Below are 57671 nucleotides of genomic sequence, written 5' to 3' on the forward strand. Positions count from 1 at the left end.
TGCAAGTCCTGACATGCCTCCACGCACAACCCACATTTGATACATTGATCAGGCTCATATCGATAAAATGGATGTGAATTATCTGGAGGATACGGTTTGGGTGTAAATTCGTATTTTTGGTGCTCTAGTTCTAAGTATTCTGCAGTATTATGTACCACACAATTTCCATTGTTATTGTCACAAACAGTACAATAAAGCTCATGGTCCTTCAGAATACGTGACATACCCTCTAACTGTGCTTCTTTTGCTGTTTCTGACACAGAGTTTACAACCATATCGGGTTCCGCTTTTGTCGCACATGCTCGTCTTAATTGCCCATCGACTTCTACAAAGCATGTGTCACAAGTTTGAATAGTTCCTATACCTAGATCTGGTTGTGACGAACAAATACCGGGAATATAAATATTGCTTTCTAAAGCTGCCTCTAAAATAAATTGCCCATCTTTTGCTTCGATTGTAATGTCATTTACGGTTATTTGGAAACTACGACTTTCCATAAAAATCCCTCACCACCTTATTTTCCTTTATATGAAAGTATTTACTAAAAAATTTAAAATATAACTGGAGTTTGTAAACAAGGTGAGTGAGGGCATGTTGCTTTTACACGAAGAATCAAGTGAAGAATAGTCGTCAATTGGTTTCAGGAAGGTGTGATAGAATTAATTAAAGTGAATGATAGCTTTCACTTTAGTTTTTTTATAACCGCTTCAACAAAGAAAAAAGACCCGCTAAAAATATAGCGAGTACGTTAATATATATATGGAATGTATTACAAAATTCAAACTCTCATCATTTAATTAATTTTATGTATGTGAATTCAATTGTTCCCATTCGCTTAAATACATCCGTTTGGCTATCTTTTTAGGATTTTCTAGTTTGCAAATTAGTTCTAAACTATTGCCATCTGGATCATTGAAATGGATTTTAGCATGAGCGTAGCTTTCATGTGGCATTACGAACGGTTCTACGGGTTTAAAACCAAATGCCTCCCTTGGTTCATATCCTATACTTTGTAACCAACCAACTGATTTCTTAAGGTCTTCTAATGTTACTTGAAATGCGATATGTCTTATCGAAGGATGGTATTCTAGCTGTACATTTTCTGATTCCCATAATCCAAGCCAACTTTTGTCTCTTTCAATCCATAAAAATGCCAGCCTCTCTTCAACAATATGATCAAGCACGAGACCTAGATTTTCATAAAATTCAATTGACCGTTTTAAGTTACTGACTGGTAAATGCGCTTCGTATAATCCTTTAATCATGATAGATAATTCTCCTTTTACTCTAACAAGTAAATTACATTTATTGAATCAACATGTTTCCCACATATTGAGCAGTACCACTCGAGCTTGTGAATGTAGCAACTAAAACATAATTCCCTTTAATATTTGGCATTTAAAAACCATCTCAAAAACTGAAGTTTAGATGATTTTGATACCTCTAATACTTCTCTTAAGATGCCCTATTAGCTATAAGAATTTCTTTAAAATTGAACACGAAACCCTTTGAATTGATGAATACCAGTTCCAAATTTTATAAGTCCTTCATCTCTTAGCTCTTTTGCTGTATTTTTCACTTCTTGTAAAAGATCGGGATTCAGCCCTATCGTATTATGTCCACCAAAAATCTTCGTTACGTGGGGAATCGTTGAGATTCTTTCTAATGATTGTACTAACTCCATCGGATTAGTTGTAGGAAAGAAAGCATAGATTGGAGTCTCATCATAGAGTAAATCTCCTGTAAACAAATAACCAGTATGATTATCTAAGATAGATATATGACCTGGGGAATGGCCTGGCGTATGGTAAATCGTCAAGTTTCTATTTCCTATCTCTATTTCATCCCCATCATTTAATAGACCAGTAGGCTTTCCTTGATATGGTCTGTATGTAGCAGGATTAAATGTCACTGGAGTAGGTAAGGTAATATCACGACTTACATCTTTTCTTATTTGCTCTATGGAAAGTTGCTTAATTCCATTGATAAGCCAGTCTTCTTCATCCTTATGGACATAGATGTCCTTAAATTCAGAATGACTTCCGATATGATCCCAGTGAACATGGGTGGTTAGAACAATAATTGGCAGGCTTGTTAGTTGGTCAGTAATTCGTTTTATATTGTCAATCCCCAGTCCTGTATCAATTAATGCTGCCTTCTCTTCACCTATTAACAAGTAGGAGTGGACTTTTTCCCAATGTCCGAACTCACTAATAGCAAACGTAGTATCGTCTATTTGCGTCACTGTGAACCAAGCGTCTGTAATACCAACCATTTAAACGCTCCCTCTCTATTTTTACTTACTAAATGATTATATTATTTTTGAAAATCTGTCCTTTAACACAATTAAAATTCTGTGCTCATTTCGATGCTTTCATAAATTTCTATCAGTGACCCAGCAGGATCCCTAAAATGCGCTACCTTAATACCCCAATTCTTTTGTTCGGTTGGTTTCGTAATAAAATTCACTTTATTTTTTAATGCTTGATATGATTCTTCCACGCTTTCTACACTAAAAATTAAAGCTGTCCTATCTACTTTTTCAATATCAGTAGAATAATCTCCACCAATTGCTTTAATCATCTGTTTACGATCAAAAACACCTAAAGTAGCTCCATTAAATTTAAAATCGGCATAATTAGAATTCTCATCGCCCCAAGACACGTCAAACCCTAATACATCTCTATAAAATAAAAAACATTCTTTATAATTGTCTACAAGCAATCGAGTGTGCGTAAATTCCATGATAAATTCCTCCTCTAAATAATCATTGCTGGGTCTTGAATTTGGTTAGTCGCCTATTATGCCTATTATATCTTTCACCCAATCAATCCCTTCATTAACAAAGGCTTCTGTCGGATTTGTATGTGGCGTATGTTCAAAAATGAAAAACACATCCGAATTTGTCGATAGCTGATAAATTAAATTCTTTACTTTAAAATGCGAATTGCTATTTTCGTGAGATGGATGAACAGGCACCCAAATATATTTATCATTGTGAAACTCTACGTTGTGTAAATGTACTACCTTTACATGCTTTTTCCACTTTTCGATATAATCTATTGCTTCATCGCCAACCGCCAATACATAATCCCCGATATCAATGCAAAGTTTTATTCCATACCTATCCCAGATTTCAATTGGAAATGCATCCAGTGCTTTTATACCAAACGCGGATCTGTTAAGACCTAATTTTGGTTCGCACACAATTGGTATAGAATATCTTTCTTGCAGCTGATGCAATCTTTTTAATCCGCTTTCAATAATTTCAGCAGAATCAATGTCTTTTTCTTCTTTGAAGTAAGGAAAGTGTACTAAAATATAAGCCGCGCCTAACTTGGACATATAGTTAACTTCCGATTCAAACTGTCTCCAAGCCTGCTCCGGTTCGTAATTTACCTTTTCCAGCAAATCGTATTTACTTTGATTTCTGTACAATGGAGAATGCAGTCCAAACGTTTTATTTTCTTTATTCGTTAACTCTATGAAATAATTAAAGGAATCCTCACTTGGAAATTCGCCAATTTCAATATGACTCACATTATCCTTATTAAATAATAAAGGGATTTTCTCAGGATCTGACATAATTGTACTTCCAGAAAGTCCTATGTGATGATGCATCTTTTCCTCTCCTTTTATCTATTATAGCTTTTAGATACGTAAACTCGTTTGTGACTGTTAGGCACTTCTAGATTTCATAAATTCTATTGGCCTGTATTGTTTGAAAATCTTCCAATTAATTTTAAGTCTGAACGATCAGCACCAAATTTTTTTGCACCCTCTAATAGAATATTGTTATTTATAATGATCACCACCTGTATTTGTTTACGAATTGATAATTCATTAAGTTTCACATTATACAGAAAATATAGATGGATTCTTATTGTAACAAGCTTGAAAGGCGGAAGCTAATTATTCTACTATCTTTATTCACTTGGAATAAAATTTTAATCTGCATATTTACTTTGAATGTAGGAGAATTTAAAGTCAGGAGGGATTCTATGGATCATGAATTTTTATCTGTTGAAGAGTTTAATGTATTGCTTCAACAGTGGAGCGGAAGAACAATTAAAATTACCAAGCACGAATTAGATGATGTCGATCAAACAGTATTGAATCTGCAAAATATTTCCTATGACCAAAACTTGCGCAGAATCGATGACTACGTACCGAAACATAGCTTACTTTTACATGGAGATGGCCAAATAGAAACACTGACTACTATGAGTAATGTATCACTCCCATCACCGAATTATGAAATCCCCCTGCAGGATGACTCCCTCTATGAATTTAATGGGGAGACATTTGTTCTTACAACGAATCGTGGAGTTTATAAGATTGAGTTGGCATAAAAGGGCTCGGAATTAGCCCTTTTGTGTCTGTTGTTCAATAACTTCACTTTGACAAAGCTTCAATCCGAAATCCACTTGGAGCTTCAACATAAAATGATTTTAAAATCATACATTCCCCTCAATCAAATTGCTTCTGGCTTTAATCCTTTTTTAATTAAGGCTTTGTTAAACTTTAAGGAAAGCCTTTGAGAGCAAGGTTTATCCTACTAAAATCCCATTTTAATTTAGGTATTTATCAAGTTTTACAACATAGTCTATTGCTTTGAGCTCATTGTTTAAACCATATAAATATTCCTTAACAGCTTCCACTAATTTCGCAGTAGTTATGAATTCTTTAGACTCAAAATCCTGCCAGATTGAAAAAATATGCCAATTGTCCTTAGCTACATGAAGAAAGTTAAGAATTACCTCATCGTGATCAATTGTCTCATAATTCATATTTACTCTATATCCTTTTTGTACTTGTTGGATCCACTCTCCCAATTGAATTCCCAGCTCCGCAAGATTGATGTATGGGTCGTAGAAAAATACTCTTTCATTTAGCGAAATCTTTAACTCGCCCTCAATAAATCCAATGTCGTAAGAAGAATATTGTGATTCAGTTTCATTTGGTTTAACAGTGTTTAAAATAAATGATAACTTAATGTCCATAAAATCACCCTGTCGTTATACTTTCTATTAAGGTTAATCACATTCTTAGAAAATGAATTAAACGTTGAAGTCTGAGTGGTGTAACCTCCACCAATTGTAATTAATTAAATTAGAATTAGTATCCATAATTTCTTTTTCATTTCTCAGTATCCTTCATCGCCTTTACCAAATTTCCCCTTAAATCTATGTTATATTAAAAATAGAATTTTTGGAATGATTTAAACTATTTCTTTAAGATAAAGGAACGGTTGTAATGAAAGGGGGATTCCGATAGTGAAAAAGGTTTTATTTAGTTTAGTTCCTTTGCTTTTCATTTTATTTGCATGTCAGGATCAGCAATTGGAAACGAATTATTATTTATCCCTGTTGGGCGATAGTGAGACTTGGAGATTGTCTGGTTATGAAATAATATTAACCCCAGATGAAATAAAGGTCGGAAATGGAAAGCTGATAATGAAGGAAGAAAATAAATATATTACAGATTCCTTTAGCTTTGATACATATGCGGTTATTAATGGCGTAGATCATAAAATTCATGCTGGCTCAGTCTCTGGACGCGCAGATATTAAAGAGCAAACGACCGGAACATTAGAAGGTGGCGCCCCCATTGATTTCGATGAATTAAGTGGTGTTTATATGATAATTGAGTGGTGGGATCCTAATGAAAGTGATAATGTTCAAGAGCGAATTAATTTATATCAAAAGCCGGAGATTGATGAAACGTTTTTAAATGAAGAATCCCTTTAAGAGAAATGGAGAGTTATCTGGAAATCGTCCATTTCTCTCAGATTAATCTATGATTTTGTCTCACCGATATATTTATATTATTTTCGAACAAATATTGAATACTCAACTGGATTAACAAACCCTAACTTAGCAGCCAATTTTATAGAGCTAATATTTTCCACATCACAGTCCCATCTAGGTGTTAGCCTTTTTTCCAAACATTTATCGATAAATGACATTCCTAAAATAAAAGCGAAACTTTTACCAGTATATTGACTCTGTGTCACGATATCAATTTCTACAAAAGATTGACTGGTAAAGATAGAAGTACACTCACTTACTACTTCCCGATCATTATTTATTACACAAAAACCGAATCCATATTTCAGGAAGTTTGGTATGCCATTCCAATACTGATCATAATAACTTTCATTAAAACTAGAACTCATTTCAATGGTCTTTTGGCTAATTTCTCTGATCGTAAATCCACTAGGTAACTGCTTTTTCTTAACCGGGTAATTTCTTGGATTATATTCAAATGAACTTCTTTTCATTTGAATTATTTCTTCTTTGAGAAGGTTATATATGACCCTGTCCCAATTTCCTGTGGCTGAAAACAACGTGAATCTAGCACTTTCCCTAGTATGCTGTTTGTACAAAGCGAAAAATGCATCATTAAATGTAGGGTTGCATTCATTACCAGCAATAAAATATACACCATTTCTAGTGCCAATTAAAACTGTTCTCGGTTGAATTTGATCATCTGCATACACAATTCCAGGGATTATGTTTTCCGCAACAGAATAAGCAAATGTTGGACACCTTCTCGAATTCTCTATTAACACAGGTAGAACGCGATGATATTCTGTCTCTTTTAACACTTTCATCTCGAACAAATCCTTTACTTAGGTTTAGCCCTATTACCATATAAGGAAAGAAGAACAAGTAGCTTATCTATACGTGTTCTTCTATTATATAGAATTACAGCCGGAATCTTAGATTAATTTAGCTAAAACCTCTTTTAGTTCAATTAAATCATCGATAACAAAGTCAGCCTTGGCCAATTCATCTTCTTGCGCAAAATCAAAATTACAACCAATTGCAACTAAACCATTGTCTTTCGCTGCTTTTATATCTGATAGACGATCTCCTACTACTGCTGCATTGGTAATACCATATTTTTTTACAATATCTTGCACTAAGTCGGACTTATTCAATGATTTTATTTGTTGTATACTAAATGTTTCGGTAACCCAATTATCCAAATGATAATACCTTACAATCGCATTTAAATATTCCTTTAAACCATTGCTCGCTATAAAAACGGACCAATTATTCTTCGTTAAATAACTGAAGACTTCTTTAACATTAGGATATAAAGCACCTTTACTATTATTTATATTTTCGATTAAACTTTCCAAGAAATAAACATTCGTTTGTTCTCTTACATCTATAGAATGATCAGGCAGCAGTGTTTCCCATACTTTAGGTAATGGGACGCCCATAATTTCCCGATATTTTTCAATGGGGGTTTCCCCTTCCCATTTACCTTGCGTTCGCAAATAGTTAAACGTGTCGTCAAGAGATAACTCTAATATTCTATCTGTTTGAAAGAGTGTGCCGTCCATATCAAAGATTAGTGCTTTCTGCATATTTTCCCTCTCCAATTACAATTACTGATTAATTTTTTTAAGGTGATCATAATAGCAAATACAAATAAATCCATACTTTTAAACAATTATGCTTTACATTAATCAATGAATATTTAATAATTCAATTAAATCTATGACTTCCTCATCCATACCTGGTTCAATATACACTAACTCCGTATTCTCAATAATATTCTCCATTTCTGCTATAACATCATTCTTATCTAAATCATCAGGTGGCGAGAATCCACCGTACCAACGTAATGGGACGTTATATATATTAATCGTGCCGTCTCCATTACCACTATATGTTACTGATCCATCAACTAAGCGAGAGCCGCTAAGCTGGATAACATCCTCTGGATATTTAACGTCGGTATTATCATCAGGATTCAGTGGTTCGCCAGCTGGAATATGTAAAACATTCAATTCATCTATTTCTTGATTTGGACCAAGCTGTAACCAAACTCGAGCATATTCGATTTCCTCTGAAGAATATGTCGACAATGAATTTTCTTCTTCATTGCCTGTTGCAATAGTTGATTCTTCATTTTTAGTTTCTTCTGAAGGTGTTTCAATTGAATCATTCCTTATGGTCTCTTCTGATTCTGCAGACGGCTCTCCATTCTTTGAATTTTCTTCTACTTGATTATTTTCTTTTGGCTCCTCAGTTTCTTTTACTGGTTCTGAAGCCAAAGCATCCTCATTAGTACCTGCGTCTGCTTCTTCGCGCGCACTGTCAGAACACCCAACAAGTAATAGTACCAGCATTAGTAGAGCTACATTGTAATAAAAAATCTTTGTTCCCCTCTTCATTCGATCATTCCTTTCTGCATCTCAACCTTACAAGGGTACAACCTTCTTCATAAAATATTATATATCTCTATCTTTATAAACGCGAAGTTGTTGCCTAAATGAAAAGATTCTAGTGAACCTGACTCTGATTTAAACTTTAAACTATCTACCTTTTCAATTTAAATGAACGCAAGAAATGATTGGAGTATGAAAAAAACAAATAAACCATTCGTCTAGAAAATATCCCCTTTCTTTCAAAACAATTATCCTTTAATTCACCTAAACAAATAGGTATCAATATTTTCATCTCCAGTAATCATATCTTTAATTTTAATCTGATTGTTTTTCACTTCATCTTCCCCAATAATAACGACGTTACGAATCTTTTCTTTGTTTGCTTTATTAAGTGCCTTTCCTAGTTTCTTGTTACTCATTTCATATTCGACTGAAAATCCCTTCTTTCTTAAATCCTTTGCTACCATTAATGATTCTTTTGGAGTGCCCAATGGAACGATATAATAATCTACATCCTGACTGACTTCTAAACGCTTCTCGGAATTACGTATTGCCGTGTAAATTACATCTAAGCCAAATGATATTCCTACCGTTGAGTAGTTTTCATTTGTCCCTAGCAAACCACCAATTGCATTATCGTACCTTCCACCACTGCCAATGCTTGATTTAATAGTTTGATCTGATAAAAACATTTCATAAATGGTACCTGTGTAGATTTCCAAGCCTCTTGCTAAAAAAGGATTAAATACACATTGGTTATCAACACTTAGATAGTCAAGATAGGAAGCTAGCTCTTTTAATTCATTTAACCCTTCCCGTACCTGTTCATTTTGGTTAGCGTAAGTTTCAAAATAGTTAAAGGTAATATTATTCTCATCCCTCAAGAATTTCCGAATGGATGCTATCGTTGAATTTGCTAATCCTTGTTCACTTAGCTCAGTGATAACAGCTTCTAATCCGATCTTTTCTAACTTATCAAGTATTAACACTGCTTTATTGCGTTTTTCACTTTCTACACCAAATACTTCAAGCATTCCTGTGAGCAATTTTCGATTGTTATATTGTATAGTTACCTTTAAATCAAGCTTACTGAATGCATCAAGAGCCATCACCATTAATTCTGCCTCAGCTATTTGTGACTCAACACCTACAATATCAACATCACATTGCGTGAATTCCCGAAGCCTCCCTGTTTTGATTGGCCCATCTCGAAATACTTTCCCAATTTCATAGCGTTTAAAAGGCATCCTCAATGTGGGGTTCATTGCAACAACCTTTGCAAACGGAATAGTGAGATCATACCGCAATGCTAAATCCCTCTCCCCTCTATCCGTTAATGTATACATTTCCTCTAATATCTCTGCTCCCCCACCATATTTAGAAGCTAATAATTCCGTGTAATTTAATATTGGGGTTTCCAGCGGTTTACATCCATATTGAATAAAGACGTCTTCTAATGTTCTTCTAATATTCCGACGTACAACCTCCGCATTCGACAAATAATCCTGTGTACCTTTTACATTTTGATAATCCATTTTTTTCATGACGCTAACCTCCAAATTTTTATAAAATAAAAAACCGCACTTGATTGAAGTGTAAACTTAATCAAATACGGTTAATGATAAATAGCCTTCCTATTTGCGATTTTTTAAAATCCAATAGCAAGGCTAATTGATATGATGATGTAATTGTGTGAACGAAAGCTTGAACGGAAGCATTTTTACTCACCTCAAAATTTCATTTATTATATCGTGATATTGATTTTATTTCAACCATTATTTCTTATACTTTTCACATAGGTCCACTTATCAGATTTGATATTCTTATATATGTACTTTCCTAACTATACAATAAACTGAGTAAACCATGCTACATACTTCGCACCTGGTATGAACAATAACTGTGCTAAAAGTGTACCCAATAAACGTGATGTCACCATCATTATAGATGCGTTTTTTAAATTAATATAGCTTCCTTTTTTGTTGATCACATCATCTGCAAGGATTGAAATCTTAGGGTCAATAAAAACAATTAGTAAGATAGTTGCCACCCCATTAATTAAACCTGAAGCCATTACAGCCGTAGTTTCCCGCTCAGGTGCAAGCAATGCAGCATATAATGCAGATAATACACCGATTGTATAGATTGCGGTAATCAACATATTAATACAGAATAACTTAATCGGTATATCTCGCCAGTTCATATCTTTCAAATATGTATACCTAGGTAAATGAATATGTTTTTTTGCACGTTTTAAGTAAGGTAATGTAAATCCCTTTCTCATTAACGTCGGGATAGAACCGCGTTCCTCTGCTAAATGAATGATTGCCCGCGAAAAAATAGCAATAAATGTCGGCAATAAAAGTACACCGATAATGGTTCCTACTGTGGCAGAACCAATTAAAATCCGATATTGACTAGCAACGAATTCTAAAGCATTTTCTTTTGGAGCATTATCTATCAAGCTCCCTGTGAAAGGCTGCTGCATCATATTAGCCAACCTCGAAACCATCACCATTACATTAAACAAGGAAAGAGCCGATGCTAATAGTCTTACTCTTGCTCCTGACAAGCGCACTGAATATGCTAAAGTTTCGATTGAATGAATGATTAGGGTAAACAATGCTATCATTATTAATTGTGTTGTAAAATATTCCAAGACATTACCTACTTCATTTTATTTGTTTGAAAGAAAAATCCCGATATCTTCGTATTTGATTTCTCTATTAACTTTACAATACTTTCAATTTTAACATTAAACTCACTAAGTTCAGCTAAAAAAACATACTGATTTTAATGAAAAACTATCCACCTACTACAACAATCTGTTTCTAAATTAGAAAGGGTAAACTAAAGTATCACTTATTTAATTCCTTAGCTAAAGAATCAATAGCATCCAATACTTCTTGAATATTTTCTTTCGTATTCATTTTGTTACGGGCGTATAGAAGTACGGGTCTAACTGATTCAACCGAGCGACCAAATTCGTACATCCAATCAAATCTCGGAACCATCCACGTATGAAAATGATGTGTTGTATCTTCATTGTAGAAATAATAAACGTACTCAATTCCTAAAACATCTCTCTGAGCTTTTCTTATCTTTGACAGAAGCTGGATGTAATCTATTTTTTCTATCTCTGTTAGTTCATCAAAACATTTGATATGCCGTTTAGAAGCTAAAATTATAAGTCCCTTAATAGGATAAGCAACATCTTGATGCGCGTGAAAATACTCCGTTTCAAATACAATACCACCATCTGGTTCAATCAAATTACTTGTTATTGCACAACTTAAACAGGCAACCTCAACCGTTTTTCCATTTGATAACGTTATTTTTCTCACAGACTTATCCTCCTAGTGAATGCTCCACGGGATATTCTAGTACTTAATAATTGTTAATTATACTTCTAAGTGAATGAACGATTACTTCTGGTCTATCCAGATTTATTTGAAAGTCAATTAGCAATTGTTGAATATAGATAGGGAGATGCTTCTGCTTTTCAGTAAGAGAAGGGTTTATTACTTTTCTTAATTCTTCCTGTTCCATAATAGAATAGGAAGAACATTTTTCCATCCACTTTTCATCTGTTCCCTCTTCATCTAAAACAGGCAAATTTAAGTCGTCTAATTCTTTCAAATCAACAGAAGTTGAATCTACTAATACTAATCCCTTAACTTTATCAGGATACTCAATTGCAAAATGCTGAGCGCATAGCCCACCATATGAGTGACCAACCAAAATGACAGGTTCATAGATTTTGAGCTGAGATATGATTTCAGTTAGATCATTCACTACGGCCTGTGTATTACGAATTTCATTACCAATTTCACTTTGACCAAGACCAGGTCTATGAAACATTATGATTCTGTTTGATCTACTTATTGATTCTGTTACCTCATACCATTCATAAAAAGAACAACCCATTCCAATAAGAATAATTATGGGGGTACCTTTATCCCCTTTTTGAAGAATTTCTATCTTGTTATTATTTACTATCAAAAACTTTCTTATATTTCTCCCCCCTAGTTAAAGCTATTTAATCTAAATACCAACCAACCTATTCAATCAAAAAATTCCATATGTGTTTTCTCTTGCTTATAGTAATCCAATCTATCTTGTAATGTCCCTGTATGAAATTCAAATTTATGCCCATCCGGATCCGTAAAATAAATAGACTTTTTATCTCGCTCATCTCTCGGTCGACCTGACAATATATTTACATTTAATCTGTTTAGCTTGTCGTACATCTTATCGAATTCCTGTACTTCAATTGAAAAAGCAATATGTGTGTAAGAGTGGCTTATTTCATTACGGGGGATATCTTTCTCTTGATTGAGAGCAAGCCACATTCCATTTAAGTCAAAGTAGGCAGTGCTTCTCCCCTTTACTAACAGCTTCGCATGGAATACATTTTGATAAAATGCAATAGACTTTTCTAAATTAGAAACGGAAAATAAAAAATGATTTAGACCTTTTATCGACACCTTTATCACTCCCAAAAAATCTATCCGTTTAATCTATTTAATCATTTTAAGAATATCTTTTGAGTTTTTTATCATACCCAGTAATCCAAGTCCTTTTGTTGCATCTTTTGTTAATTTCTTTTCTGCTATTTTTCTAATTCTTTCATCTGCATTCGAGTAATTTCCAGAGTCAACTATCGGCTGTGGGTCATATTCTATCGCAAGTTGAATAGCTTTCGTTTCATCTTCTCCCACAATTTTATTCACTAGATATAACGCCATGTCTATACCTGCGGAGACTCCTGCAGCTGTTATATACTTTCCTTGTTCAACGACTCTCTCTCTAACTGGTGTAACTCCAAAATCCTTTAGAAGATTGATTGGCTTCCAATGTGATGTTGCTTTTAATCCAGTAAGTAAACCTGCTGAAGCCAGTATCATAGAACCCGTACATACAGATGTCGTCCATTTTTTCGTTTTATCTACTTCCTTGATCCATCTCAATACTTTCTCGTTTTTCATTTCCTTAACAAACGCTATCGTTGAACCCGGTATTATTAAAACATCTGCACTTTTCATATCATCGATGCTATATTTCACATTCAGATCGATAAACCCAGAATCAGCCTTTATTTCACCTGTTTTTTCAGCAACAAAGTATACTTCTGCATCCGGCATGTTCCTTAAAACTTCATACGGGCCAATGGCATCAAGCATTGTTATTCCATTATATAAATAGATAATTATTTTCATATCTTCCTCCATTTTTTTAGCTTCGCTACGAAAATACATTTTGCCTTCCCGCTTCTGCAGAATAAACCTTGAAATGTTTTCTCTGAAACCAACATATTAACTTTTACGTTTCAAAGATATTACCATATTAGTTTTACGATCATAGAAATTATAAAATACGTTATAATTCCCAATAAAAATATAATTATATTCGTTCTGTTTATGTACTTTTGCATCTTCTCCTTCTCCAGCCTATTCATCAATGAACACCTAGAAATTTTGTCTTCAATTCTACTTCTTTTATTTCTTCATCAAAGTAAACCTTATAAGCTTTGGCATTGGGTCTTGAACTAACGATTTCACTTAATTTTTGGTCAATATAATGAAGTGCAACCCCATCATCAGTAGCAATACCAGGTTTTATTTTACTTTTAGCTACAAGATTTTGATAAGCAGGTCTTCTATTTAATTCTCCATCATAATGCGGGCAATTGCTGCCCTTTAGGAAACCTAGACAAGTTAATGGCTCAAGACCATCCCCAAATGAATCCGTAACCCCTTCTTCAAACCAACAAATTGAACCAGCACTAATTCCAGCTAATACAACACCTTGTTCCCAAGCCCTTCTTAATATCGTATCTAATCCCCACTCTTTCCATAAAATCAGTAAATTTTTGGTGTTACCGCCACCAACATAAATTATATCGTTCTCTAATATAAAACTTTCCAGGTCTCTTGTTTGCGGTTTAAACAATGAAAGGTGTGATGGTATACATATTTGTTTATTAAAGAAGTTATAATACCTTGATATATAGTTATCCGAGTCTCCACTTGCAGTAGGAATGAAGCAAATCTTTGGATTTATCTTGCCTGATTGCTGAAGCACATATAAATCTAACAATGGATTTTCTGGCTCCATTGAGAACCCACCGCCACCAAGAGCGATCACTTGTCTCATCTGTTTAATTCCCTCCATTCTTTAGGCTTATTTGATTCAGCTCACCTTTTGGCACAATAGTAATGAAGTTTTAGAAACGACAACTCTTTCGTAAGAACACTAATTAATAAAAATTGTTACGCCTTATTAGCAACAGCTTTAAATGTAATTATTTGACTTGATTTAGTTGGATGTTGCCCATACTTATAATCAGCTGATATTATTATATCTTCGAACCCAATTTGTTCCAGAAGTAGTTTAAATTCTTCAATTCCATACCAACGAACTGGAAATCGTTCTAGTTCTGTTTGTAGAAGTTCACCATTACTCCATTTTTCGTACCGATGATGCGATATTGAATATTGGTTTATATAATCAACTTCAACTACTTTATGTTCTAATGTGATAATATAACCATTTTTAGATTCCCAAGTTCTTGTTGAGACTTTGTCAATCTCCAAATCAGTTTGCAAAAAGATATCTAAGATTAGCCTGCCTCCATTAGAAAGATGATTATAAAAATTTTTTAATGCTTGTATTGAATCTTCTCTTCTATGCAATAGCAGAAATGTTCCAGTTGGCACAATAATGGCTTCATACTGTGCATCTAATGAAACTGACTCCATTTTCCCTTTAAATAGTTTTTTAGGGATTACCCCTCTTTTTTCACAGTTAGTACGACATATTTTTAGCATTTCTTCAGAAACATCAAAGCCATCAACATACAACCCCTTTTCTAAAAGTGGAATAAGAATTCTACCAGTCCCTACACCTGGTTCAAGTATGCTGCCCTTACAAGCAGCTAATCTATCGCTATAAAATTCTACATCTCCAAATGAAAGACCTATATATTTGTCTATATCGTAAACTTCTGAAGAAATTTTATTATAGTAACCCAGCATATACTTTTCTCCTTTACTTTTAGCATTTTTAGACTTTACTATTTACTTTCAACTTAAATGTTGAAAGTTTGTCAAACTTAAAATACATTTTTTGTGATAATCTTAATCTATTATCTAAAGTGATCCTATAGGCCGATCAATTAACCATATATTATTTCAAGGAGTTGATATGAATTGATATGGACGACTATTCTCGTTATCGTGATTGGTGCAATTTTAAAATTTTTAACATGTCCCCCAAGTGCACTTGTTGGATGGTTTTTAAGTAAATTCGAACTTCACCCAAAACTTGATTCAAAAGATATTACTGTATCAATTAACGGAAAAGACTTACATATTGAAGAAAAAGATAGATTTACTGACTATTTTAATGAAGCTCTGTTCTTAAATCGTAATCCGATATTCCAAGGAAATGAGAAACTGTTTCTAAATCCAGAAACAGATGTTATTCCATTTGTCATCAACATAAAAGGCAGAAACAAAGAAATGAATTTCTTTGTTTATTGTGACGGTAACGATGACCATATTTTAGTAGTTAAACAACGGAAGAAGAAAGTTGCTTCCTATAATCTTAGATCTGATTATTTACAAAGATTTACTACTTCATACAATAGAATTGAAACAGCTTAAATTTTATTTCTTTGATCTCACCTTGTCTTATTAAATTTTCTATTAAGGACGTAATTGCAAATCTTTATAAACCAAATCCAGTTTATCATATTTTCAAAATATTTATTATCATAAAAATTCCCGGGCTCTTAACAAAAGCCCGGGATTTTATTGGATATGAACACGAAATAGGAAGTGTAATTGAACTAATATAATATTTTGGTTGATGTTTGAACTAATCCCTCGTTAAAATAACTCCTGCAAAATTCCCACCTAATACTTGTTTCTCATTTTGATTCATACATTTGAAAGTTGCCATAATCGACATTCTCTTCGTATCTTTCTTTTCTAGCTTTTCAATCGTTACCGCACAACTTATTGTATCTCCTGTAAAAACAGGTCTGAAAAATTCAAAATTCATGGTGCGAGCCAGTACGTTGTAATCTCCACCAATTTTTGTTGGTAATGTAGCAGTTAGCAGTCCTTGAACGACAAGTCTTCCTAACTCATCGGGATTCGTATGGTGTTTCCCTTCGTCCATCGATATTTTTGTAAATAGTTCAACCTCTTCCTTTGTAAATGTCCGTTCAAATTGAATAATATCTCCAATTTTTAAATTCAATAAAATTCCTCCTAAGTGATTATTTAACAGAAAAATCTGAAAAATATTTTAAATAAAAACCTTAGCTCACCAATCTTTCGGCTTGCTATTCTTATCGATCCATTTCTTTTGCGGAGCCGTATAGGGAGCTGTAGCAATTAAATAATTGTTATGCCAGCTTGCTGCTCCGGATCGAATCATTTCATCTATCAGAACTGGGATAAATTCTTCTGCTTGAAGCTTGAAACTGTAGCGAGCAAAATCTTGAAACCAACCACAATTTAATAAGTAATTATCAACCTCACCTTTTTGCAATCCATTTTCCATCATTAATGTAAATGCAAAGATCCTTTTACAAGCATGCCAAGAAACTTTCTCTGGATCTTTGAGCCACTTTTCAAGTCGTCTCCTTGCTGTATTAATCGAATGAATAGGGTCCTTTATTTGTGGCCCATGCCCGGAATATGCCTGCCTAATATTAAGCTTGGCCACCCGCTCTACACTTTCTAAAGAGCGCTGAATGGATGAAACACCCTCCCTAAAGATGTTCAACCAGCCGACATCATTACTGTGAAAAAGATCCCCACAAATGAATACCTATTCTTCAGGTTCATATAAAGAAATATGTCCCAGCGTGTGTCCTGGTGTATGCAAGACTTTAAAACTTCTGTTTCCTGTACGAATTTCATCGTTATCAGAAAGCTGCAAATCAACTTCGTAAGGTTCTACAGGCTGCTCTAACCATCCAGCACTGCAAGCCTCTGTATCACGAGTATTAATTAAAATTGCTTCCCATTTATGGGCAGCAATTTTCACTCCAAATTTTCTTTGGAGGTGAGAATTTCCTCCTACATGATCACTATGATAATGCGTGTTCACAATCAAATGTAATCCTTCTGGGGAAATGCCTGCATCTTTAATGATTTGCTCTGTTTCTTTTGCCTCACTTCCAAATCCTGTATCAACAAGGATTGGAAATTGATCCTTGATAAGAATCATATTTGCACTTGGGAATTTTCGCTCATAGAAAATAATTTTAGGATGTTTCATAAATTCATCCTCCTGAAATTTAGGTGATGTATAAAGATTCTCCTCATTTTAAATAAGACATATACTCAAATGCTGTTATTCCATATACACTTTTAAAGTGCTTGTTTAAATGCGTTAGATCTACAAAACCACATTCAGCTACTGCCGCATAAATATCTCGTTTTTCATCTATTAACTGCTTAGCACGTTCAATCTTGTAATTCAGAAAGTATTGGTATGGCGTAATTCCAGTATGAGATTTGAACAACCTGATAAACTGAAATTTTGATAGATTTAACTCACTACTAATCGCTTCCAATTTAAGGACTTTTCCCAAGTCCGAATGAAGTATCTCTTTCGCCTTTTTTATTAATTTATGATCTTTCTTAAAATCTGCCGAGAGATCTGTTTGTATTAGACTATCTGTGAGGGAGTAGAATAATTCACTGCACAACGCCTCATCTTTTCCGCTGGATATTGCATTGGCTAGATTTAAGACGCTTTGTTCAAGTTTAAAATCATACACAATGGGAGTCCGGAACAATACGATCTCTTTTTTTCCAGTTACCTCTAAGAGCAATTGTGGATTAATATATAACATGACATAATCAAGACCATTCTCATCATGTGCCATTCCGTCATGTACTTGTTCGGGATTAAAAAGCATAACACCATTCGGATATGATAACTGTAAGCTGCCATCTAAATGATATTGTTGGATGCCACGCAATGTAACACCGATTGCATATTCTTGATGAGCGTGCTTTTTATACTTAAACTCTGTGAAACTAGCTGACAACGCCATGATTCCTGCTGCTTTTTTATATATAAATTTATCCACTTGACTCACCTCTTGTACGCTGTCCTATATCCAGATCATGACTGTAGCATAAACTAGACTTAATGCCATGATTACATGAACAACCTTATTATGCTTTTGTAGAAACTTCTTGAAGATTGCACCAAAAAGAACCCATATAATAAATGCTAATAAACCTATGATCGTTATAACTATAACACTTATCGTTACCGCTGGCATGTCGTTATAATATGGCAAAATAAAGCTGGGAATGACAGTCATTGTAAATAGTACTACTTTTGGATTTAAAAATTGCATCAGAAAACCAGTAGTAAAGGTTCCTGTTTTATTGTCCTTTGTTTCGGATGTATCCATTTTATAAATTTGGTAAGAAAGATATAACATATAAACAGTTCCGATAATCTGCATACCAATTAAAATTTTTGGTATGACCGTTATCAATACCGTATTCAACATAGCTGAAATTCCTAGTAACAATCCAAAAGCAATCGTTGCTCCATACGTATACTCCATTGCTTTTTTGGATCCGTAATTATGTACGGTGGATAAGATGACGATATTCGTAGGCCCTGGGGTCACCGTCACAATAAAGCAGTATATAATAAAAGATGTAATATCCATGATGAAAACTCCTTTTCAAGTGTGTAGTTTTCATATAAATATACATCTAAAGGTTTTATTGGATATAGTATATTATTGCAGGACTATGTTACAAAGTGGAAACTCTTCTGATACACTTGCATTAAAATGTAGACGAGGATTTTCTGATAAAGAAAGGAGAAACACGTTCCTTTTAAATAAGAACATGTTTCTCCTTTCTGGCATTCTGCTCTGCAAGTTCGTTTTTCATTATCGAAAATCCATTTTCGACATACAAAATTGACTTTTGCTACCTGTAAAACCTAGACCCTCAGTGAGCCACGGAATCCCCTTGCACCATAGTAAGAATCTGCACCATTATGATAAACAAAGACAGTGTCGTAACGGCGATCACAAAATAGAGCTCCGCCAAGTTTTCTAATGTTAGCAGGGGTTTGCACCCAACTCGATGTTTTCTTATCGACATCTTCAAGTTTCTGCAGCTCGCGATATTGTTCTTCTGTTAAAAGTTCAATTCCCATGACTGTTGCCATATCCATAGCACTATTTTCTGGTTTGTGCTTTTTCCTAGCCTCCAGTGCCTCACGGTCATAGCAAACACTCCTGCGACCTTTTGGACTTTCCGCTGAACAATCATAAAAAATATACTCATCCGTCTCTTTAACATAACCAACAACATCTGGTTCACCACTGCTTTTTTCCATTTCATTTAGAGACCAAAGCTTTTGGGGATTGGCATCCAGCTTTGCTTGGACATCCTCCCATTCAATCCCTTGATGGCGATGCATGTTTTTCTCAAAACGAGCTTTCAATACGTTGAGTAGGTCTTCACGCTCTTCTGAAGCTATGTCCTTGTTAACGCTGTTTGTATTTTTCTGTGTCATATGTTTCCTCCTAATAGATAGATTCAGTTTACAAATCTATTCTTGTACATTAATTAATGTAATTCATCATTTAGCATCATTGTATCAAACTTTTTATAAATTAGGACCTCTAATTATTTTCATTAGAAACCCTAACTTGTCCTATCTGGATTCCTCTTTTATAGCATTTCTTAATTCAACTGTCCTTATTATCTTTTGACTGTAAAAAGACGAGATTTCTTCTATTAGTTTTTCAATTGTATAGTTTCCATTTCCATTTTTGAAAATATCTATATTAGCATATATTAATTTCAAAAATGCTTTGGCATCTTCCTCTGTTAGATTCTCCACCGCATTTAACGTATCTGTTGTATCTTTCAATTTAAGCCCTCCTAAGTCTCTTAATACACTCAGAAAAGATTTAATTCATATTTTCTTTTAATTTGACCAAGTTATACCAACGCACTCCACCATGCTTTGATTCCGAAACACCATGGTTAGCAAATCCAAGTTTTTCATAAAAAGAAACTAATTCCTGTTTACAGGTTAATGTGATTCCCTCCCTATCATTTTCTTTTACAACCTCTTCCATTTTCTCCATTAATATCTTTGCTATTCCTTGATTCCTTGCATGTTTGGACACCGCTAATCCTAAGATACTCTGATATCCGCCTTTTGTCTGATTTTCCTTAATTTGCTCAAAAAGGTCATCGGTTATATACGGTTGGTGAATAATCGGACCATTAATATAACCAAGTAGCTCTCCTTCTTTTTCCGCCACAATAAACGTATCGGGTATCAGTTGAATCCTCTCGATAAATGCTTTTTTTGTAGCAGCCTCTTCTTTTGAAAAGCCTTCATTCTCAATCTGTAACAGCTGCTCTAAATCTGTCGTTCGCACATTTCTTAATGATATCATCTTGCCTTTAACCTCTTTCCTAACTAGGTACAATAGTTGCTCTGTTAGTAACTTTTCTGGCTTAATATGGGTCGTTTTTCATATAGCTTATCAGGAAACCTCTATCCTCAGGAAAAGATAAATCGATTTTCTTTAAATCTTCTATGTTTTTCCAAGCAATATCATAAATTAAATTATCTGGATCTTGGATTTTTCTTTTCCCGCCAACAATTCTCACTAAAAAGTAATGGACCTCAAACGAAATGTTATTTTCATTATAGCAGCCCTTTTTCTGGTTTATTTCATCCACTACTATCGCTACGTCTATTTATTATTAACCATCTTCATCTATTTCCCAAGTTACGAGAAAGCTTCCTTTGACATCATCCCCCGTTACAACCATACTGTAAACACCAGAATCCTGAACCTCTAATTTCACCTTCTTCTCACTAACTTCTGTCATTCCGATTACATTATTTTTCCCACTCAGGAAATGAAATCCATGTCCACCCCCATTTGTATTTTTAAAATCATGAAAAACGGTAATGGCTTGACCTTCCTTTACATGAAATGGTATTTCATGTTTTCCATTAAAATATTCAAATGTTGCTATATATGTATGATCACTTCTTACCTCAACCCACTGTTCCTTTTCCGTAAAGTCAAAATTCATTAGCATGGTAACAAATAAAGGCGCTATGATCACTGCATATTTAAACGATTGAAAACGGAAAGAATTATAAGCCCCAACATAAAATATGATTGAGCACAACGCTCCGACTGTTCCAGCAATGAGCATTATGACATTTATCTCACGTACGATGAAAAAAGCATAACCTGCAACGACATAGAGCAAGATTTTTACAGAAAAGTGTTTCTTGGAAATCTTATATGTAAGTAAATCAATAATTATGGAACACAAAATGCCGTACACGTAAACAACGAACCATAGAAATCCATGAGATATTTCTTCCACAAACTCATACAAATCAAAACCAGTTGAAATTAATAGATAACCAGACATTACGAGATATAAAAATCCAGCACCTGCTAGCTTTGTAGTCAGGTATAGAAATGCTTTTATTAGGTTTTATTTAAGCAATATTAGAACACCTCCTCTGCAAAAAAACACCTTCATGATGTGAATCTAATGAAGCTAAGCCTATAAACTATAAAGATTTCCTATTTCTTTAAAGACTTAAAATACTCATCTACTTCATTACGGACATTACCCTCTCCATTTAAAAGTAGTTGAAGCACTACCGCTTGATGATAGCCCACAATAAATACCTTTTCTATCTAAGTGCATACATCCAATGTTAGTTATCTTATCTGTTTGAATAATACGAGACATAATAAAATCTGAATTAGATTTTGGAACCTTTTTACCACTATCTTTATTAAAAATATAAAACTTCATGATGACCTCCTAAGGATTCATGATAATTCTATATTGTTGTTTAGAGACAAATTTCTAAGATGATTTTATCGAGTAAACTGCTTGTTCAGCACCAAACCTGATAACCTTGTATTCTAATTGCATTCCTAATTTTTCTAAGAGCTTGCAAGAACTTTTATTAGCTGTTTGTGTTTCAGCAACTATCTTTTTTAGTTTTAAATCATTTAGTGCGAAACGAATAATCAATTGTACTGCTTCTTTCCCATATCCTTTCCCCCACCAATTTGGCAATAGTTGATATGAAACTTCATGAAATATACCATCATGATGCAAACCTAAAGAAACTAAGCCAATAAATTTATCTTTTTGTTTTTCTCTAACCACCCAGTAAAAAGCATTGTCAGGAGGATTCAGCATACTATTTAACGCCCCTGAGATTGATACTTCATCGCGTATACCACCGAGGTATTTTCTTACATCCTCATTCAAAAATAGTTTTTTCACATCGGCATGATCTGTTTTCTTAAAGACATTCATACAACATCTCTCCGTTTCAAACAAATCTATTCACTCCTCCGACTATTTAATTACACATACTATGACTCTAAAAATCTCACTTCTATATTTACTGTCGTTTTCTTTTAAAATAATTCTGTAAAAACCTTACGCTTATTTTATCATAATTATTTGGAAATTAATCTCAAATTAAGACTTCAAATACATCCATTTTGCTGTCCTGAAACCACAAAAATTGCCTTACCACCTAATCTGGCAAGGCAATCGGTTATATAACCTTTTCCCATATATCTTGATTGAACTGAAGTTTCAGTTTGCCATTACGATACAAACTAGGTTGGTTTTCGATTAACATTACCCGTGTTACATACTTTTTTATTCTTGGCATTACATAGTTAAGTCTCGCTTTATCTCTTCCTAGATAATCGAATGAATAAAATGCAACTAAATCAATAGTTTGATCTGTATTCATAAGATATTTAATTAATTCATTTAAGCCAGTACGCATGCGGTTTTGATAGCCAAGGTCTGAAAATTTCTTAACTACTTCAAAATTTTTTTCATGCAAGTGCTTTATAATATCATCCTCTATTTCAGCAACATTACAATTTTCTTCCATAATTCTTTGAGAGTACAATATCGCCTTTTTATAATTATGACTAGACATTGTATACCATCGATCCTTTATTAATCAATTTAGATATAAGTAATTTCCAATTTGATTAATAAATATACGGAATCGATGATTTTAATTATGGTAATCGCTACTACCCACCTATAACTTTAATCCCAATATAAACAGCCATCCCCCATATAATAAATGCTGATACTTGATTGAATCGCTTCACCAATTTGCCAGTTGAATCAACCTTTCCAAAAAGTCTCCCTGCAGTTGCCAATCCGAAGAACCAAATCCAAGAAACACCAATACAAGATATTGTAAAAACCATCAAATCATATCCATTATAAGACAATGAACTGGGCCCGATCACTCCTATGATATCAATAATAGCGTGAGGATTAAGTAATGAAACGGAGGCTGCAAATGTAATCTGGCGCTTCGTAGTAAAATATATATGCTTGTTTTGTTTTTCTCCTTTTTCAATATCGCTTTTTAATATAGACCACCCCATATAAACTAGAAAGAAAAACCCAATTATAAATATCAGATTCGTTAGCCACTCAAAACGAAACACAATTATCGATACACCCGTCACCGCTAAAAGTATTAAAATCGTATCACAAATAGCCGCTGTTAAAATGGCTGGTATTGTTCTTAGAAATCTTTCATGTGTAGTTCCTTGATTAAAAATAAATACATTTTGTACCCCAAGAGGTAAAATTAAACCTAAAGCTAATGCTGCTCCATGAATAAACGCTTCAATCATTACTTATCCTCCTTCTGTCTATGAAAACATTCTAAAGAAAGAATAAAGTGAAGTCTCCAACCAATTGGTTGGAAGTAACACCAACCAATCAGTTATAATAAAAGAAAAACAGGAGCGCATATGGATATGTATAACCTTGAATGGAAACCAAACGAATCTTCAAAAATTCCTTTATATCAACAAATATACGAATTTATGAAAAAGAAAATTATGAATGGAGAGTGGACATTAGGTACAAAAATCCCCCCACAAAGAAGATTAGCTCATGAGTTTAAAGTGAACCGAAGTACCATTGTTACCGCCCTTGACGAATTGACTGCTGATGGGTTAATTGAATCGAAAGTGGGTAGAGGCACCGTAGTGATTAATAATACGTGGAGTATCATTTCCTCTACTTCACCACCTGATTGGAGAAATTATGTAAAATCAGGTACACATCAACCAAATCAATCAATTATACAAGATATCAATAAAGCAGAAATCAGATCCGATATTATTCGTCTCGGAACAGGTGAACTATCACCCGAACTTTTGCCATCTAAGAAGATGAAAAGCGTCTTTCAAAATAATACCGAACAGGCTCTTTCGCTTGGCTATACCGAACCAAAAGGAACTCTGTATTTACGAGAAACGATTTGCAACCATTTGAAAACAAAAGGTATTGAAGTAACTCCACCATCTGTTTTAATTGTTTCTGGTGGACTACAAGCGTTACAGTTAGTCTCTCTAGGTCTATTACATAAAGGTTCTACCATTTTTCATGAAACACCATCTTATTTAACATCTGTCAATGTATTTCAATCTGCTGGAATGAATTTATTCGAAATTCCAATGGATAATGAGGGTGTTGAAACAGATTCATTAGGGAGATTAAAACGACAACATAATGGTACGTTGTTTTATACCATTCCTTCCTTTCACAATCCCACAGGCATTTTAATGTCTAATAATAGAAGAAAACAACTTTTGGATGTTTGTAGTAAAGAAAGGCTACCGATTCTGGAAGATGATGTTTATGGCGATCTTTGGTTTGAGCAACCTATACCAATGCCACTAAAAGCGCAGGATAAACAAGGACTTGTTTTATACATGGGGAGCATGTCCAAAACATTGAGTCCTGGTTTACGAATTGGCTGGCTTGTCGGACCAGAACCAGTAATAGACCGCTTGTCTGATATTAAAATGCAAACCGATTATGGATCTAGTTCATTATCGCAATTTGCTGTTGCCGAATGGCTTGCAAGTGGCTTGTATGATAAACATATTATTCATATAAGAAAAGAGTTGAAAGTCCGCAGAGATTTAACACTTCATATTCTCGATAAATATTTTTCAGAGGTTGCAACCTGGAATAATCCAGAAGGTGGTTTTTATATTTGGCTCAAATTAAATGTGAAAGGACCTATGGATAAATTGTTTAAGAAGGCTTTGAAGGAAGGTATATTACTAAATCCAGGCAATATCTATGATCGGAATGATTCTTCTCATATTCGAATCTCCTATTCGTATGCGACACCTAAGCAACTTGAAGAAGGGCTAATAAAACTTTCACAACTCATTAAGGAAAATAGGGATTAAGGAATTTAAGGGGGATCATTATCACGTTGAATAAATTATGAAATGCATTATCAAACTAATAAAAAAAAGGAGATAAGGGCTCACTCTCCTTTTTTGGTTTTCATTATTTCTATAGTATGTTCATTAACTTTATTGAAGCTTTTTTGCCATTATAAAGTCTACCTGTTCCTCATCACCCATATAAAAAGAGTGTGCTCCAGTTTGAACGAACCCCATTCTCTTATAAAAAGCAAGGGCATTTTCATTTTTTTCCCATACACCTAGCCAGATTTTATTTTTATTGCGTTCCATAGCAATCTCGGTAGCTTTATTTAATAGATATTTACCAAGACCATGCTTTTGGAATTCTTTCTTTATATAAATTCGCTCAATTTCAAAAGATGCATCACCCATCTCTTCAGATTGTCCCTCATCGGTATTGACCTTTAAATAACCAGCGATTTTATTATTATAATAAACGAAAAAGAATTCTGAATCAGTATTGGATAATTCTTTCTCTAATTGTTTTATGCTAAATGCACTATCCAAATAGGATTTCATATTTTCAGGTGAATTTTGATGTTTAAATGTGTCATTAAATGTTTCATAACTAATCTCTTGAAGTGTATGTAACTCTTCAGGGGTGCATTTTGTAAAACTTATAGTCACTTTTTATGTCTCCCTTCATAAATCAATAGTTCCGCTTGTTTCCCTTTTTTACAAGTTCCCAGTCTTTTTCTATATTCTTTCTAACTCTTTGAAGTAAATTCAACATGGTATCTGTTTCACTTTCGGATAGTCCCTCTAATGCAATGCTATTTGAATATTCATTTTCTCTTTTAATAAAAGGATAAATGTTAATCCCTTTCTCGGTTGGGAAAAGCCTTTTAATTTTTTTGTTATGATTATCTTTTTCCTTTTGAATAAAGCCATTAAGTTCAAGTTTTTTTATAGCACGAGCTGCCGATGTTCGATCTACTTTTATCATTTCAGCTAACTTTTCTTGAATGATTCCTGGATTTTCACATATTCGTACAAGATACAAATATTGTCCTTTTGTTAGCTCATATTCTTTAAATTCAATATTACTTATAGAATCTAACGCTCTTGCTATCATTCCAATTTCTCTAAGAATTTCTTTCATAATACGCTCCTTCTCATTTTGTTGCAAATGCAATAAATTGCATGTACTGATTTTAATGATTTTATCTTATAATTGTTGTATTTACAACAAAATCACATCTATTATAGCATCTTAAAATTGTAATCCAACCCTATAATTCTAGAAAAAGATAGTTTAAACTAAACAGACTAAGGGAAATTTTTATTACAATTGGAGTTGAACTTCATGTTAAAGGCAAATGTCATTTTAAAAGAAATTTTACTCTTTATTTTTGGTGTTTTATTTATATTGGGAGTAGCAGGTTTTATAGACTATTTAAGAGAACAGCCGATAAATTGGGGAGATAGACTTTTTAAATGTATCTTAACTGTAGTTTTTATTCGTCTATTTATGTTCATAGGTAGAGTAATAAATAAAAAATATGACTAAATTAATAGAGGAGTTTGGGAAAGAAAATTTAGAAATATATGAGTACCTAAATAGAGATGCAAGCATAGAGCAAACATCTCTTTTGGATTATTTACCGTACTCTTAAGAATTTCCGAAACAGCTGCTGCAGCTCCTTATTCCCATCTAATAAATATTTCCTATTGGGCTCCTGCAAATCCCTATTGGAATACCTTTATGATTTATTATTTTCTTCAGATTTACAATAGCATTTCCTTGAAAAACTTGTTCCATTATATTTTCTATTGTATCGCTTTCTTGTTTGCTTACTTTTTGCTTCATGAGCAGTTTTTGAAACCATTGACTAATTTCTGCCGGGGAAACATTCCCAGCAATAGAAGAAAGACGATCATATCCATGTAATACTTTTTCTTCTACATCCACTTCTCCACCAGCATAAAAATAAAAATCATTTCTATGGATACCATTTTTTATTCGTTCAACTTTTTCTTTATTGCCAGCATCTTTTATGCCAATCACTAAGTCTACCTTACTTAATTGAATAATACTTTTTTCTGATAAATCAAATCCAGTCCTTTTTGGATTGTTATATAAAATTGTAGGTTTATTACTAAGGTGTATAATCCTCTTTGCATAAACGCATGCTTCTTCTTGTGTAGGTAAAACATACGGCGGATACCCAAGCATGATACCAGATATTTTTGTATGACGAATCTTCTCAGCTAATTCCTCTGCCTCTTTCTGTCTAATTGAAGCCACTCCAAATATAATTTCCATATTACCAATAAGTTCTTCTTCCAGTTCTAAAGCATTTATTATTTCAATTTTCTCTTGGAGGCTAAGACTATGCTGTTCTCCAGTACTACCAGAGACAAGAACAGATTTTACTCCTTTTTTAAACAGGTCTCTTATATGGCTGATTGTCCCTTGAATATTTACAGATTCATCTTCAAAAAAAGCTGTTGGCACAGCAATATGGACTTTTTCTGATAGCATTATTTTATCTCCTTTATTCTTTATATCTACTAGATAGTTTAATACCTAATGATTTCATTTCTATAAAAAGAGCAATAATTCCTCTAAATTTAGTCATGGGTATTTGCTATTCAATATATAATTATTATAGAGAGTAGATTTCTTCTTATGGATGAATATTATACTTTATATTCAGTAACCCAATCCCTAACACTAATAGGAATTTATTTTACAACGCCTTGAAAAAGGGTTAAGAAGTTCTTACATCTCCTTAATCCTTATTTCTCATTATAGTGTTTAACAAGCTGCACCCCTGTTATTACACTAATAGTAAACAAACATTGCCTACTTGGTAGCATATACATTTACATCTTTCCCACCTAATATAATTTTTTTATCTATTTCCATTCCTAGTTTTATTGCTACTTTTTGAGAAGTAAAATTATTAGGTTGAATCAATGCGATAAATCGTTGTCTGTCAAATTGTTTATTTCCATATTTTAATAATGCCTTAGCTGATTCTGTTGCGTATCCTTTTCCCCAATATTTACGAGATATCCAATAACCAATTTCGATTTCCTTATTACCATCAATTGTTTGTGGAACTAAACCCGCATGTCCAATTAAAGTATTATCTTCTTTATTAACTAAAACCATTAAACCCATATCTTCACAAAATTCATATGTATTATAAATCCAATTTAAAAAGTCCTTACCACCGTTTCTATCCCTTGTTTTTCCGTTTCCAATGTATCTGACTACTTCAGGATCCGACAGCAAGGACATAAGAAATTCAAAGTCATCATCATTATAGGGACGAAATACCAGTCTTTCAGAGATAATTGCCAATCTCAAAACCTTCTTTCCATTTTAAAATTCTTCTTAAACAGTCCCGCTCCGTTCATATCTATAAAAAAATAATATCATAATAAACAACATTTTAATTGCAAATTTCTGAAATTTACCAGAAAGAAGAGACCATCGATTGATGATCCCGTTCTATCCATTCTTATCCTAATAAAAAGCTACTGTTTACAACTACATTCATATTCTTTGAATTTATACTCTCTGTACAATCTTAACTCTTTAAGGTCACATGTATCTGATTCATAAATCTTTATTAAGGGAGCTACATCCACATTTGCAAATCCCCTTATTTGCTTATCTATATCAATGGACAAATCTAAAGGATATTCGTTCATATCTTGATATAGATTATCATGTTCGCAAACATCATATGTCACTGCAATATAATATCGTGCCATCATATCACTCCAAATTCTTAAAATAGCTCTGTGTAATATGTAATAGTTACCTGTTAGTAGAATTAAAAACTACCCGATATATTGAAGAATTAACTGATATAATGCTATGGAAAACCCTAAAAGACTTGCCTTTATTTTAGACGGATGGTTTCTTTTGTTGCGGAACAAGTAAAAGAAAACGACTATAAACCCCAAGGGAATCCACAGCTCAAAAACACCTTCTTCTGTACTGCGATAGAAAACCGGAGCAATGTAAGTGCTAATCAAAAAATATAAGAAGACCGTAAAACGCCTTGTTTCTAATTGCCTGCTCCACCTTACTAAAAAGAAAATAATAATTATTGCGATAATCGTAATGTGTAAAGGTGGGAGAACGATAGCAAAATCACCAAAATTGAATTCCATTGTGCATTGCCTTCCTTTTTTAATCAGTCCAGTTCCATATTAACATAATATTGATTTTTAAATTATCATTAATTGGAATCCTACTTTATATTTCAAAAATGTGTTTCATTTGGTGAAGGGTAGTACTTTAAAGTAACAAAAGCCAAATTTCTCAGTGCGAGAAATCTGGCTTTTGTTATTTGGATTTCCTTAACTTTGTAAACCTGCATTTTCCCGACACTACTCCATCTTCATCTTCAATTCTATTTGTATTTAAGGTCTATGAAAATTGACCGTTTTCTCGTCGTCTCCAGTTCGTTCAAACCAACCTCTGAAGGCCCAATTATCGTAACCTCCATCACCTTCGTTAATGAATGTTCCTTCTTCAAACACCCAGACTCCGAATGTAATGCCATCGTAATTTACCGTATCAAAGAAGTGTACACCTTGCAATTGATTGGAATTATAACCTTGACTCAAATTCATCACCATTACATTATATTGCTGGCCTGCTTCAAAGAATGCTTTTTCCATCGCTCCCTTTACAAAGCCACTTCTATTGTCAGCTGATTTCTTAGCATCTTCAATAGCTTGTCCAATAGCCACAGGATCAACAGTTATTTCTCCACTGACCTCTGCTGCCTCTGCGGAACCTGTAGAACCCCCTAAAGTCGGCAGAGCTAATGGCGTCGCTAACACGGCTATCCCTAATGCAGAAGTTACAACAACTCGTTTCGCTTTTCTCATTCGATCTCCTCCTTTAATTTTTGTTTTACATAGCCCTCTACCCGTTATCTTAAATTTAAAACAAAATAAAGAGGATGATTTAACATTTATATACATCTAGGAAAAACAATGTAAAATAATAACAAAGCCTATATGTAGTAATCGCCGTTTTAAAATCTAAAAGAGCTAGATTATTAGAATACAAAATTAGTCTACAATTTTTCTTGCGGGTGAATCCTTTTTCAGCCTAAAATCATATTTGTTTGCATTTTGATACCTTGGATCTAAATAAATGGATTGCTCATCACTTTTTGAAGCCTTTTTGAATTTAGAAAAAGATGTATATGCTTCCTCTTTCCATATCCAAATACCCTTTTCTTCTTTCTCATTATGAAATACATTCTTTTGCAGTTTATTCTCTTGATTGGTTATGAAATCGTTGGCAATAAAAATCCGTGATGGCCCAGCGGTTAATATATTTCTTTCTATTACATTGTTTTTTGTATCATGTTGTAATAAAAGCTGTCCCCCACCCAGCCCCTTCGTGTCATTTCGATAAAGAATATTTTTTGAGATAGTAGAATTTATTGTACCACCCCGATTTTCATCATACCCACCAATCGATATCCCAGTGTAAAAGTTGTCGTAAATAATATTGTTCATTATCTTAATGTTATCAGCGTATTTTTTAGCATGCTCAGAGGTTGCTTCAATTCCAATATCACTTTTATAAATCGTATTCTTTTCAATGATTATATTCTTTCCACCATCTACATAAATTCCGCCAGCAGAGTAATCTTCCCCATAAGACGGATTGCCGTAAGAGGATATTTCATAAACTTGATTATTTTTTACTACTCCATTGCGCACGTAGTCCATCTTTCTATCATTAGAGACGCCTTCATAACCAATCAGGTCAATCCCAATATTATCACTCCTGCGAACTATGTTATTTTCCACTTTAAAACCGTCAATATTTCCATTTAGAACAAGAGATTCACTTGAACCGAGTTTTAAATCTTCTATCGTGTTATTCAAAATATTTATATCCTTCATTGGAACTGTTCCGTATATAGCGATCCCATGGCCATTCCCATCATCTGCATTGGTTTCAATCCGCTGCACATTGTTATTTTCTAATGTAATATGGTTGCTAGATCCTGTTACATAAATCCCCATCACTGTTTCATCTGCCAAATCAGTAGATAAATCCTGGATAATTAGTCCACTAATCGTCACGTAGTTTTTACTATTTATCGTAACTAAGGATGTATCCCCTTCAGCATCCTTTAGATCTATCCCACTAAGAACAACTTTCTCATTGTTGTAGGATTTAAAAGTAATTGGTTCTGATTTGGTGCCACTATGTTTAACAAGAAGCTTTTCATTATACTTTCCTTCTCGTATGTGGACGGTAGTCCCCGCAATTGCTTCTGACGCTGCTTTTTTTAGTGTGCGAAATGGTTTTGATTTTGTACCAGCATTTTGATCATCCCCATTTTTAGCAACGTAAATAGCTTGATCTTGGTTATCAAATATATTGCTAAAGACAAAAACAATCATGATAGCAGCTGCAGCCAAGAGGATAAAATAGATTATCTTCATTAAAACATTCCCTTCTCATATACATCTCTATTCTCTTTAATAAGGGAAATTAGTCATCTAATCTATTTTCTCCCAATAAACCGCCCTTATAGTTTAAGTGAATTTGATCACAAAGTTTTTGTTAACTATTTTCAGTATATCATTTTTCAATGTACTACCTAGTAAATTCATTCAGAGAGTTCCTATATGGAACTCCCTCTAGCTGATTATTTAACAGTTGGGACTGGCATGTTGCAGAGAGTTATCAATAGATTTTGTTTCATCACTCTACTGAAATGTAAAGCGTGTTTCTTAATAGAGAGCAGTAGGAAAAGAGGTTGGAAAAAGGAAGCTTGAGACACTTATTGCACAATGGATTGAAGGATTACATTAAAGGAGTGGGGCAAATTCTTATCGAATCTGCCCCTACTTTTGACTATTCTTTATTAATAGTATAATCGAATTGATAGTGGAAACCGACTTTTAAGTAGATTATCGTTAACCTTCTGTCAATTCAATTGCTTATTCTGACCACGGGGAATGTAAAATGCATTGACAGAAATTCTTATTTTTATATTCAGGTCTAAAATATTGAACAACATCTTCTTTCATATTGCCGAAAGTTGTTTCGGGTTTATGTTTAAATCCATCATAAAACGCTGGAATAATTTCCTTTTTGAAATTGTTACGAGGGAACGCTTTTATAATATCTTCACGCAAGTCTTCCGGGAACTGTTCAAAGCCATCACCCATAACATCTAAACCAACGCCATGAAAGAGCAATGCAACTTCAGATTCTTTATGCTCAGCAACTCCGGGTGTTGTATGCAAAGCAATCGCATCCCATACAAGCTGAATCGAATCATTTGGAATTTTATACTGCTGGAGGAAACTTCTTGCTGCATTTGCACCATCTACTTCAAACCGTAAATCTGCACTACTGTATTTTTTAGTCAAGCCTAAATCATGGAATAAAGCACTAATGTATAATAACTCTAAATCATAATTCTGCTTCGCTTTTTCCCCGTTTACTGCACCAAATAAGAATACACGATTGGAATGATTCCACAATAGGTCATTCCCATACTCACGTAATATATCGGCTGCATCTTTTGCCAACCTGGAATCTGGAATTTTGATACCTGCTATTGTTTGTTGCATGATTAAAACCCCTTTACAATATAATTTCTCATTCCATGAGTTGTCTTCATTGTAAAGAGGACTTCATCATTTGTCTATTACATCATATCTATCATAATGATAGATAAAAACTATAATACAGAGCTCTGTATAGAAGTAACCGCATCTTTCTCTGTGGGAAAATGCAGTTTTTCGATTTCACGTACTAATAACGTAATATATTTACGTGCTGCATAATTAATAAAACAATTCTTTTTCATCACGAGATAAACTTCCTTTGCCAAAACCGGTTTCTCAATATGCTGAAAAAATAAATCCCCTGTGTCATAAAACTCATATAATGTACGTGAAACAACACTACGGCCAACACCACTTCGGACTAGATTCAAGATAGATTGAATACTAGATGTTTCCACAATAGGATGTAATTGTTTGCCAACCTCCTTACTCGCTATATCAAGTATTTTTCTGCATTGATGCATATTTGGAAATAAAATCAGAGGCAATTCTGAAACTGTGGAAAATGAAACCCGATCCTCTTCATTGCGCTGATTACTAATCAGGTAAAATTCTTCATCATACAGCTTCGTCACTTGCAACCTATCACATTGATTAAGTTGAAAACTAATACCAAAATCAGCTCGATTTTCTAGAACGGCCTTTTCCACCTGATCAGTTGTTAGGATGGACACATTAATGTTCGGATATAGCTGGTTAAATTGAATGCACAAAGTTGATACCAAATCGGTTATTTCTCCTGGTAACACAGCAATTTTCAATTCTCCGATTTCCACTTTCGTAAATGCTTCAATTTGAGACGACATGCTTTGCAGCGAACCTTTAATATTCAATGCTTCTTGTTGTACAATCTCCCCAACCTTTGTAAGCTCAATTTTCTTGCCAACACGGTTAAATAGTGGATATCCTACCTCTTGTTCTAGCATCTTAATTTGATGGCTTAAAGTTGGTTGGGAAATTCCTAATTTTCCAGCTGCTCTTGTAAAATGCAGTTCTTTACAAATCATTAAAAAATATTCTAAATGTCGCAATTCGATAGCATTTCACTCCTTTTTCTCTTTTATTAGTATGAAGACATAACTTAGAATCTATTATAAATTACCTCCATTCCTATTTCTTCAAAAGGTTATAGATCATCTTCATAATTGCATTTTAAAATGTTTCTCTAATTCAACCTTTCCGCTTGGCGTTACTTTAATAGCACGTATTTTAGGCATACGTGTTATCCAATTTAATTCGAGCATCTTTAGTAGCAACGCATTACCCAGAGCTCCCGCAATATGATGCTCACGCTCACTCCAATCTAGACAACACCGGGCATATGCTCTACGCTTTTTCTTTTGTTCTTCTAAATCAATTCCAAACTCCTGAAAAAATTGGAAGCCTTCTGATGTTACCTCATAATTCATATCTACCTTTTTTATAAAACCTTGTTCTATTAAAGAATTTGTAATTTGCACACCAATATAACCAGCTAAATGATCGTAACAAGTTCTAGCGAAATGTATAGCACTTTTTTCTCTTGAATCCCTTAATGAGGTTACAGGAGAGTTCGGTGAGATAATTAACATCTGCTCAATCACTTTTGCTGCGTCACTGCTAGTCAACTTATAATAACGATGTCTTCCATGCCTTTCCACACTAACAAGATTTGCTTCAAGCATTTTTTGCAGGTGAAAACTAGCTGTTTGAGGTTTTACTTTTGCAGTATAAGCCAGTTCACTAGCAGGATGTATTCTTCCATCCATAAGACTAAGCAGAATAGAAGAGCGAGTTGGATCAGATATTAGCGAAGCTATTTTTGAGATATTCGGATTCACTTTTATTCTCCTCGCATTCATATTTCGATGATAGTGGAAATGTTATTCTATTATAATCCAATTGTGAGCTAAATTTAAAGGAGGAAGAAAACACTTGATTATTAAAGAAAAGGATACGGATAGTTTTAAAGAAATAAAACCTAACATTATGTATTATGGGACACCAACACTGCTTCTTAACACGTTAAATGAAGATGGAACAACGAACATTAGCCCAATGTCTTCTTCTTGGGCATTAGGTGACTGCATTGTTCTCGGAATAGGGCTTGAAGGAAAAGCGATAGAAAACTTAGATAGACATAAAGAGTGTGTCATCAATTTACCCAGCCCAAACCATTGGGAAAACATTGAAAAAATCTCTTCTTACACTGGTAAAAAGAATGTACCATCTTATAAGAAAGAGATTGGATTCACTTATAAAAAGGATAAATACGTATCAGCAGAGTTAACACCTTTAAAATCAAAAACTGTTTTACCTACTCGTATTGAAGAATGTCCGATTCAAATTGAAGCAGCAGTTAAAAATATTCGCATCCCTGAATATAATTCATTGTTTGCTATTGTTGAAACACAAGTATTACATTTCCATGCTAATGAAAGTATTATACAAAATGAAAATTATATCAATCCATCAAAATGGAGTCCTCTAATTTATAATTTTAGGCATTACTTTGAATTAGGAAGAGAAGTAGGAAAAACGTTCCGTTCAGAAACTTGATAGGTTTCATTTTTCATAATCACGCTCTATCTTTAAAAAAATTGATTAAAGGTATTCGTGAATGACAGATGAATTATCATCTGTCATTCATCTTAGGAATACTTCTCATGATCTTCATGCACAGAATTTATGACAAATCGTTATTTCTAGGCACTCGAAGCCGAAAAATCTTAAAGCTCACCTTCTGTGCATTGACCAAAGAGAGAACTCGCTATTGACGATTTACTTGTTAGGTTAAGCCACCAGTTCGTTGAATAAAATACTTACTTATGCAGGGTCCCGACATTCATGTTTTTCTTCTGGAATAAATTTACCCACCTTATAATCCTTCATTTCCCATATCCCTTTTGTTGCATCCATTTTTTCAACAGTTACAGTAAATATATCCATCGGTGTATGTGGGCCTGTGTATGTAACTCCTTCTAATATGGTTTCAAAATACCATGAACCTGGATGTTCCAACTTTTTAATATCAATCACATTTAAACACATAAACCCTATTTCTTTTGTTGTACCATAATAATCTTTAACCGCTTCATACATTTGTGGTTGCAGGAGATCAATTACTGCATCTTCCAACAAATTTTCTCTTGTTGCTTCTGTTTTTGTTGACTGGTTAGCATTGGCTATTGTCGTTATCAAAGAGAGAAAGCAAAAAAATGCCATAAAAATACTTCTCACTTTTTCACCTGCTTTTTAGTAGAGATTTTCTCCAAATGAAGTTGTTATATTCATTTAAATTAACTTTACTATCACTAACCATTTAATCGGACCATTCATTTACCAACATAATAATATAAAGCCCACCACTTTAATTTATAATCTCCTGGTGCCTAAAATAATTATTTCATGAACAAAAAGTTCACCATTTGATAATCTCATTTTTCAAGTCTTGCACTCTTTATTTAAAATACATTCTTGGTATTCTTTCCAATTCTAATCAAATTCTAATATTCTTATCATTCTTCTCTTACTTTTAAAAGTTAATATTAATGCGTAAAACAAATAAAGGAGGAAGTATTTTGAAAAGAAATCTTTTGATTGGAACAGCAGCAGCAACAGTCATTTTGGGTGGTGCCGCTGTTGTGGGGGCATCGGATGACAATAACATCAAGGATAATCAAGCATTTACCGCAGAACAAGCCATCCAGACAGTATTCGAAAAAGTGGAAGGATTCGTGCAGGAAGTGGACCTTTCTTTCGAAGAGGATGAAAATTATTATGCAGTTCAAATCGAAAGCAGCGTAAACGAGTATGAATTTAACATTGATGCAACAACAGGGAAAATTGTAGGGCAGGAAATTGAAGATACTGTAGAAGAAGAAAAACAGGAAGTAGCTGGACAGAAACGCTCTTTTGATGACAGTAACTATTCGATTGAATCAGCTAATGTTACTTCACTTGAAGAGTACGACACCATTATTGATCAGGTAAATGCAGAAGATTTGTCTTTTCATCTGGTTACTGACAATCCAGGAAATCGCATCATGTTCCTTGTTGACGAAGAGGGAAAAAAGCACTTTAAAACCATTTTCGTAAAACATGACAACCTTCTGAAAATCATTGATTTGAACAATCATGGACAGGTATTTAACGGCAACCTTTAATGAAAAGCACCATCCTAAAGTGCACCCTTCACTTTAGGATGGAAATGTTCTCCATTCGTTTTGATGAACAACTTGTTTAATGCTTGCATCCGTATTACCTATGTCCATGTTTCATCAACAATCTATTTTTGCTCACATTTTCATCCCTGTTATTAAATTTTGAAGAACAACTCAATAACCTACAACTTTTTATGAAAAACTACATTTCCTTCTTTCACTAAAACACCCATTTGCAGAATATAAGATACCCAATCTTATAGTTAGATTTATTTTTTGGACGTAGCTTTTATTATTAGGAAATGAGGGCTGGTCATTAGATAGTAGTACGATTTTTCTTTTACTTCTTTCATCTTTTTTTGCGGTTTAGGTTCAATCAGTTTATCGAGGTTGAAAAAAGCAGTTGTTTCATTTACGATGCTTTGCATGGGTCTTCTGTAGAAGCTAACATCAATTGTAATATTAGGTTTGTGCCAAGTTTCTGATAAGTATTGTGTTTTAAAGTAATCCTCACAATCGAATCTTGTATAATCCATAAAAGGATGATGAAGCGAAAATAAAAAAGTTCCTTCTGCTTTTAGAATGCGGTTGAATTCGTGAAATGTGTAAGTCCAATCCTTTAAATAATGAAGTGTAAGTGAGCTTATAATCACATCAAAGGAATCATTTTTAAACGGAAGGGGTTCTTGAAGATCTTGACAAAGGAATGTAGCCTCTTCCCCTAAACGATGCTTTGCTGCCTTTACCATTTCAGGACTTACATCTATACCAGTAACTTCCGCTCCTTGCTGCAATAATTGCGAAGCATACCATCCAGCCGAACAACCAGCATCAAGAACTTTTTTTCCATTTAACTCGGTGGGTAAAGCCGCTAACATAGCTGGACGTTCATAATAAGCGTTATAAGGACTCCCTTCATCAATATCGTTCTGATAGGTATGAGCTAGTTTATTATAAATGTCTCTTGTAGTATTACTCATTTAATCCCCTCCTTTAGATTCCTGATAAATGATTTCATAATTATAAATTCAATTTTTCAATAGTTTTATCATCTGGTTTCTTTATAGCCTTGCTAAATTTATAATTAGAATGATAATACTGATAATATCGCCTTTAAATTCAGCAATATAATCTGAATCTTTCACGAAGTACATAAGGCACTCGCAGACATTAAAGTTACTATTTTTTTTCGGGTCACCACAATCCATATAACTAAAGAAACTATAGATAGCATGGGAATAAAATCTGCAGCATAGTGGAAGTCCTATTAATTTTAATGTTCTGATAAATAATTAGATATATTTACCTTTATACCTTATATACGAATTGGAAAAAATTGAAGTTTCACTATGCTTTTCCTTTAAGTACATAATATCACATAGTTATCTTGCCATATATTAGAAACATCTTAAAATTTCAAGGTAAACTTGCCATTATAAATAAAAATTCATCTAAATTTAGACGGCTTTTTTTATTTATAATGGCATTTGAGTAGGTAAGGTTGCGTTTTCATTTGACATTGTTATCTTTTAAACTTTTTATAAACAATGTAACCCAGTAGGATATAAAGACTACTGCAAGATCGACAAGAAAAATGTGGAAATTATTAGTTCCCTTATGAAGCTCCAATAAGCCCATCCATTCTTCCAGTGTTGCAAAACCAAATGCAAACACTGCACTTAACAGAATAGCATATACGTAAAAATTCTTCCTATGCTTTGTTGTATATTGATATAGAAGTAAAAAACCAACAGGAAGAATGGACACTGTTATATTCAAAGAGTATGGCAGTGCCGGTGCGAGAAAGAATGTATGAAACATGAAATTATATCTTTCAAGAATTATACTGGCATAAGTCCATAAAATATGTACCATAAAGCCAAAGAAAAATACTTCAAAAATTCTACTTCGATCCACTGCAAAGAAAAGCAGAACCAATGGAAGAATAAAAACCAGCAACGTTACCCAGAACTGCCATGTACCAAAATTGGAATAATCGTTCCAGTAGTTCGATATAAGCTCATTAAATTCTTCTGTCTTCACATATAATTCATCCCGATATTCTATATAATCCACAAAATCCCTCCTAATTTTCTGCCTTATTTTATGGATTAATGATTTATTTATGTAATTTTATTCAGGAAGCAGGCTATGGCCCCAGAATAATAAAATAACTTCCTACAACAAACGTTAAAATACAAATTGGCATGTGTGAACACGGATGATTACCGTATTCACACATGCCAATTAACAGCTTATATAGACGCTAACTGTAAAGCACATTCTTTCAACGCTCCACTTTAGTTTTTACCATGAATTGGTAAAAATCTAAATTCTCCCCGTACCCTCAGTACGCTTTCCCTCAAACTTATCGAGCAATGCACGCACTTCATCTGTTGACTCTGTGCTCATCAATTGATTTCTTAACTCGCCTGCACCCCGAATCCCGCGGACATATATTTTAAAGAAACGACGTAGAGGCTTAAACGCACGTGGTTCTACTGCTGAATATTTATCAAAGAGATCCAGATGCAGTCTTAAAAGTTCAAGCAGTTCCTGACTGCTATGATCTTTCTGCTCCATTTCAAAGGCAAACGGATTTTGAAAAATTCCACGCCCAATCATAACCCCATCAACACCATATTTCTCGGCAAGTTCCAAGCCAGTTTGACGGTCAGGAATATCCCCGTTGATCGTCAAAAGCGTATCTGGCGCTATCTCGTCACGAAGTTTCTTAATCTCCGGAATCAATTCCCAATGAGCATCTACTTTACTCATTTCCTTTTTCGTACGAAGATGGATGGAAAGATTAACAATGTCTTGTTTCAAGACGTGTGTCAACCAGTCGCGCCATTCGTCTACATTCGTGTAACCAAGCCTTGTCTTCACACTTACAGGCAATCCACCTGCTTTTGCGGCTTGTATTAGCTCTGCTGCAACTTCCGGACGGCGGATAAGGCCACAACCTTTCCCTTTCCCTGCCACATTTGGTACAGGACAGCCCATATTGAGATCGATTCCTTTAAATCCTTCTTCCGCCATACCAATACTCATTTGCCTAAAGTATTCAGGCTTATCGCCCCATATATGGGCTACAATCGGTTGTTCATCCTCTGTAAAAGTCAAACGCCCACGGACACTTTGTTTCCCATCTGGGTGACAATAGCTCTCCGAGTTTGTAAACTCTGTAAAGAACACATCGGGTCTACCTGCCTCACTTACAACATGACGAAAAACAACATCCGTCACATCTTCCATTGGTGCCAATATAAAAAACGGTCGTGGTAAATCACGCCAAAAATTATCTACCATTTCAAATTCAAATCCTCTCATTCCGGGAAACCAGGACAAACCCTTACCACAAAATTAAAAAGCAGAAAATGGCTCCTGCTCCTTTTATATTTATACCATGTTTAAGTACTTTTTATCAATCCGAGTAGGAGTTATTTTATTTTAATTAGACACCTGATGTACGTTTAAAATAAGCTATTCCGAATTTCGACTCTCCAACCTGCACCAACATTCCCTAATTTAGTCAAACAAAATAAGCTATAATTAGTTATAATCAATAGGAAAAAGACGGGTGATGATTATGAATGAAGGGAAAAGGATTTTAATAATTGAAGACGATCAAGAAATAAGTAAACTACTAAGCGTTATTTTAACAAAAAAAGAATTGGATTCGATTGCGGCTTATTCTGGCACTGAAGGTCTCCTGCAACTACAAAATAATAAGTTCGATTTAATCTTATTAGACTTAATGTTACCAGGTAAGAGTGGAGAGGAATTAATAAAAAAGATCAGAGAAGAGAATTCCATCCCCATAATTGTGATTTCAGCCAAGGTTGATATAGAAAATAAAGTGCACGTATTGAAAATGGGGGCAGACGATTATATAACCAAACCCTTTAATCAAGAAGAGGTTCTTGCCAGAGTTGAAGTTCAATTACGAAAATCAACCATTACATCACGAACAGCGGAGAATGTATGGCGCGGACTTAAGATTCAACCTGAAAAACTATCTGTCTCTTTAGATAACACAGAGCTGCAATTGACGAATGCAGAATTTGATATTTTGTCCTTATTTGTAAGTCATCCAGAGCATGCCTTTTCCAAAAGGGAGATTTATGAAAGCATCTGGAAAGGTACCTATTTAGGTGATGATAATACGATTAGTGTTCATGTCTCAAATCTTCGCAAAAAAATGGCCGAAATCACTTCTGATGAGTATATAAAGACAATATGGGGAGTAGGCTTCATGCTGGTGTAATTTCTTTATGATTTCTTTATGTTTTGTTTAAGGGAAATTAAAGGCACCTAAGCTAAACTAAATATATCAAGAAATTTAGTGAAGGAGTCAACAAAATGGATACCATTATTCAAACATATCAATTAAAAAAGACCTTTAAAGAAGAAGAAATCATCAAACCCCTTGATTTCTCATTAAGAAAAGGAGAAATTTGTGCATTAATTGGTAAGAATGGCGCTGGAAAATCGACGTTTTTTAAAGTGCTTGCGGGACAACTAATGCCAACTGGAGGAGACATTCACTTATTTGGAAAATCAGGCAAAGAGATGATTCACTCAAAAAAAAGAATGGGTTTTATGATAGAAACACCTGAATTCTTCCCAGATTTTACTGCAACTCAAAATCTAGAGTATTTTCGAATTCAACGCGGCGTTATTGAAAAGAAACGCATTTATGAGGTTTTGCAAATCGTTGGTTTAGCAAATCAAAAGAAGAAACGATTTAAAGATTACTCGATGGGAATGAAGCAACGTTTAGGGATCGCCCTTTGCCTGCTAAGCAGTCCAGATTGTCTAGTGCTAGATGAACCAATTAATGGTTTAGACGCTGAAGGGATTATAGAGATTCGTAATTTATTATTGAGGTTAAATCAAGAAAAACAAATAACGATTTTAGTTTCCAGCCATATTTTAACTGAACTACAATTACTAGCTACACGTTTTGTATTTATCAAAAATGGTGTAATTGTCGATGATTTAAGCAAGGAGAATTTAAACGATAAAAGCAAGAAGCAAATTCAACTTAAAGTCGATGATGCAGCAAAGACATCACGATTGTTGGAACAAACCTATGCTGATATTCAGTATAAAGTCCTTCCTAATCATATCATAACCATCCAAAATCATGTAGAGGAGGGCGGCGAAATCAATCGCCTCTTAGTCGACAATGGTGTGTTAGTAATGGAGTTTCGTATGGAGGCACTGAATTTGGAAGAGTACTTCTTAGGATTAGTGGAGGGGAATGAAAAATGATTAATTATTTAAAAAGCGAAAATTATCGTTTATTACACAAAAAAGGACTTCATATTACGAGTGTTATCTGTTTAGTGTTAATTGCTGCAGCAGCGGCTGTCTTGTACTATTCCGGGAAACAAGATCAGAATTTCCCCTACGCTACTAGTTTGTTTTTTTATTCGAACGTAATTGGTAGTGGGGTACTAATTATAATCGTTGCCTTTCTCTTTAATTTGGCTCTTACTGGCAAGGATACGTCTCTAATCAAACAATCTGTATCCTTTGGTGTATCTCGAAACACGATCTTTTGGTCAAAGCTAATTCTAACATTGAGTTACTTTCTGGCAATATGTGCCGTTGGTCTTCTCTTAATGATTGGATTGGGAGAGAATCTTTTGGCTAGCGAGGAACAATCAGTCAGGTATTTCTTGACAGCTAGTATAAACATGTTCCCGATTGTGATCAGTGGATTTTTTATAATTCATGTGCTGAAAATGTTGAAGTTCGGTGAAGTCTATATCATTATCACGTTGCTATTCATCTTTATATTTTCTGGTGATCTATTACGGATGCTACTTCGCCCGATTTCAGGATTAAATGAGCTATACAAATATGCACCCAGTACACTATTAAACGAAAACCTATTGAACTTCTTGAACAAAGCAGTTCAATTCGATTATCATTACTGGGTTGTTGGCATCGTTATTTCGGTGGTTTCTTTACTAGTAGGAGCGAGAAAGTTCACTAAACAAAATATCGATTGATGGAGATGGGATGAATGGAAGTGAGTAGCTTGTTGATAATCATTACTTTGATGTTACTACTAATTGTTAATATCGGCATGCTTCTGCTTTTTCATTGGGATATCAAAAAGATGACAAACCAATTAGAAGAAATCATTGAAAATTTCGGTACAAATGAATTAGTTCGCACAAATACACATAGTAAAAGCCTAATTCGATTTGCCACCAAAATCAATCAGCTCATTCAATTATTTAAGGAAGATCAACAGTACACCCAAAGAAGAGAAAAAGAACTAAAGCAAGAAATAACTAATATCTCTCATGATTTGAGAACACCGTTAACATCAATTAAAGGATTTTCGGAATTGTTAACTGATCGATCTTTATCTGAAACAGAAAAGGAAGAGTTTCTAGCTATTATCCAAAAAAAAATTGACAATCTCACAATGATGGTGGATCTATTCTATGAACTTTCCCAGATCGACTCTGCGGACAAGCAATTGATTATGGAACAGCAGTTTTTAGATCAACTTGTCGTAGAAGCTATGCTAATGTTTTACGACGATTTTGAGAAAAGCCAGTTAAGAATCCATGTGGATGAAGTTGTTTTACCACCCATTATTGCAGACAAGAAGGCAACAAACCGAATTGTAACAAATATTATTCAAAATGCGTTACGATATGCAAAAAGCTATTTAACCATTACCTTAATTGAAGATGAGAAATATGTCTGGTTAAGAGCAATAAATGATGTTACCGAGTTTAATCGTACTGAGATCAATCGAATTTTTGATCGAACATTTAGATTGGATAACAGCCGAACAGCTGGGCACCTTGGATTAGGCCTTCATATTGTCAGACAGCTTATTAACAAACAGGGCGGAAAAGTAGTTGCAGATGTTCATAAAAATGAATTCAGAATCGATGTTGCGTTTAAAAAGTGGAATTAGTTGGGTAAACATCTTAGTAGCAAAGATGTAATAACATATCGGAATGAGTTGATAAAACCCTGTGTCGTATTCCCATTGTTCATAACGTACAACATTAACTTATCAACCTCTTTATTATTTCCGACAAAACCAGAATATAATGCGGAGTTATTTGTTTTCAAACACGATCTCAGCTTTCGCTACAAGCTTGTCTGTCGATCACAAAACTCAAGAGCTCCGTCCTTTCTTATAATAAATTTACGATTTGTTTAATCTAACTTAATATTCATATGATATAATCACAATGTAATGACTGAATTTTGATATTATTAGGCAAACACACTCATACTAGTTTTCTGAAAGGTGATTTGATGATACAAAACTCAAAAATCTTAATTTTAACTGGAAGCTACGGTAATGGCCATTTGAAAGTTTCTAATACATTAAAGGAAACTTTGATTGCGTATGGCTGCAATGAAGTAATAGAATCCGATTTATATTTAGAAGCGCATCCATTATTAACAAAAGCAACCAAATTTTTATATATTAAGAGTTTTACCTATGGACAGAAACTATATGGCAGTTTTTATTATGCAGGAAAGAAAGAAAAAAGTGTCTCTCCATTAGATTTCATCAATTACTATGGTAGAAAAACATTAGCAAATTTAGTGAAAGAATTTAATCCCGATATCATCATCAATACATTTCCAATGACTGTTGTTCCGGAATTCTTAAAGAAAAAAGGTTCACCGATTCCAATGGTAAACGTGTTAACAGACTTCGGCCTGCATAATAATTGGATACATGAGGAGATCGGACGATATTATGTTGCTTCCGATGATTTAAAAGCTGAAATGATCGGAAAAGGAATTTCTTCTGAAAAAATCAAAGTTACAGGCATTCCGATCCAGTCGAGTTTTGAAAGTGATGATGATAAAAATTTATTGCTCAAATCCTATGGTTTAAAGAAAAAAATGCCTGTTACGCTTCTTGCCGCTGGTGCTCATGGAGTAATGAAAAACATGGTTGACATCGTCCAGCGCTTGTTAGCTATAAAGGACAACCAAGTTATCATCGTTTGTGGCCATAACAAGAAACTAAAAATGAGCTTAACTAGTAAATTCGGAGAAAATAATCATGTGAAAATTTTAGGTTATACGAATAACATGGACGACTTAATGAAGCTATCAAATGTGATGATTACGAAGCCTGGTGGCATTACATTAAGTGAAGCGCTGGCAGTGCAGGTTCCATTAATTCTTTACCGTTCTGTACCTGGTCAAGAAAGAGAAAATGCTCTATTTTTTGAACAAAAAGGTGCTTGTATCAATGTTGACAACCCAAATTCATTAATCGAAACGATCACAAATCTCATTTCTCAGGAACAGATGCAAACGACAATGAAAGAAAATATGAAATCCCTATATCATCCTCATGCTGCAAAGGTTATTTGTGACGATGTTAGCAATATGTTGGAAGAACAAAAGGAAAAACGTATAAAGGAAATTATCTAACAGATGACAATCTTAAAGAACATTACCGCAAAACAAGAATTTTTATTACTCATTATCCCTCTTTTTCTCATTGAATTTGTTAGGGGGGCATTTGTTTTTAGCTACCTTCCAGGTTTATCTATCCACCCTGGGGGTATTGCTTTAACGATCATTGGACTAGCTATATCCATTCATTTTATAGGTGATTCCGCGACAAATTTAATTGTTGGCTATTTTATGAAGCTATTTGGAAGTAATGTTGTCATTCATCTAAGCTTTATCTTTTCGATAATAGGTCTTGTGATGGCTGCAATATGGACGAATGGTATAACGCTGATTGTTAGTGCTTTATTTTTAGGAATTGGCATTTGTCCCCTATGGATCATTTTATTATCCAAAGCAGGTAAACAACAGCGTGGGCAAAATATTAGTATTGTTTATTTTGGTTGGCTTGCTGGGATTGGCGCTGGGTTAATAACGATGAACCATTATTTACAATTCAACTTTAAGTATATTTTATGGTTTCTTCCTGCACTCATTCTACTTGGCTGGCTAATTTATACGCTTGTGAATAAGGGTGACGTATCATATCGGCTCTCTAACCTTAAGGAACAAAAAGACAATACCATTACATTAATAAAAAAGAGTAAAGCCGTCGTACCTGGATTATTATTGCAGGGTGTTGCAATGGGAATGATTATCCCAATTCTCCCGGCATTCGCAATTAATGTATTGCACGTTTCAACGGATCAATATTCCTTATTAATGTTGCTAGGTGGTGGAAGTGCGTTATTATTCCTTGTTCCAATTGGAAAATTGGTTGATAAAATTTCAAATAAAGTCGTCCTTTTTATTATTGGATTTTGTTTGTTTGCTCTGTCGCTATTAATCCTAATTACGAGCCCTAACATTGTGGCTACATTTGCAATCGTCATTTCGCTCGGATTGTTTTACGCCTTATTTTTACCAGCTTGGAATGCATTTATTGCTGGATTTATACCTGAAAATTTAAAGGAAGCTGGCTGGGGTATCTTCTCCGCCTTACAAGGCTTTGGTGTCATGATTGGACCAACCATCGGCAGCGTTTTAGCCAACCAAAATCAAACCATAACGACGATAAAAGTGAGTGCAGCTATATTTGGTATCACCGCAGTCATTTACTTACTTTATGCTTTGTTTTTTCGAAGGAAGAAAATCTTGCTTTAAATAAAATAGAGTTTTCCAGATTCAAATCAATGGTTGTCAAAAGCAATATTAGATGAAATGGAATGAAAAAAGAGAAATGAAACATTACATGAGATATTGGGATTTGGTTATTCACGACATTTTAAATAAGACTGAACCCATATTGGATCCAGCCCTAATATAAAATGATATTTAAGTAAAAAAATCATTTAAAGAAAGATTGAATACGTAGTGTTATATCAACTGCAACAGGTACCTTTTATAACTCTTTTACTTTTTTGTCCGAAGTTAATACAGCTTTACTTTTATGAGACCAAATCACAACCGGAATAAGGATTAAAGATAAAACCCCTCCAGCAAGTGATAGCATTTCGTAACTTGAACCAGCGACAACCATTCCTGACATGGCACTACCAGACGCTCCTGCTAATGCTATAAAGACATCAACTGTTCCTTGAGTTTTGGCCCGTGTTAAAGGTTCTGTTGCATCAACAATTAAAGCTGTTCCACTTATCAAACCAAAATTCCATCCGATTCCAAGTAATGAAAGTGCAACAATTAGAAGCAATAAAGAATCTCCCGGGGCAAGCGCTGCTACAATACCTGAGGCGAGTAATGTAACGCCAGAAGCAATTACCATGGCGGTTCGACCTATCTTGTCAACAAGAATTCCAGTGAAAAGTGATGGAAGATACATGGAACCTATATGAAAGCCAATAACAAGCCCAATTGCACCTAAACTATGACCATGATGCCCCATATGAATTGGTGTCATTGTCATAATAGCAATCATCACAATTTGCGTAAGTACCATTGTGAGAGCACCAACTGTAATTCGTTTTTTGTTTAGGTGATTCTTCTCAGGTATTTTTTTAGGTTCTGTTTTTTGCTTATTTTCATTTATTTTTAACGCTATAATGAATGGATCAGGACGTAAAAAGGCAAATAATACAATACCTGCTACTATAAATGCTGTCGCGGATAAAATAAAAGGACCCGCTAATTCTGGGACACCAATTGAAAGAGCGACATTCCCCATCACCTCTACTAAGTTGGGACCTGCAACTGCACCGAATGTAGTTGAAACCATCGCTATACTCACTGCAGTTGCTCGCTGTTTGTTCGAAGCCAAGTCTGTACCAGCATAACGGGCTTGTAAATTGGTTGCAGTACCTGCACCATAAACAAGTAGAGAAGCGAATAATAAAAACACACTATTTAAGACAGCAGCAAACACAACACCTATTGCTCCAAGTCCACCTGTTATAAATCCTGTTGCTAGACCCATACGTCTTCCAAAACGGTTAGAAAGTCTCCCTACTGTTAAAGCAGCTCCTGCAGATCCTAACGTAAATAAAGCAGCAGGAAGCCCTGCAAATGCGTTTGTTCCAAGCATTTGTTCAGCAAGTAGTGCCCCTACTGTTATTCCAGCAGCTAATCCTGCCCCGCCAAACATTTGAGAAATAACAACGATGATTAATGTACGTTTATATAATTGTCTTTGTTTCGCTGGATTATCTATATAACTTTGGATCAAATCATTCGTTTCACGAGACATATTACCCCTCCTTCCTCCATTAATTTAAGCTATCTTCAAATTGATACCAATCTTGAACGTTGCTTTCAAAACGAAAGGCATGTATTCCTCTCGTCTTTAAAAGCTCTACTGCTTCTACTGACATCAAACAGTATGGTCCTCTGCAGTAGGCAACTACATCACAGTGGGTTGGTAAAGAAGAGAGTTTTTCCTTTAATTCCTCAATTGGCATCGAAACAGCACCCGGAATATGAGCTTTTTCATACTCTTCTTTCGGCCTGACATCTAACAATAAAACTTCACCTTTTTCCATCCGGTCTTTAAGTTCCACAAGTGAAATACCATTCATGCCAAGATTGGCATTTAAGAATTCTTGTTTTATTTGTTGCACCTGTACAAACTGCTTTTCTGACAAAGTATGCAGACACTTTAGAAAGCCGGAAATCGCTGTATCTGCTAATTCGTAGATTACATAGTTACCTTTCTTCTGAAACTTTACCAATCTGGAATTAGAGAGAGTTTGTAAATGTTGAGATACATTTGCCACAGACATGGTAGTTGCTTTCGCCAATGCTTCCACCGATTTTGGGCCTTGAGATAAGATATCAAGAATCTCTATACGCTTTGGGCTGGAAAGGCTTTTACCTAGTCTTGCAAACTCTTGATATAATAAATCTTTTAAATTTCTTTCGTTTAGCATTTTAAATCACCAACTATTCAAGTGTTTTATTGAATAGTTGAATTATAGTCATAACCACTATCTTTTGTCAATCCTTTATTTAGAAGTAAAAAACAAGTGGAATAATGAAAACCACTTGTTTTTTTTACTTTGCATTTTGATGGGATTTTTAACTATGTGTACATAACATGCCTTAACCCTAAAAAAGACCAAAAAGCTGATACCTTTTAAAGGCGGTGGCGTTAGACCACGCATTTGTAGTAAGAAGAGACTAAGGATTCCAGTAATATTGTGTTACTGAATAAGTTGAGGCGGCTTTCGAACAAAGCACATAATACCAGCAATAAGTATGAAGATACCTGGAAAAATACCAAACCCAACAGTAATAACAGCACCCAAGACAGAAGTCACAATGAAAATAATACCAGCACTTTTAGGGTGCTTATTACCTTTAATTAAGAAAATAGCGACAATACTCAATATAATAGCCAGCACAGATACAATGAGAATAAGCCATCCGCCTGTACTCAATCCTTCAATTAGAGTGTCCAGATCACCAAGACCCATTTCTGGAGTTTGCTCTACGATATCTTGAAGGATAGCTTCATTATTTTGCAGAACTAACATAACAACTCCAAAAGCTCCAAGAAGTCCGTAACCTAAAATTCCAATTATAGCTAATACAATTTCGACTGTTCTTTTCATTATCTCTCCCTCCTTTCTGTTTTATTGACCTGCAATACCACGTTCCTCATATGAGAAGGAAGTTATTGTAATTATTGAGTGTACTAAATTTACAATTGATTCCATTAGAAGCACCTCCCTAAAATAATGCGTTATACTTTTTTCATACGAAATAAAAAGGTAAAAGTTTCAACTGACAAAATATGTTCGAAACACTATCGATGAAGAAATAAAGCTAGACCTCTTAATGAATCCAGCTTACGATATTGATTTTTGATTTGATCGGTAAAGACGATTAAACTGGTGGTGGAAACAAACCAGAGACAAATCTGTATCACCCGTTCCTCAAAAATTCGGTAGACCTTAACCACATATCTTCAACTAGAATTGTATGACTCTACCAAATATTTAGCAGAGGGCAGAAGAATTTATTTGTAGTGCGAAACAATTTTTATATTGTTCCATAATTACGATTTTAGATTAAAAATGGGATTCGATCAGATTCGATTTAGGAACAAAAATCCAAAGGTAAGCCAGGAAGGATTGGAGATCGAATAAAAAAAGATCCCGAATTCGCAAATGTTTATTTTTACGAAGACAGGATTAGAATAGAGGATGTTTATTTGCTTAGCAAAGTATTATTGTATTACATAGGAAAAGAAAGTGTTTCAGTAGCATAAGAAAAATCAATTTTTAATGAAATAGACTCCATTAATAAACAAATAAGATCATCTGTATTGTCCTATGTCAGATTTAGAAATATAAAAAGTAGATTACAATTACTAATATAATACGATAAATTGCAAATGGGATTAATTTAACTTTATTAATTAATTTCAGGAAAAAACGAATAGATATTAATGCGAATACAAATGCACTAATAAACCCAACAATGAAAAATGGTAAAGCATCTAAGGTAAAGTACTCCCAGTTTTTTATTAATGACAAGAAACTTGCACCAGCCATAATTGGGACAGCCATGATAAATGTAAAGTCTGAGGCTGTGCGGTGATTCATCCCCACTAATACACCACCTGAAATGGTTGCACCTGACCTAGAAAACCCTGGCCACAATGATAAGCATTGAATTAATCCAACTGAAAATGCTTGTTTATAAGTTATTTGATCCACAGATACAACTTTTGGATTTTTAGAACGAAGTAAATCCGCTGCAATCATAAAGAATGCACCAATTAATAAACCAATTAGAACGGTTTTGGTTGTAAAGAGGTTCTCATCAATATAGTCCTCAAATAGTAATCCTAAAACCCCTGCTGGAATCAAACCAACAATAATGTGGGTTAATTTTAGATGTTCCCTATTATATACTTCACCCTTTTTATTAAAAATACGATTTAATCCAAGCAAATCAATAAATCTATCCTTAAATACAATCACAACGGCTAAAATAGATCCGAGCTGAATAACTATCTTAAACGTATTTGCCGCATATTGTCCCAAAAATTCGGTAGACTTTAGCCACATATCATCAACTAGGATCATATGTCCTGTAGAGGATACTGGTGCGAATTCTGTTAATCCCTCCACTAACCCTAATATTATTGCTTTTATTAACTCAACGAAATCCATTCTTTAAACTCCTTTTAAATTGAAATTTCATTACCATAAAAGATTTGCACCCTCAAAATCTTTTTTTACTCTTTCAAAACAAAAAACAGTTTTTGAATCATCTTCTATAGTAAAATTTTTTTCATAAAAAAACTATCCTCTAATACAAATATATCTCATTCACATATAAAATCATATTTCTATTGTCTTAAAAAATACATATTAATTTTAAAAAAGGTATCTTTACCTCCGCTTTGATAACTCAACTTTCGCAGATCGAACTAGGCAGACATGCCTTGATATAACGAGACAAATTAAAATTAATGAATAATCTTGCTTCATTCTCTTCCACTTTGAAGCGTTAAATCAGTCTGAACAAAAAGATCTACAAATGACGAAGATAACTCTGCTTATATAGTTCGGCAACTATGTATTTAACCGAAGTTCTAGTGACTATTTAGTAAGAAAAATCCTCCCATCATTAAGAATGGAAGGATGTTAATAATTATTTACTCTTTCATTAGTTGAGAAGAAAATTTACTTTTACCTCAGCTTTAGCATAAACTTATCAATTACTGTCATTAAGGTGATAGCAAAGTTGAACAACACCAGAGTAAAATCTTTTTGTATCAATCAGTCTTAGATTCACTTTCTCCTTTATGTCTATAAACAAAGGTTTTCCTTCCCCTAAAATAACAGGGTGAACAGATAACCTAAATTCATCAACCAACCCTAATTTTATAAAAGTTGTAATAAGACTCGCCCCACCATATAGCCAGATATCTCTACCAGGCTTTTTCTTTAATTTATTAACTTCTTCAACAATGTTATCATTTACTAATATCGCTTGATTATCAGACTCTTTTTGTGTTTTGGAAAATACATATTTCTTTTTACTATGAACCAGTTTCCAAATTTCTTTTTCGTTATCTGAATCATCATTTTTGGGGATATATTGTCCCCATAAATCGTAGCTTTTTCTTCCATATAAAATTGTATCAATTTGATTCAAGAAATTTGTGAAACCCATATCCGATTCCATGATGCACCAGTCAACTTCTCCATTCGGTCCTTCAATAAATCCATCTAAAGTAACTGCTAAATCCAGAATTACTCTTCTTGCACTTTCGTTAATGCCCATATTTTTATCTCCTTTTATCTTATAGATTTTCCTTGTTGATAAAATCATAATGTATAAACTATACTAAACGTAAAACATGACAAGTAATGACATGATTAATTGAAAAGAGGTGAGCAAAATGTCAAAAGCAAAGCGTCTATTAGATATTCTTATGTTTGTCACCGCTAAGAAAAATTTTACAGCACAAGAAATAGCAGATGAATTTAATATATCCATTCGTACTGTACATAGATACATACTAGATTTATCTGATATGGGAATGCCAATTTACTCTGAACAAGGACGAAATGGAGGGTATACAGTATTAACAAGTAGACTTCTTCCCCCTATTTTATTTACAGAAGAAGAAGTTGTTTCTATCTTCTTTGCTTTTCAATCTCTAAATTACTATCGCAACTTGCCTTTTGATTCTGAAATTACCTCGGTTGAACATAAATTATATAGTTCACTTCAGAGTGAAGCTAAAATAAAAGTGGATAAAATTCGTTCTTATATTGCTTTTTGGAATCCTAAAAGAACGATTGATACCCCATTTTTAAAAGATATTCTAGAGCATTCTATTGAAAATAAAAATTTACATATTCAATATGAATCTAAATCAGGAATGAGAAAAAAACACATCCATCCTATCGGTGTATATGCTCATGATGGATTATGGTACTTACCTGCTTACGATTATCATAAGAAAAAAATATTACTGTATCGTGTAGATCGCATTCTATCAATCTTATCAGCTGAGAAAAATGAAGATGATTTCATGAATTTAAAAGAATGGTTCAACTTTCATGAGGTAAAAAACCCTGTTCGACTGCATGTGATCTTAACAGTGGAAGGTGTCCGTCAATGTAAAAGTGTTCCTTATTTCGATGGTTTTGTAGGCACACAAGAAGATGGAACTGGATACATAGATACAATCATTGATAGAGGTGAACTTAATTTTATAACATCACTATTTTTGAGGCTTGGAAGTCATGCACGAATTTTGGAACCGAAGGAATTAATAGTTGGATTACGTAAACAAGCTGAAGAAATTTTGACTATGTATCAAGATGAGAATTAGAATCTTGAGCTATTAAGCTATATTCCAACAATAATTTTGTTTCTATTATTTCACCTGTAAAACACAGCTTTGAGAAAAGATGAATTTTATTGAATAAGTATTGAATTATTATTGCTTTAATATTAACGCTCATTAAGAAATGTTTTTCTTAATAATTCCATTATAAAAATGATAAGGGGGACCCTCAACGAACAAAGATAGAAAACTGTTTCAATTTGCGACATTATTTATTTTTTGTTTCATTTTATATAAATACATCTTCGAAAAATTCAATAATATATTCTTTTGTATATTGATTACCACGATCAAAAACCCATTTTTTCAAAATTGTACGCATACCACTACTATAAAAATCACATAACAATTCTGGATACCTAGCGTTACGAATGTTTTGTGATATAGCATCTTCATACTTTGATGCATTTTGTAAAAGCATTTGACTGATAAATTTGTCTAATGATTCATATAAATAACCTGAAGCCTCTGCTGTTATATGTTTAAAGAAGTGACATATTACTGTCAATATAATCAATTACATATGTAACAATAGTTGTCTTCGCCTCAGAAAAGGGTAGTTTGTCATACAATTCCTTAGTTACGCTCTCAACTAGTGTATTTAATAGTACATATTTGTCACTATAATAACGATAAAACGTGCTACGATGAATAAGTGTCTGATCACAAATATCCTGCACGGTAATGTCAGAGAAGTGTCTTATTTTTAATAATGTATAAAATCCTTGTTGAATATGTTGCTTAGTCCGTTCACTCAAAGAAATACTTCCTTTCTCATCAATTTATAGCTATTAGTAAAAGTGTCTCTTTTATAGAATAACGGCATTTAGAGTAATGAAACAACAAACAATACTACTGTACGATTTTCACCATAAATATGACCAACAGTTCAAATAATTTTAGGTTTATATATAAAATCCTTCTTCCGATAACCTGCCACGTTAGTACAACAATTTCAACACGAAGGTGCGTTAATCCTTCTTGAATTAACGTACCATTTATTTAAATAAAAGCTAACATAAAATTATAATAATAGCTATTGGAGAAACTATAAAAAACCAATTCAACCCCTGCAATAAATATGTTAAGAATTTATTCATTTTTGCTTAATGTTTTCTAATATAAAAGAATGAAATTGACGAATTTTTAGTATATATGTTGAATATTGTATCCGTATTTATTATAATAATTCCGACCTTATTTCCATTTTTTCACTAATAAGAGGGAGGGATGTAGTGAAAAAAAGACAACTTTATGTAATGTTACTTATCTTATTATTAGTCATTATGGCAATAGTTTTTTTTCAAAGTTTCGTAGTATCCAAGCAATCTGAGGATGAATTGAAACTAGAATCACAAGTCACATCATGGGGATACGATTTATTGATATCTGACATTTATCTAGAACATAATGAAAAGGTTAAGATCGCTATTATTGACAGTGGAATAAACAAAGAGCATGAAGATTTACAACACATTAAATTCACGGAATTTAATGTTCTAGATAAAGAAACCGCCATTATTGATGAGTTTGGTCATGGAACTGCTATCGCTGGGATAATTGCAGCAGAGAATAATGAATTTGGAGTAATTGGATTATCTCAAAATGTAGAAATTTATGATGTGAAGATACTAAATGAAAATGGAAAAGGCGAGGTTGAACACCTAATTGAAGCAATTCATTGGTGTATTGAACAAAATGTAGAAATAATTAATCTAAGTTTTGGTTTTCAAACAGAAAGCAAACCACTAAAAGAGGCTGTTGATAGAGCTATATCAGAAGGCATTATTATAGTTGCATCGGTTGGCAACAGATTTGGTATGCGTGGTGATTATCCTGCAATTTATGAGGATGTTATTTCAATAACATCGGTTGATGAAGATTTAAACCGTTCTAGTTTTGCCTCTAAACATGATATTGACTATGCCATGCCAGGAGAAAATGTATACACGACTAATAAAGATGGTGGTTATTCGTTTTTTGATGGAACAAGTTTTGCTACTGCCCATGCAACAGGTATTATCTCTATCCTCCTCGATTATTATAAACAAGAACATAGTGAACTTAAAAAGAATACTAGTTTTGAAGATTATTTAAAACAGCATTCCTTTTCAAACAATGATTGGAAATTTAGTGATTATGGATTTGGCATTTTAAAATTAAGAAAAGAGGACTAATTATGAATATAGTAAAGAAAATATTTACCGTACTTATTATTACTTGTTTATTAACTACAGTTATGCCCCTAGATTCACTTCACAATGTTAAAGCAGATGATGGTGCATCTGATTCTGAATTTACACTGACTAATGAAGAACAAGAAGAAGTAGAGGAAAGTTTAAACGATGAACTGTTTACAGAATTAGATGCTGAAAATAATGAAGATTTAAATGTTGAAGTAGCTGATGTATCAAGTGATTCCTTAGTTGTAGAAACAACTTATGAAGATGATGAAAATGAAGCAAAATTTGAGTTGGAATTTTCATTTGAAACAGAAGAAATCATTATGACAAGTGAATATCTCGAAGAAGGACAAGTAGTTGAAGGGGAATATGAAATAGAAATCCTAGAAATAAACGAAGATTCATATGTTTTTAATTTTATTGATCTTAACACAGGAGAAGAATATATTGTTGACTCCACGCAAATTGAAGCATCTGCTTTACCTGTAATTGTTTATTTTATTGGTTCACAAGTTGCCAGAATAACAGTTCAACATATTGGTAAAAAAGCCATTTTAAAAATTGGTAAAAAAACATTCCAAGCGAAATCTAAAGATGCTGCCAAGAAAGCAACAGTCAATTTTTCTAATGTAACCATTAAAGCTGGAGGAAAAAATGTTTATTTTACTAAGGCTAAAATGCAACATATTCTACAAAACCACCACCCAAATTATTGGACAGGAAAAGGTGGGAAATCAATGTTTGACCCTAGTTTAAGTGTCAATGGTGTAAAAAACATTGTTACTAATGTTATTAACAGTAATAAAACTACCATTGGAAATGCTCTTAAAAAAGGAAACTCTGTTAATGCTTATAAGACTATAAATGGAATAAAATATAAAGTAAATATAGGGAAAGATGGGTATGTAAAATCAGCATATCCAGTTTAATGAGGTGATAATATGCTAAAGATTGAAACTTTGATTAAGGATACAAATATCAACATAGGTCACAAGTCTACTTTTTTATCAATTAATAATCCATTATCTGGTGATTTAGTGAATCAAACCTTAGATGAAAATGACCATGATTATCTAGAAGGAGCAATCAGATTAGAATGCAACTCTGAAGTTATCCTAACCGAAAACATGGAAACAACAGATTTGTTATTTACATGGCAAACATTAGTTGAACCTATATTAACACCAGGAAATAAAGAGTATGAAATATCAATTTTAGATTCCTTATATGAAGTTAAGATATTAACCAATAACTCAGGATTTACTTTTTGTATTAATAATACATCAAGTAAAGACAATCAAATTTCAAATACAATTCCTAAAGATGAGTATTCGAAAGCAATAATAGAGGGATTCTTAGCATTTGGAGAATTTATCGTCAATAATCAATTTTCTTTTTCAGAGGAAAGTTCCTATTCGTCTTTCGTTCAAGATTATAAAGCTTTAAAATCATGAAGAACAGAAGAGATAAGTCTCTTCTGTTTTTGGGTTCTACAATAAAATCCCAAAATGAAGCAAAAATGCACGTAGACTCCTTTATCAATTATCCTTGAGTTGTCTAGAAACAAAGAAATGATAGAAGCTGCGTTTGATAATCTGCTCTTATCGGAGAGGGTATTCACTATAATTTAACATAATTATCCATTTATAGAAACTAAGTTACTCAACTATATGGTCTGATTGTTGAACACAAGTTTAACAACGATCTTCAACTAATGCTGCCCCGTTAGTGTAATTACATTTTTCACAAACTCTATAGTCCGCTCTTATTTTACCATATATTCAAAATATTTATATCCTAACTCTTTCCTCATTCCTCTAATGCCCATTTCTACTCATCTACTATATGTACCTGTAACTTGTCCTTCCCCAACCAAACTCCCCTCAATCCCTTATCCCCCAAGTCTTCACCCCCTCTTTTA

Annotated in this window: 69 protein-coding genes (1 of these 69 running past the window's edge); 17 read left to right on the plus strand and 52 right to left on the minus strand. The window is 33.8% G+C overall.

All coding sequences use genetic code 11. The features are described from left to right. The 5 genes from fdhF to NYE61_RS08430 all read right to left on the minus strand — a co-directional run. Window positions 1-497: the start of a formate dehydrogenase subunit alpha gene (gene fdhF, locus NYE61_RS08410; RefSeq protein WP_251659633.1), read on the minus strand. It extends 2494 nt beyond the left edge of the window; the window shows 497 of its 2991 coding nt (coding positions 1-497); it begins with the start codon at window positions 495-497; its stop codon lies off the left edge, out of view. A 306-nt stretch (window positions 498-803) separates the two neighbouring features. After that, the gene (locus NYE61_RS08415) at window positions 804-1265 is read right to left on the minus strand and encodes a VOC family protein (RefSeq protein WP_303447672.1); all 462 of its coding nucleotides are present in this window, start codon (window positions 1263-1265) and stop codon (window positions 804-806) included. Window positions 1266-1486: 221 nt separating this feature from the next. Continuing rightward, window positions 1487-2275, minus strand: coding sequence for an MBL fold metallo-hydrolase (locus tag NYE61_RS08420; protein ID WP_303447673.1), 789 nt, complete (start codon window positions 2273-2275; stop codon window positions 1487-1489). Window positions 2276-2346: 71 nt separating this feature from the next. Next, on the minus strand, window positions 2347-2745 hold the full coding sequence (locus NYE61_RS08425) for a VOC family protein (RefSeq protein WP_303447674.1): 399 nt from the start codon (window positions 2743-2745) through the stop codon (window positions 2347-2349). Window positions 2746-2790: 45 nt separating this feature from the next. Then, complete coding sequence (locus NYE61_RS08430) at window positions 2791-3621, minus strand: TIM barrel protein (RefSeq protein ID WP_303447675.1); 831 nt, start codon at window positions 3619-3621, stop codon at window positions 2791-2793. A 380-nt stretch (window positions 3622-4001) separates the two neighbouring features. On the opposite strand from NYE61_RS08430, the gene NYE61_RS08435 reads away from it, so the two are divergent. Continuing rightward, window positions 4002-4352 carry a hypothetical protein gene (locus NYE61_RS08435; protein ID WP_303447676.1) on the plus strand — a complete coding sequence of 117 codons (351 nt, stop codon included), beginning with the start codon at window positions 4002-4004 and terminating at the stop codon, window positions 4350-4352. Window positions 4353-4571: 219 nt separating this feature from the next. On the opposite strand, the gene NYE61_RS08440 is transcribed toward NYE61_RS08435, so the two are convergent. Further along, entirely contained in the window at window positions 4572-5003 is a 432-nt protein-coding gene (locus NYE61_RS08440) for a hypothetical protein (RefSeq protein ID WP_303447677.1), read from the minus strand. A gap of 273 nt (window positions 5004-5276) precedes the next feature. Between NYE61_RS08440 and NYE61_RS08445 the strand changes: the two genes are divergently transcribed. After that, window positions 5277-5750, plus strand: coding sequence for a hypothetical protein (locus NYE61_RS08445; protein ID WP_303447679.1), 474 nt, complete (start codon window positions 5277-5279; stop codon window positions 5748-5750). A 77-nt stretch (window positions 5751-5827) separates the two neighbouring features. Here NYE61_RS08445 and NYE61_RS08450 read toward each other — a convergent pair whose 3' ends face one another. From NYE61_RS08450 to NYE61_RS08500, 11 genes are all read right to left on the minus strand, one after another. Then, window positions 5828-6616: a GNAT family N-acetyltransferase gene (locus NYE61_RS08450; protein WP_303447680.1), complete on the minus strand. Its 789-nt coding sequence runs from the start codon at window positions 6614-6616 to the stop codon at window positions 5828-5830. A gap of 108 nt (window positions 6617-6724) precedes the next feature. Next, window positions 6725-7381 carry an HAD family hydrolase gene (locus NYE61_RS08455; protein ID WP_303447681.1) on the minus strand — a complete coding sequence of 219 codons (657 nt, stop codon included), beginning with the start codon at window positions 7379-7381 and terminating at the stop codon, window positions 6725-6727. 102 nt (window positions 7382-7483) lie between these two features. Beyond that, window positions 7484-8194: a hypothetical protein gene (locus NYE61_RS08460; protein WP_303447682.1), complete on the minus strand. Its 711-nt coding sequence runs from the start codon at window positions 8192-8194 to the stop codon at window positions 7484-7486. A 254-nt stretch (window positions 8195-8448) separates the two neighbouring features. Further along, the gene (locus NYE61_RS08465; RefSeq protein WP_303447683.1) at window positions 8449-9732 is read right to left on the minus strand and encodes a histidine--tRNA ligase; all 1284 of its coding nucleotides are present in this window, start codon (window positions 9730-9732) and stop codon (window positions 8449-8451) included. 299 nt (window positions 9733-10031) lie between these two features. Beyond that, on the minus strand, window positions 10032-10820 hold the full coding sequence (locus NYE61_RS08470) for a lipid II flippase Amj family protein (protein WP_303447866.1): 789 nt from the start codon (window positions 10818-10820) through the stop codon (window positions 10032-10034). Window positions 10821-11046: 226 nt separating this feature from the next. After that, window positions 11047-11532, minus strand: a complete 486-nt coding sequence (locus tag NYE61_RS08475) for a diadenosine tetraphosphate hydrolase (protein WP_303447684.1) — start codon at window positions 11530-11532, stop codon at window positions 11047-11049. Window positions 11533-11575: 43 nt separating this feature from the next. Beyond that, on the minus strand, window positions 11576-12190 hold the full coding sequence (locus NYE61_RS08480) for an alpha/beta fold hydrolase (protein ID WP_303447685.1): 615 nt from the start codon (window positions 12188-12190) through the stop codon (window positions 11576-11578). A gap of 62 nt (window positions 12191-12252) precedes the next feature. Beyond that, window positions 12253-12675: a FosM family fosfomycin resistance protein gene (gene fosM / locus NYE61_RS08485; protein ID WP_303447686.1), complete on the minus strand. Its 423-nt coding sequence runs from the start codon at window positions 12673-12675 to the stop codon at window positions 12253-12255. 33 nt (window positions 12676-12708) lie between these two features. Beyond that, window positions 12709-13407, minus strand: a complete 699-nt coding sequence (locus tag NYE61_RS08490) for a DJ-1/PfpI family protein (protein ID WP_303447687.1) — start codon at window positions 13405-13407, stop codon at window positions 12709-12711. Between the two features lie 238 nt (window positions 13408-13645). Further along, entirely contained in the window at window positions 13646-14344 is a 699-nt protein-coding gene (locus tag NYE61_RS08495) for a peptidase E (RefSeq protein WP_303447688.1), read from the minus strand. A gap of 116 nt (window positions 14345-14460) precedes the next feature. Next, window positions 14461-15225 carry a class I SAM-dependent methyltransferase gene (locus NYE61_RS08500; protein WP_303447689.1) on the minus strand — a complete coding sequence of 255 codons (765 nt, stop codon included), beginning with the start codon at window positions 15223-15225 and terminating at the stop codon, window positions 14461-14463. 174 nt (window positions 15226-15399) lie between these two features. On the opposite strand from NYE61_RS08500, the gene NYE61_RS08505 reads away from it, so the two are divergent. Then, the gene (locus tag NYE61_RS08505) at window positions 15400-15855 is read left to right on the plus strand and encodes a YfmQ family protein (RefSeq protein ID WP_095312774.1); all 456 of its coding nucleotides are present in this window, start codon (window positions 15400-15402) and stop codon (window positions 15853-15855) included. A gap of 214 nt (window positions 15856-16069) precedes the next feature. Here NYE61_RS08505 and NYE61_RS08510 read toward each other — a convergent pair whose 3' ends face one another. From NYE61_RS08510 to NYE61_RS08575, 14 genes are all read right to left on the minus strand, one after another. Continuing rightward, window positions 16070-16456 (minus strand): MaoC family dehydratase N-terminal domain-containing protein, encoded by a 387-nt coding sequence (locus tag NYE61_RS08510; RefSeq protein ID WP_095312772.1) that lies wholly within the window; start codon window positions 16454-16456, stop codon window positions 16070-16072. Between the two features lie 66 nt (window positions 16457-16522). Next, the gene (locus NYE61_RS08515) at window positions 16523-16987 is read right to left on the minus strand and encodes a hypothetical protein (RefSeq protein ID WP_251659632.1); all 465 of its coding nucleotides are present in this window, start codon (window positions 16985-16987) and stop codon (window positions 16523-16525) included. A 45-nt stretch (window positions 16988-17032) separates the two neighbouring features. After that, on the minus strand, window positions 17033-17485 hold the full coding sequence (locus NYE61_RS08520; RefSeq protein ID WP_251659631.1) for an MBL fold metallo-hydrolase: 453 nt from the start codon (window positions 17483-17485) through the stop codon (window positions 17033-17035). Window positions 17486-17528: 43 nt separating this feature from the next. Beyond that, window positions 17529-18305 carry an AraC family transcriptional regulator gene (locus NYE61_RS08525; RefSeq protein ID WP_251659630.1) on the minus strand — a complete coding sequence of 259 codons (777 nt, stop codon included), beginning with the start codon at window positions 18303-18305 and terminating at the stop codon, window positions 17529-17531. A 24-nt stretch (window positions 18306-18329) separates the two neighbouring features. Beyond that, complete coding sequence (locus NYE61_RS08530; protein WP_303447691.1) at window positions 18330-18905, minus strand: LysE family transporter; 576 nt, start codon at window positions 18903-18905, stop codon at window positions 18330-18332. 281 nt (window positions 18906-19186) lie between these two features. Next, complete coding sequence (locus tag NYE61_RS08535) at window positions 19187-19768, minus strand: DUF4256 domain-containing protein (protein ID WP_303447692.1); 582 nt, start codon at window positions 19766-19768, stop codon at window positions 19187-19189. 141 nt (window positions 19769-19909) lie between these two features. After that, on the minus strand, window positions 19910-20128 hold the full coding sequence (locus NYE61_RS08540) for a hypothetical protein (protein ID WP_251659627.1): 219 nt from the start codon (window positions 20126-20128) through the stop codon (window positions 19910-19912). A gap of 40 nt (window positions 20129-20168) precedes the next feature. Beyond that, complete coding sequence (locus NYE61_RS08545) at window positions 20169-20666, minus strand: GNAT family N-acetyltransferase (RefSeq protein WP_251659626.1); 498 nt, start codon at window positions 20664-20666, stop codon at window positions 20169-20171. A 61-nt stretch (window positions 20667-20727) separates the two neighbouring features. Continuing rightward, complete coding sequence (locus tag NYE61_RS08550) at window positions 20728-20955, minus strand: hypothetical protein (protein ID WP_303447693.1); 228 nt, start codon at window positions 20953-20955, stop codon at window positions 20728-20730. Window positions 20956-20979: 24 nt separating this feature from the next. Further along, on the minus strand, window positions 20980-21669 hold the full coding sequence (locus NYE61_RS08555; RefSeq protein WP_303447694.1) for a hypothetical protein: 690 nt from the start codon (window positions 21667-21669) through the stop codon (window positions 20980-20982). 204 nt (window positions 21670-21873) lie between these two features. After that, window positions 21874-22065 (minus strand): hypothetical protein, encoded by a 192-nt coding sequence (locus NYE61_RS08560; RefSeq protein WP_303447695.1) that lies wholly within the window; start codon window positions 22063-22065, stop codon window positions 21874-21876. A gap of 54 nt (window positions 22066-22119) precedes the next feature. After that, window positions 22120-22581, minus strand: coding sequence for a GNAT family N-acetyltransferase (locus NYE61_RS08565; RefSeq protein WP_303447696.1), 462 nt, complete (start codon window positions 22579-22581; stop codon window positions 22120-22122). A 247-nt stretch (window positions 22582-22828) separates the two neighbouring features. After that, window positions 22829-23179 carry a recombinase family protein gene (locus NYE61_RS08570; RefSeq protein WP_303447697.1) on the minus strand — a complete coding sequence of 117 codons (351 nt, stop codon included), beginning with the start codon at window positions 23177-23179 and terminating at the stop codon, window positions 22829-22831. A 148-nt stretch (window positions 23180-23327) separates the two neighbouring features. Next, window positions 23328-23945 (minus strand): LysE family transporter, encoded by a 618-nt coding sequence (locus tag NYE61_RS08575; protein ID WP_303447868.1) that lies wholly within the window; start codon window positions 23943-23945, stop codon window positions 23328-23330. Between the two features lie 129 nt (window positions 23946-24074). Here NYE61_RS08575 and NYE61_RS08580 point away from each other — a divergent pair, with 129 nt between their 5' ends. After that, window positions 24075-25526 (plus strand): PLP-dependent aminotransferase family protein, encoded by a 1452-nt coding sequence (locus NYE61_RS08580; RefSeq protein ID WP_303447698.1) that lies wholly within the window; start codon window positions 24075-24077, stop codon window positions 25524-25526. A 129-nt stretch (window positions 25527-25655) separates the two neighbouring features. Here the strand turns inward: NYE61_RS08580 and NYE61_RS08585 are convergent, their stop codons facing one another. Then, on the minus strand, window positions 25656-26174 hold the full coding sequence (locus tag NYE61_RS08585) for a GNAT family N-acetyltransferase (RefSeq protein WP_303447699.1): 519 nt from the start codon (window positions 26172-26174) through the stop codon (window positions 25656-25658). Between the two features lie 22 nt (window positions 26175-26196). After that, on the minus strand, window positions 26197-26649 hold the full coding sequence (locus tag NYE61_RS08590; protein WP_303447700.1) for a MarR family transcriptional regulator: 453 nt from the start codon (window positions 26647-26649) through the stop codon (window positions 26197-26199). A 204-nt stretch (window positions 26650-26853) separates the two neighbouring features. On the opposite strand from NYE61_RS08590, the gene NYE61_RS08595 reads away from it, so the two are divergent. Next, window positions 26854-27057: a hypothetical protein gene (locus NYE61_RS08595; RefSeq protein ID WP_303447701.1), complete on the plus strand. Its 204-nt coding sequence runs from the start codon at window positions 26854-26856 to the stop codon at window positions 27055-27057. A gap of 144 nt (window positions 27058-27201) precedes the next feature. On the opposite strand, the gene NYE61_RS08600 is transcribed toward NYE61_RS08595, so the two are convergent. The 8 genes from NYE61_RS08600 to NYE61_RS08635 all read right to left on the minus strand — a co-directional run bounded on the left by NYE61_RS08600 (window position 27202) and on the right by NYE61_RS08635 (window position 34948). Further along, entirely contained in the window at window positions 27202-28032 is an 831-nt protein-coding gene (locus tag NYE61_RS08600) for a dihydrodipicolinate synthase family protein (RefSeq protein ID WP_303447702.1), read from the minus strand. Between the two features lie 324 nt (window positions 28033-28356). Further along, the gene (locus tag NYE61_RS08605) at window positions 28357-28860 is read right to left on the minus strand and encodes a GNAT family N-acetyltransferase (RefSeq protein WP_303447703.1); all 504 of its coding nucleotides are present in this window, start codon (window positions 28858-28860) and stop codon (window positions 28357-28359) included. A gap of 485 nt (window positions 28861-29345) precedes the next feature. Then, window positions 29346-29681 (minus strand): hypothetical protein, encoded by a 336-nt coding sequence (locus NYE61_RS08610; RefSeq protein WP_303447705.1) that lies wholly within the window; start codon window positions 29679-29681, stop codon window positions 29346-29348. 252 nt (window positions 29682-29933) lie between these two features. Next, window positions 29934-30407: a stress protein gene (locus tag NYE61_RS08615; protein ID WP_118890143.1), complete on the minus strand. Its 474-nt coding sequence runs from the start codon at window positions 30405-30407 to the stop codon at window positions 29934-29936. 186 nt (window positions 30408-30593) lie between these two features. Beyond that, window positions 30594-31991 carry a right-handed parallel beta-helix repeat-containing protein gene (locus NYE61_RS08620; protein WP_303447706.1) on the minus strand — a complete coding sequence of 466 codons (1398 nt, stop codon included), beginning with the start codon at window positions 31989-31991 and terminating at the stop codon, window positions 30594-30596. Between the two features lie 501 nt (window positions 31992-32492). Then, window positions 32493-33131 carry an HD domain-containing protein gene (locus tag NYE61_RS08625; protein WP_095312730.1) on the minus strand — a complete coding sequence of 213 codons (639 nt, stop codon included), beginning with the start codon at window positions 33129-33131 and terminating at the stop codon, window positions 32493-32495. A 110-nt stretch (window positions 33132-33241) separates the two neighbouring features. Then, window positions 33242-34159, minus strand: coding sequence for a LysR family transcriptional regulator (locus NYE61_RS08630; protein WP_303447708.1), 918 nt, complete (start codon window positions 34157-34159; stop codon window positions 33242-33244). A 108-nt stretch (window positions 34160-34267) separates the two neighbouring features. Further along, window positions 34268-34948, minus strand: coding sequence for a winged helix-turn-helix domain-containing protein (locus NYE61_RS08635; protein ID WP_303447709.1), 681 nt, complete (start codon window positions 34946-34948; stop codon window positions 34268-34270). A gap of 94 nt (window positions 34949-35042) precedes the next feature. On the opposite strand from NYE61_RS08635, the gene NYE61_RS08640 reads away from it, so the two are divergent. After that, window positions 35043-35666 (plus strand): flavin reductase family protein, encoded by a 624-nt coding sequence (locus NYE61_RS08640; RefSeq protein ID WP_303447710.1) that lies wholly within the window; start codon window positions 35043-35045, stop codon window positions 35664-35666. Window positions 35667-35933: 267 nt separating this feature from the next. Here NYE61_RS08640 and NYE61_RS08645 read toward each other — a convergent pair whose 3' ends face one another. Further along, window positions 35934-36308 carry a DUF3888 domain-containing protein gene (locus NYE61_RS08645; protein ID WP_339317307.1) on the minus strand — a complete coding sequence of 125 codons (375 nt, stop codon included), beginning with the start codon at window positions 36306-36308 and terminating at the stop codon, window positions 35934-35936. Between the two features lie 380 nt (window positions 36309-36688). Here NYE61_RS08645 and NYE61_RS08650 point away from each other — a divergent pair, with 380 nt between their 5' ends. After that, window positions 36689-37273 carry a PepSY domain-containing protein gene (locus tag NYE61_RS08650; protein WP_303447712.1) on the plus strand — a complete coding sequence of 195 codons (585 nt, stop codon included), beginning with the start codon at window positions 36689-36691 and terminating at the stop codon, window positions 37271-37273. Between the two features lie 266 nt (window positions 37274-37539). Here NYE61_RS08650 and NYE61_RS08655 read toward each other — a convergent pair whose 3' ends face one another. From NYE61_RS08655 to NYE61_RS08665, 3 genes are all read right to left on the minus strand, one after another. Next, window positions 37540-38250, minus strand: a complete 711-nt coding sequence (locus NYE61_RS08655) for a class I SAM-dependent methyltransferase (protein ID WP_303447714.1) — start codon at window positions 38248-38250, stop codon at window positions 37540-37542. A 529-nt stretch (window positions 38251-38779) separates the two neighbouring features. Then, entirely contained in the window at window positions 38780-39346 is a 567-nt protein-coding gene (locus NYE61_RS08660) for a hypothetical protein (RefSeq protein ID WP_303447716.1), read from the minus strand. Between the two features lie 252 nt (window positions 39347-39598). Further along, entirely contained in the window at window positions 39599-40582 is a 984-nt protein-coding gene (locus NYE61_RS08665) for a tRNA-dihydrouridine synthase (RefSeq protein WP_303447870.1), read from the minus strand. Window positions 40583-40862: 280 nt separating this feature from the next. On the opposite strand from NYE61_RS08665, the gene NYE61_RS08670 reads away from it, so the two are divergent. The 6 genes from NYE61_RS08670 (at window position 40863) to NYE61_RS08695 (ending at window position 46903) form a co-directional block, all read left to right on the plus strand. Continuing rightward, complete coding sequence (locus NYE61_RS08670; protein WP_303447717.1) at window positions 40863-41540, plus strand: response regulator transcription factor; 678 nt, start codon at window positions 40863-40865, stop codon at window positions 41538-41540. Window positions 41541-41635: 95 nt separating this feature from the next. Beyond that, complete coding sequence (locus NYE61_RS08675; protein ID WP_303447719.1) at window positions 41636-42550, plus strand: ABC transporter ATP-binding protein; 915 nt, start codon at window positions 41636-41638, stop codon at window positions 42548-42550. Continuing rightward, window positions 42547-43296 carry an ABC transporter permease gene (locus NYE61_RS08680; protein WP_303447721.1) on the plus strand — a complete coding sequence of 250 codons (750 nt, stop codon included), beginning with the start codon at window positions 42547-42549 and terminating at the stop codon, window positions 43294-43296. Before NYE61_RS08675 ends, NYE61_RS08680 begins: the two co-directional genes overlap by 4 nt. Before the next feature lie 32 nt (window positions 43297-43328). Next, window positions 43329-44225, plus strand: a complete 897-nt coding sequence (locus NYE61_RS08685) for a HAMP domain-containing sensor histidine kinase (protein WP_339317310.1) — start codon at window positions 43329-43331, stop codon at window positions 44223-44225. A gap of 350 nt (window positions 44226-44575) precedes the next feature. Beyond that, window positions 44576-45718 carry a glycosyltransferase gene (locus NYE61_RS08690; RefSeq protein ID WP_303447723.1) on the plus strand — a complete coding sequence of 381 codons (1143 nt, stop codon included), beginning with the start codon at window positions 44576-44578 and terminating at the stop codon, window positions 45716-45718. 3 nt (window positions 45719-45721) lie between these two features. Further along, entirely contained in the window at window positions 45722-46903 is a 1182-nt protein-coding gene (locus tag NYE61_RS08695) for an MFS transporter (protein WP_303447725.1), read from the plus strand. Between the two features lie 238 nt (window positions 46904-47141). Here NYE61_RS08695 and NYE61_RS08700 read toward each other — a convergent pair whose 3' ends face one another. From NYE61_RS08700 to NYE61_RS08720, 5 genes are all read right to left on the minus strand, one after another. Then, a complete protein-coding gene (locus NYE61_RS08700; RefSeq protein WP_303447727.1) occupies window positions 47142-48440 on the minus strand; it encodes an MFS transporter in 1299 nt (432 codons plus the stop codon). A 19-nt stretch (window positions 48441-48459) separates the two neighbouring features. After that, entirely contained in the window at window positions 48460-49119 is a 660-nt protein-coding gene (locus NYE61_RS08705; RefSeq protein WP_118890138.1) for a metalloregulator ArsR/SmtB family transcription factor, read from the minus strand. Window positions 49120-49392: 273 nt separating this feature from the next. Beyond that, entirely contained in the window at window positions 49393-49803 is a 411-nt protein-coding gene (locus NYE61_RS08710; RefSeq protein WP_303447729.1) for a DUF4064 domain-containing protein, read from the minus strand. A 732-nt stretch (window positions 49804-50535) separates the two neighbouring features. Beyond that, window positions 50536-51372, minus strand: a complete 837-nt coding sequence (locus tag NYE61_RS08715) for an undecaprenyl-diphosphate phosphatase (protein ID WP_095312698.1) — start codon at window positions 51370-51372, stop codon at window positions 50536-50538. 547 nt (window positions 51373-51919) lie between these two features. Beyond that, a complete protein-coding gene (locus tag NYE61_RS08720; protein ID WP_303447731.1) occupies window positions 51920-52492 on the minus strand; it encodes a dihydrofolate reductase family protein in 573 nt (190 codons plus the stop codon). Window positions 52493-52610: 118 nt separating this feature from the next. On the opposite strand from NYE61_RS08720, the gene NYE61_RS08725 reads away from it, so the two are divergent. Then, on the plus strand, window positions 52611-53552 hold the full coding sequence (locus NYE61_RS08725; RefSeq protein WP_303447733.1) for a YafY family protein: 942 nt from the start codon (window positions 52611-52613) through the stop codon (window positions 53550-53552). Window positions 53553-53796: 244 nt separating this feature from the next. Here the strand turns inward: NYE61_RS08725 and NYE61_RS08730 are convergent, their stop codons facing one another. Together NYE61_RS08730 and NYE61_RS08735 are read right to left on the minus strand one after the other, a co-directional pair. After that, entirely contained in the window at window positions 53797-54075 is a 279-nt protein-coding gene (locus NYE61_RS08730) for a hypothetical protein (RefSeq protein ID WP_303447735.1), read from the minus strand. Then, window positions 54050-54325: a TetR/AcrR family transcriptional regulator gene (locus tag NYE61_RS08735; RefSeq protein ID WP_303447737.1), complete on the minus strand. Its 276-nt coding sequence runs from the start codon at window positions 54323-54325 to the stop codon at window positions 54050-54052. The genes NYE61_RS08730 and NYE61_RS08735 overlap by 26 nt, the downstream gene beginning before the upstream one ends. A gap of 477 nt (window positions 54326-54802) precedes the next feature. On the opposite strand from NYE61_RS08735, the gene NYE61_RS08740 reads away from it, so the two are divergent. The 3 genes from NYE61_RS08740 to NYE61_RS08750 are packed head-to-tail and all read left to right on the plus strand — an operon-like array spanning window position 54803 to window position 57204. Beyond that, complete coding sequence (locus NYE61_RS08740; RefSeq protein ID WP_303447739.1) at window positions 54803-55744, plus strand: S8 family serine peptidase; 942 nt, start codon at window positions 54803-54805, stop codon at window positions 55742-55744. Between the two features lie 2 nt (window positions 55745-55746). Beyond that, window positions 55747-56679, plus strand: a complete 933-nt coding sequence (locus NYE61_RS08745) for an SAR2788 family putative toxin (RefSeq protein ID WP_303447740.1) — start codon at window positions 55747-55749, stop codon at window positions 56677-56679. A 12-nt stretch (window positions 56680-56691) separates the two neighbouring features. Then, a complete protein-coding gene (locus tag NYE61_RS08750) occupies window positions 56692-57204 on the plus strand; it encodes a hypothetical protein (protein WP_303447742.1) in 513 nt (170 codons plus the stop codon). Window positions 57205-57671 lie beyond the last annotated feature (467 nt).

Source organism: Oceanobacillus sp. FSL W7-1304 (assembly GCF_037969805.1).
Taxonomy (GTDB): Bacteria; Bacillota; Bacilli; order Bacillales; family Amphibacillaceae; genus Oceanobacillus; species Oceanobacillus profundus.

Bases quoted from the DNA above. Each gene is read 5' to 3' on its own strand.
- NYE61_RS08415 (WP_303447672.1), bottom strand. From the start codon at position 1,265: ATGATTAAAGGATTATACGAAGCGCATTTACCAGTCAGTAACTTAAAA.
- NYE61_RS08420 (WP_303447673.1), bottom strand. From the start codon at position 2,275: ATGGTTGGTATTACAGACGCTTGGTTCACAGTGACGCAAATAGACGAT.
- NYE61_RS08425 (WP_303447674.1), bottom strand. From the start codon at position 2,745: ATGGAATTTACGCACACTCGATTGCTTGTAGACAATTATAAAGAATGT.
- NYE61_RS08430 (WP_303447675.1), bottom strand. From the start codon at position 3,621: ATGCATCATCACATAGGACTTTCTGGAAGTACAATTATGTCAGATCCT.
- NYE61_RS08435 (WP_303447676.1), top strand. From the start codon at position 4,002: ATGGATCATGAATTTTTATCTGTTGAAGAGTTTAATGTATTGCTTCAA.
- NYE61_RS08440 (WP_303447677.1), bottom strand. From the start codon at position 5,003: ATGGACATTAAGTTATCATTTATTTTAAACACTGTTAAACCAAATGAA.
- NYE61_RS08450 (WP_303447680.1), bottom strand. From the start codon at position 6,616: ATGAAAGTGTTAAAAGAGACAGAATATCATCGCGTTCTACCTGTGTTA.
- NYE61_RS08455 (WP_303447681.1), bottom strand. From the start codon at position 7,381: ATGCAGAAAGCACTAATCTTTGATATGGACGGCACACTCTTTCAAACA.
- NYE61_RS08460 (WP_303447682.1), bottom strand. From the start codon at position 8,194: ATGAAGAGGGGAACAAAGATTTTTTATTACAATGTAGCTCTACTAATG.
- NYE61_RS08465 (WP_303447683.1), bottom strand. From the start codon at position 9,732: ATGAAAAAAATGGATTATCAAAATGTAAAAGGTACACAGGATTATTTG.
- NYE61_RS08470 (WP_303447866.1), bottom strand. From the start codon at position 10,820: ATGATAGCATTGTTTACCCTAATCATTCATTCAATCGAAACTTTAGCA.
- NYE61_RS08490 (WP_303447687.1), bottom strand. From the start codon at position 13,407: ATGAAAATAATTATCTATTTATATAATGGAATAACAATGCTTGATGCC.
- NYE61_RS08495 (WP_303447688.1), bottom strand. From the start codon at position 14,344: ATGAGACAAGTGATCGCTCTTGGTGGCGGTGGGTTCTCAATGGAGCCA.
- NYE61_RS08500 (WP_303447689.1), bottom strand. From the start codon at position 15,225: ATGCTGGGTTACTATAATAAAATTTCTTCAGAAGTTTACGATATAGAC.
- NYE61_RS08520 (WP_251659631.1), bottom strand. From the start codon at position 17,485: ATGAAACATCCTAAAATTATTTTCTATGAGCGAAAATTCCCAAGTGCA.
- NYE61_RS08530 (WP_303447691.1), bottom strand. From the start codon at position 18,905: ATGGATATTACATCTTTTATTATATACTGCTTTATTGTGACGGTGACC.
- NYE61_RS08535 (WP_303447692.1), bottom strand. From the start codon at position 19,768: ATGACACAGAAAAATACAAACAGCGTTAACAAGGACATAGCTTCAGAA.
- NYE61_RS08545 (WP_251659626.1), bottom strand. From the start codon at position 20,666: ATGATATCATTAAGAAATGTGCGAACGACAGATTTAGAGCAGCTGTTA.
- NYE61_RS08555 (WP_303447694.1), bottom strand. From the start codon at position 21,669: ATGTCTGGTTATCTATTAATTTCAACTGGTTTTGATTTGTATGAGTTT.
- NYE61_RS08560 (WP_303447695.1), bottom strand. From the start codon at position 22,065: ATGAAGTTTTATATTTTTAATAAAGATAGTGGTAAAAAGGTTCCAAAA.
- NYE61_RS08565 (WP_303447696.1), bottom strand. From the start codon at position 22,581: ATGAATGTCTTTAAGAAAACAGATCATGCCGATGTGAAAAAACTATTT.
- NYE61_RS08570 (WP_303447697.1), bottom strand. From the start codon at position 23,179: ATGGAAGAAAATTGTAATGTTGCTGAAATAGAGGATGATATTATAAAG.
- NYE61_RS08580 (WP_303447698.1), top strand. From the start codon at position 24,075: ATGTATAACCTTGAATGGAAACCAAACGAATCTTCAAAAATTCCTTTA.
- NYE61_RS08590 (WP_303447700.1), bottom strand. From the start codon at position 26,649: ATGAAAGAAATTCTTAGAGAAATTGGAATGATAGCAAGAGCGTTAGAT.
- NYE61_RS08595 (WP_303447701.1), top strand. From the start codon at position 26,854: ATGTTAAAGGCAAATGTCATTTTAAAAGAAATTTTACTCTTTATTTTT.
- NYE61_RS08600 (WP_303447702.1), bottom strand. From the start codon at position 28,032: ATGCTATCAGAAAAAGTCCATATTGCTGTGCCAACAGCTTTTTTTGAA.
- NYE61_RS08610 (WP_303447705.1), bottom strand. From the start codon at position 29,681: ATGGAATTCAATTTTGGTGATTTTGCTATCGTTCTCCCACCTTTACAC.
- NYE61_RS08615 (WP_118890143.1), bottom strand. From the start codon at position 30,407: ATGAGAAAAGCGAAACGAGTTGTTGTAACTTCTGCATTAGGGATAGCC.
- NYE61_RS08620 (WP_303447706.1), bottom strand. From the start codon at position 31,991: ATGAAGATAATCTATTTTATCCTCTTGGCTGCAGCTGCTATCATGATT.
- NYE61_RS08625 (WP_095312730.1), bottom strand. From the start codon at position 33,131: ATGCAACAAACAATAGCAGGTATCAAAATTCCAGATTCCAGGTTGGCA.
- NYE61_RS08655 (WP_303447714.1), bottom strand. From the start codon at position 38,250: ATGAGTAATACTACAAGAGACATTTATAATAAACTAGCTCATACCTAT.
- NYE61_RS08665 (WP_303447870.1), bottom strand. From the start codon at position 40,582: ATGGTAGATAATTTTTGGCGTGATTTACCACGACCGTTTTTTATATTG.
- NYE61_RS08670 (WP_303447717.1), top strand. From the start codon at position 40,863: ATGAATGAAGGGAAAAGGATTTTAATAATTGAAGACGATCAAGAAATA.
- NYE61_RS08675 (WP_303447719.1), top strand. From the start codon at position 41,636: ATGGATACCATTATTCAAACATATCAATTAAAAAAGACCTTTAAAGAA.
- NYE61_RS08680 (WP_303447721.1), top strand. From the start codon at position 42,547: ATGATTAATTATTTAAAAAGCGAAAATTATCGTTTATTACACAAAAAA.
- NYE61_RS08690 (WP_303447723.1), top strand. From the start codon at position 44,576: ATGATACAAAACTCAAAAATCTTAATTTTAACTGGAAGCTACGGTAAT.
- NYE61_RS08695 (WP_303447725.1), top strand. From the start codon at position 45,722: ATGACAATCTTAAAGAACATTACCGCAAAACAAGAATTTTTATTACTC.
- NYE61_RS08700 (WP_303447727.1), bottom strand. From the start codon at position 48,440: ATGTCTCGTGAAACGAATGATTTGATCCAAAGTTATATAGATAATCCA.
- NYE61_RS08705 (WP_118890138.1), bottom strand. From the start codon at position 49,119: ATGCTAAACGAAAGAAATTTAAAAGATTTATTATATCAAGAGTTTGCA.
- NYE61_RS08710 (WP_303447729.1), bottom strand. From the start codon at position 49,803: ATGAAAAGAACAGTCGAAATTGTATTAGCTATAATTGGAATTTTAGGT.
- NYE61_RS08715 (WP_095312698.1), bottom strand. From the start codon at position 51,372: ATGGATTTCGTTGAGTTAATAAAAGCAATAATATTAGGGTTAGTGGAG.
- NYE61_RS08720 (WP_303447731.1), bottom strand. From the start codon at position 52,492: ATGGGCATTAACGAAAGTGCAAGAAGAGTAATTCTGGATTTAGCAGTT.
- NYE61_RS08725 (WP_303447733.1), top strand. From the start codon at position 52,611: ATGTCAAAAGCAAAGCGTCTATTAGATATTCTTATGTTTGTCACCGCT.
- NYE61_RS08745 (WP_303447740.1), top strand. From the start codon at position 55,747: ATGAATATAGTAAAGAAAATATTTACCGTACTTATTATTACTTGTTTA.
- NYE61_RS08750 (WP_303447742.1), top strand. From the start codon at position 56,692: ATGCTAAAGATTGAAACTTTGATTAAGGATACAAATATCAACATAGGT.